Source organism: Pseudomonas sp. GL-B-12 (assembly GCF_019955895.1).
In the GTDB taxonomy this organism is placed as follows: Bacteria; Pseudomonadota; Gammaproteobacteria; order Pseudomonadales; family Pseudomonadaceae; genus Aquipseudomonas.
Window position 1 is genome coordinate 1 of sequence record NZ_JAHBCX010000006.1, and the last position, 55,795, is coordinate 55,795.

At 60.6% G+C, this 55,795-nt stretch carries 53 protein-coding genes and 1 tRNA gene; 41 read left to right on the forward strand and 13 right to left on the reverse strand.

All coding sequences use genetic code 11. From position 1 onward, the window contains the following. The first annotated feature begins 193 nt into the window (after positions 1-193). The 4 genes from KGA85_RS03370 (at position 194) to KGA85_RS03385 (ending at position 6,104) form a co-directional block, all read left to right on the forward strand. Positions 194-1,726 (forward strand): MFS transporter, encoded by a 1,533-nt coding sequence (locus KGA85_RS03370; RefSeq protein WP_223536366.1) that lies wholly within the window; start codon positions 194-196, stop codon positions 1,724-1,726. A gap of 26 nt (positions 1,727-1,752) precedes the next feature. Further along, complete coding sequence (locus KGA85_RS03375; RefSeq protein ID WP_223542913.1) at positions 1,753-2,823, forward strand: HlyD family secretion protein; 1,071 nt, start codon at positions 1,753-1,755, stop codon at positions 2,821-2,823. Continuing rightward, a complete protein-coding gene (locus tag KGA85_RS03380) occupies positions 2,820-4,403 on the forward strand; it encodes an efflux transporter outer membrane subunit (RefSeq protein WP_223542914.1) in 1,584 nt (527 codons plus the stop codon). Before KGA85_RS03375 ends, KGA85_RS03380 begins: the two co-directional genes overlap by 4 nt. A gap of 117 nt (positions 4,404-4,520) precedes the next feature. Then, positions 4,521-6,104, forward strand: coding sequence for a glycosyltransferase family 39 protein (locus KGA85_RS03385; RefSeq protein WP_223461334.1), 1,584 nt, complete (start codon positions 4,521-4,523; stop codon positions 6,102-6,104). 18 nt (positions 6,105-6,122) lie between these two features. Here the strand turns inward: KGA85_RS03385 and KGA85_RS03390 are convergent, their stop codons facing one another. Together KGA85_RS03390 and KGA85_RS03395 are read right to left on the reverse strand one after the other, a co-directional pair. Beyond that, a complete protein-coding gene (locus tag KGA85_RS03390; protein WP_008049942.1) occupies positions 6,123-6,881 on the reverse strand; it encodes a slipin family protein in 759 nt (252 codons plus the stop codon). Between the two features lie 2 nt (positions 6,882-6,883). Continuing rightward, positions 6,884-7,417, reverse strand: coding sequence for an NfeD family protein (locus KGA85_RS03395; protein ID WP_223461332.1), 534 nt, complete (start codon positions 7,415-7,417; stop codon positions 6,884-6,886). A 199-nt stretch (positions 7,418-7,616) separates the two neighbouring features. Here KGA85_RS03395 and KGA85_RS03400 point away from each other — a divergent pair, with 199 nt between their 5' ends. The 11 genes from KGA85_RS03400 (at position 7,617) to KGA85_RS03450 (ending at position 16,747) form a co-directional block, all read left to right on the forward strand. Beyond that, positions 7,617-8,078, forward strand: a complete 462-nt coding sequence (locus KGA85_RS03400; protein ID WP_046040686.1) for an aminoacyl-tRNA deacylase — start codon at positions 7,617-7,619, stop codon at positions 8,076-8,078. Between the two features lie 142 nt (positions 8,079-8,220). Continuing rightward, complete coding sequence (locus KGA85_RS03405) at positions 8,221-8,466, forward strand: DUF2789 domain-containing protein (protein WP_223461330.1); 246 nt, start codon at positions 8,221-8,223, stop codon at positions 8,464-8,466. A gap of 82 nt (positions 8,467-8,548) precedes the next feature. Continuing rightward, the gene (locus tag KGA85_RS03410; RefSeq protein WP_046040690.1) at positions 8,549-8,794 is read left to right on the forward strand and encodes a type II toxin-antitoxin system prevent-host-death family antitoxin; all 246 of its coding nucleotides are present in this window, start codon (positions 8,549-8,551) and stop codon (positions 8,792-8,794) included. After that, positions 8,784-9,065 carry a type II toxin-antitoxin system RelE family toxin gene (locus KGA85_RS03415; RefSeq protein WP_223461328.1) on the forward strand — a complete coding sequence of 94 codons (282 nt, stop codon included), beginning with the start codon at positions 8,784-8,786 and terminating at the stop codon, positions 9,063-9,065. Before KGA85_RS03410 ends, KGA85_RS03415 begins: the two co-directional genes overlap by 11 nt. Before the next feature lie 132 nt (positions 9,066-9,197). Further along, the gene (locus KGA85_RS03420; protein WP_046040691.1) at positions 9,198-9,626 is read left to right on the forward strand and encodes a MarR family winged helix-turn-helix transcriptional regulator; all 429 of its coding nucleotides are present in this window, start codon (positions 9,198-9,200) and stop codon (positions 9,624-9,626) included. Next, on the forward strand, positions 9,623-11,695 hold the full coding sequence (locus tag KGA85_RS03425; protein ID WP_223461326.1) for an FUSC family protein: 2,073 nt from the start codon (positions 9,623-9,625) through the stop codon (positions 11,693-11,695). The genes KGA85_RS03420 and KGA85_RS03425 overlap by 4 nt, the downstream gene beginning before the upstream one ends. Further along, entirely contained in the window at positions 11,692-11,901 is a 210-nt protein-coding gene (locus KGA85_RS03430; protein ID WP_007987399.1) for a DUF1656 domain-containing protein, read from the forward strand. The genes KGA85_RS03425 and KGA85_RS03430 overlap by 4 nt, the downstream gene beginning before the upstream one ends. Then, on the forward strand, positions 11,898-12,785 hold the full coding sequence (locus KGA85_RS03435; RefSeq protein ID WP_223461324.1) for an HlyD family secretion protein: 888 nt from the start codon (positions 11,898-11,900) through the stop codon (positions 12,783-12,785). The genes KGA85_RS03430 and KGA85_RS03435 overlap by 4 nt, the downstream gene beginning before the upstream one ends. After that, positions 12,782-14,230, forward strand: coding sequence for an efflux transporter outer membrane subunit (locus tag KGA85_RS03440; RefSeq protein WP_223542915.1), 1,449 nt, complete (start codon positions 12,782-12,784; stop codon positions 14,228-14,230). The genes KGA85_RS03435 and KGA85_RS03440 overlap by 4 nt, the downstream gene beginning before the upstream one ends. A 92-nt stretch (positions 14,231-14,322) precedes the next feature. Next, positions 14,323-14,958, forward strand: a complete 636-nt coding sequence (locus KGA85_RS03445; protein WP_008049928.1) for a hypothetical protein — start codon at positions 14,323-14,325, stop codon at positions 14,956-14,958. A gap of 283 nt (positions 14,959-15,241) precedes the next feature. Beyond that, complete coding sequence (locus tag KGA85_RS03450; RefSeq protein ID WP_223457250.1) at positions 15,242-16,747, forward strand: YdgA family protein; 1,506 nt, start codon at positions 15,242-15,244, stop codon at positions 16,745-16,747. 72 nt (positions 16,748-16,819) lie between these two features. Here KGA85_RS03450 and KGA85_RS03455 read toward each other — a convergent pair whose 3' ends face one another. Continuing rightward, positions 16,820-18,349: an FAD-dependent oxidoreductase gene (locus tag KGA85_RS03455; protein WP_223457252.1), complete on the reverse strand. Its 1,530-nt coding sequence runs from the start codon at positions 18,347-18,349 to the stop codon at positions 16,820-16,822. A 140-nt stretch (positions 18,350-18,489) separates the two neighbouring features. Between KGA85_RS03455 and KGA85_RS03460 the strand changes: the two genes are divergently transcribed. The 4 genes from KGA85_RS03460 to KGA85_RS03475 all read left to right on the forward strand — a co-directional run bounded on the left by KGA85_RS03460 (position 18,490) and on the right by KGA85_RS03475 (position 20,098). After that, entirely contained in the window at positions 18,490-19,050 is a 561-nt protein-coding gene (locus KGA85_RS03460; protein ID WP_223533355.1) for a YbhB/YbcL family Raf kinase inhibitor-like protein, read from the forward strand. Positions 19,051-19,106: 56 nt separating this feature from the next. Beyond that, positions 19,107-19,376, forward strand: coding sequence for a hypothetical protein (locus KGA85_RS03465; RefSeq protein WP_223457256.1), 270 nt, complete (start codon positions 19,107-19,109; stop codon positions 19,374-19,376). 117 nt (positions 19,377-19,493) lie between these two features. After that, a complete protein-coding gene (locus tag KGA85_RS03470; RefSeq protein WP_223457258.1) occupies positions 19,494-19,793 on the forward strand; it encodes a type II toxin-antitoxin system prevent-host-death family antitoxin in 300 nt (99 codons plus the stop codon). Then, a complete protein-coding gene (locus tag KGA85_RS03475) occupies positions 19,790-20,098 on the forward strand; it encodes a type II toxin-antitoxin system RelE/ParE family toxin (protein WP_223457260.1) in 309 nt (102 codons plus the stop codon). The genes KGA85_RS03470 and KGA85_RS03475 overlap by 4 nt, the downstream gene beginning before the upstream one ends. A 71-nt stretch (positions 20,099-20,169) precedes the next feature. Here the strand turns inward: KGA85_RS03475 and KGA85_RS03480 are convergent. Then, positions 20,170-20,246 (reverse strand) — tRNA-Arg (locus KGA85_RS03480). Between the two features lie 349 nt (positions 20,247-20,595). Between KGA85_RS03480 and gabD the strand changes: the two genes are divergently transcribed. The 3 genes from gabD (at position 20,596) to KGA85_RS03495 (ending at position 24,851) form a co-directional block, all read left to right on the forward strand. Then, positions 20,596-22,038: an NADP-dependent succinate-semialdehyde dehydrogenase gene (gene gabD, locus KGA85_RS03485; protein WP_046040713.1), complete on the forward strand. Its 1,443-nt coding sequence runs from the start codon at positions 20,596-20,598 to the stop codon at positions 22,036-22,038. Positions 22,039-22,222: 184 nt separating this feature from the next. After that, positions 22,223-23,500, forward strand: coding sequence for a 4-aminobutyrate--2-oxoglutarate transaminase (gabT, locus tag KGA85_RS03490; protein WP_223457262.1), 1,278 nt, complete (start codon positions 22,223-22,225; stop codon positions 23,498-23,500). 136 nt (positions 23,501-23,636) lie between these two features. Continuing rightward, positions 23,637-24,851, forward strand: coding sequence for an HDOD domain-containing protein (locus KGA85_RS03495; RefSeq protein WP_223457263.1), 1,215 nt, complete (start codon positions 23,637-23,639; stop codon positions 24,849-24,851). 82 nt (positions 24,852-24,933) lie between these two features. On the opposite strand, the gene KGA85_RS03500 is transcribed toward KGA85_RS03495, so the two are convergent. Continuing rightward, entirely contained in the window at positions 24,934-25,923 is a 990-nt protein-coding gene (locus KGA85_RS03500) for a GGDEF domain-containing protein (RefSeq protein ID WP_223533354.1), read from the reverse strand. A 286-nt stretch (positions 25,924-26,209) separates the two neighbouring features. Beyond that, on the reverse strand, positions 26,210-27,394 hold the full coding sequence (gene desA / locus KGA85_RS03505; protein ID WP_223457267.1) for a delta-9 fatty acid desaturase DesA: 1,185 nt from the start codon (positions 27,392-27,394) through the stop codon (positions 26,210-26,212). A 146-nt stretch (positions 27,395-27,540) separates the two neighbouring features. On the opposite strand from desA, the gene dibA reads away from it, so the two are divergent. The 6 genes from dibA to KGA85_RS03535 all read left to right on the forward strand — a co-directional run bounded on the left by dibA (position 27,541) and on the right by KGA85_RS03535 (position 33,713). Beyond that, a complete protein-coding gene (gene dibA / locus KGA85_RS03510; protein ID WP_223457269.1) occupies positions 27,541-29,460 on the forward strand; it encodes a phosphodiesterase DibA in 1,920 nt (639 codons plus the stop codon). Between the two features lie 225 nt (positions 29,461-29,685). Beyond that, on the forward strand, positions 29,686-29,868 hold the full coding sequence (oscA, locus tag KGA85_RS03515; RefSeq protein ID WP_007975618.1) for a sulfur starvation response protein OscA: 183 nt from the start codon (positions 29,686-29,688) through the stop codon (positions 29,866-29,868). Between the two features lie 68 nt (positions 29,869-29,936). After that, on the forward strand, positions 29,937-30,950 hold the full coding sequence (locus tag KGA85_RS03520) for a sulfate ABC transporter substrate-binding protein (protein WP_223457271.1): 1,014 nt from the start codon (positions 29,937-29,939) through the stop codon (positions 30,948-30,950). Positions 30,951-31,019: 69 nt separating this feature from the next. Further along, entirely contained in the window at positions 31,020-31,838 is an 819-nt protein-coding gene (gene cysT / locus KGA85_RS03525) for a sulfate ABC transporter permease subunit CysT (protein WP_007972956.1), read from the forward strand. A 12-nt stretch (positions 31,839-31,850) separates the two neighbouring features. Beyond that, positions 31,851-32,720: a sulfate ABC transporter permease subunit CysW gene (cysW, locus tag KGA85_RS03530; protein ID WP_060543939.1), complete on the forward strand. Its 870-nt coding sequence runs from the start codon at positions 31,851-31,853 to the stop codon at positions 32,718-32,720. Positions 32,721-32,723: 3 nt separating this feature from the next. Further along, positions 32,724-33,713, forward strand: a complete 990-nt coding sequence (locus tag KGA85_RS03535) for a sulfate/molybdate ABC transporter ATP-binding protein (RefSeq protein ID WP_085717793.1) — start codon at positions 32,724-32,726, stop codon at positions 33,711-33,713. 108 nt (positions 33,714-33,821) lie between these two features. Here KGA85_RS03535 and KGA85_RS03540 read toward each other — a convergent pair whose 3' ends face one another. Continuing rightward, on the reverse strand, positions 33,822-34,346 hold the full coding sequence (locus KGA85_RS03540; protein WP_223536358.1) for a DUF962 domain-containing protein: 525 nt from the start codon (positions 34,344-34,346) through the stop codon (positions 33,822-33,824). A gap of 83 nt (positions 34,347-34,429) precedes the next feature. Here KGA85_RS03540 and KGA85_RS03545 point away from each other — a divergent pair, with 83 nt between their 5' ends. From KGA85_RS03545 to KGA85_RS03555, 3 genes are all read left to right on the forward strand, one after another. After that, entirely contained in the window at positions 34,430-35,116 is a 687-nt protein-coding gene (locus KGA85_RS03545) for a Crp/Fnr family transcriptional regulator (RefSeq protein WP_223457275.1), read from the forward strand. 115 nt (positions 35,117-35,231) lie between these two features. Further along, the gene (locus tag KGA85_RS03550; protein ID WP_104450798.1) at positions 35,232-35,480 is read left to right on the forward strand and encodes a helix-turn-helix domain-containing protein; all 249 of its coding nucleotides are present in this window, start codon (positions 35,232-35,234) and stop codon (positions 35,478-35,480) included. After that, positions 35,473-36,705, forward strand: coding sequence for a type II toxin-antitoxin system HipA family toxin (locus tag KGA85_RS03555; RefSeq protein ID WP_223457277.1), 1,233 nt, complete (start codon positions 35,473-35,475; stop codon positions 36,703-36,705). The genes KGA85_RS03550 and KGA85_RS03555 overlap by 8 nt, the downstream gene beginning before the upstream one ends. Here the strand turns inward: KGA85_RS03555 and KGA85_RS03560 are convergent, their stop codons facing one another. Then, entirely contained in the window at positions 36,706-37,710 is a 1,005-nt protein-coding gene (locus tag KGA85_RS03560; protein WP_223457279.1) for an AraC family transcriptional regulator, read from the reverse strand. Positions 37,711-37,810: 100 nt separating this feature from the next. Here KGA85_RS03560 and KGA85_RS03565 point away from each other — a divergent pair, with 100 nt between their 5' ends. Then, positions 37,811-38,884, forward strand: coding sequence for a fatty acid desaturase (locus KGA85_RS03565; RefSeq protein ID WP_223533351.1), 1,074 nt, complete (start codon positions 37,811-37,813; stop codon positions 38,882-38,884). 123 nt (positions 38,885-39,007) lie between these two features. On the opposite strand, the gene KGA85_RS03570 is transcribed toward KGA85_RS03565, so the two are convergent. Genes KGA85_RS03570 through KGA85_RS03580 form a run of 3 tightly spaced genes read right to left on the reverse strand, consistent with a single transcriptional unit; the run spans position 39,008 to position 43,043 of the window. Beyond that, positions 39,008-40,618 carry an arylsulfatase gene (locus tag KGA85_RS03570; protein WP_223457283.1) on the reverse strand — a complete coding sequence of 537 codons (1,611 nt, stop codon included), beginning with the start codon at positions 40,616-40,618 and terminating at the stop codon, positions 39,008-39,010. Between the two features lie 14 nt (positions 40,619-40,632). Beyond that, entirely contained in the window at positions 40,633-41,448 is an 816-nt protein-coding gene (locus tag KGA85_RS03575) for an ABC transporter ATP-binding protein (RefSeq protein WP_223457285.1), read from the reverse strand. Continuing rightward, positions 41,445-43,043: an ABC transporter permease gene (locus KGA85_RS03580; protein WP_223457286.1), complete on the reverse strand. Its 1,599-nt coding sequence runs from the start codon at positions 43,041-43,043 to the stop codon at positions 41,445-41,447. Before KGA85_RS03580 ends, KGA85_RS03575 begins: the two co-directional genes overlap by 4 nt. A gap of 279 nt (positions 43,044-43,322) precedes the next feature. Here KGA85_RS03580 and KGA85_RS03585 point away from each other — a divergent pair, with 279 nt between their 5' ends. After that, positions 43,323-44,336 (forward strand): ABC transporter substrate-binding protein, encoded by a 1,014-nt coding sequence (locus KGA85_RS03585; RefSeq protein WP_223457288.1) that lies wholly within the window; start codon positions 43,323-43,325, stop codon positions 44,334-44,336. Positions 44,337-44,459: 123 nt separating this feature from the next. Here KGA85_RS03585 and KGA85_RS03590 read toward each other — a convergent pair whose 3' ends face one another. Next, positions 44,460-45,380, reverse strand: a complete 921-nt coding sequence (locus tag KGA85_RS03590) for a LysR family transcriptional regulator (RefSeq protein ID WP_223457290.1) — start codon at positions 45,378-45,380, stop codon at positions 44,460-44,462. A 183-nt stretch (positions 45,381-45,563) separates the two neighbouring features. Between KGA85_RS03590 and KGA85_RS03595 the strand changes: the two genes are divergently transcribed. The 8 genes from KGA85_RS03595 (at position 45,564) to KGA85_RS03630 (ending at position 54,006) form a co-directional block, all read left to right on the forward strand. Continuing rightward, positions 45,564-46,484, forward strand: coding sequence for a TauD/TfdA dioxygenase family protein (locus KGA85_RS03595; protein ID WP_223457292.1), 921 nt, complete (start codon positions 45,564-45,566; stop codon positions 46,482-46,484). Between the two features lie 117 nt (positions 46,485-46,601). Next, entirely contained in the window at positions 46,602-48,962 is a 2,361-nt protein-coding gene (locus KGA85_RS03600) for a TonB-dependent receptor (RefSeq protein WP_223542916.1), read from the forward strand. Between the two features lie 259 nt (positions 48,963-49,221). Further along, the gene (locus KGA85_RS03605) at positions 49,222-50,031 is read left to right on the forward strand and encodes an energy transducer TonB (protein WP_223533349.1); all 810 of its coding nucleotides are present in this window, start codon (positions 49,222-49,224) and stop codon (positions 50,029-50,031) included. Positions 50,032-50,075: 44 nt separating this feature from the next. Beyond that, positions 50,076-50,801, forward strand: a complete 726-nt coding sequence (locus KGA85_RS03610) for a MotA/TolQ/ExbB proton channel family protein (RefSeq protein WP_223457297.1) — start codon at positions 50,076-50,078, stop codon at positions 50,799-50,801. A 1-nt stretch (position 50,802) separates the two neighbouring features. Beyond that, a complete protein-coding gene (locus tag KGA85_RS03615) occupies positions 50,803-51,204 on the forward strand; it encodes an ExbD/TolR family protein (RefSeq protein WP_007972930.1) in 402 nt (133 codons plus the stop codon). 287 nt (positions 51,205-51,491) lie between these two features. Then, positions 51,492-52,073 carry an alpha/beta hydrolase gene (locus KGA85_RS03620; RefSeq protein ID WP_046040744.1) on the forward strand — a complete coding sequence of 194 codons (582 nt, stop codon included), beginning with the start codon at positions 51,492-51,494 and terminating at the stop codon, positions 52,071-52,073. A gap of 55 nt (positions 52,074-52,128) precedes the next feature. Next, positions 52,129-53,061: a sigma 54-interacting transcriptional regulator gene (locus tag KGA85_RS03625; protein ID WP_223533348.1), complete on the forward strand. Its 933-nt coding sequence runs from the start codon at positions 52,129-52,131 to the stop codon at positions 53,059-53,061. Between the two features lie 162 nt (positions 53,062-53,223). After that, on the forward strand, positions 53,224-54,006 hold the full coding sequence (locus tag KGA85_RS03630) for a MetQ/NlpA family ABC transporter substrate-binding protein (protein ID WP_046040746.1): 783 nt from the start codon (positions 53,224-53,226) through the stop codon (positions 54,004-54,006). A gap of 502 nt (positions 54,007-54,508) precedes the next feature. Here KGA85_RS03630 and KGA85_RS03635 read toward each other — a convergent pair. Then, positions 54,509-55,705, reverse strand: coding sequence for an AAA family ATPase (locus KGA85_RS03635; protein WP_223533347.1), 1,197 nt, complete (start codon positions 55,703-55,705; stop codon positions 54,509-54,511). Positions 55,706-55,795: the final 90 nt, after the last annotated feature.

Here is a 55,795-nt window from a genome sequence, read left to right on the forward strand (position 1 = left end):
TGCGATTTGTCATTCAACATTGATACCGACTGACCCAGCGCCTTCGTCGGAACGCCGCCCGGAGCAAGCCCGCTCCCACAAGGGTTTTGCATTGTTGCGTATAACGCACTTATAACCTGCCAATAAGTTGATTTTCGTCAGGCATCACGCTTCCTAGAATGCTTCGGTCTTTCCACGCCGGAGCTTACAGTACATGACTTCCCTTACGGTCACGGCACCTGTTGCTGCGGCCAGCCCGGCAGCCGCTCCACCCGTCTTCGGTCCGCGGATCATCATCGGCCTGATTGGCGTATTGCTGGCGGTGCTGGTGTCTGGCCTGAACGAGATGGTGACCAAAGTCGCCCTGGCCGATATCCGTGGTGCGTTGGCCATCGGCTACGACGAAGGCACCTGGCTGGTCGCCTGTTACACCGCGACGTCGGTGGCGGCCATGGCGTTCGCGCCGTGGTGTGCGGTGACGTTCTCGTTGCGGCGTTTCACCCTGTGCGCCATCAGCCTGTTCACCCTGTTGGGTGTGTTGTGCCCCTTCGCCCCTAATTACGAAAGCTTGTTGCTGCTGAGGACGTTGCAAGGTCTGGCGGGCGGTGCATTGCCACCCATGCTGATGACCGTGGCCCTGCGGTTTTTGCCCGCCAATGTGAAGTTGTATGGCCTGGCCGGTTATGCCCTGACGGCGACGTTCGGCCCGGGCCTGGGCACGCCATTGGCCGGGTTGTGGACCGAGTATGTCGGCTGGCAATGGACCTTCTGGCAAATCATTGCGCCGTGCCTGATTGCCATGGTCGCGGTGGCGTATGGCTTACCCCAGGACCCGCTGCGCCTGGAACGTTTCAAATCCTTCAACTGGCGCGGTGTGCTGCTGGGCTTTCCCGCCATCTGCATGCTGGTGATCGGCATCCTGCAGGGCAATCGTCTGGACTGGTTCGAGTCGAACCTGATCTGCGGATTGCTCGGCGGCGGGCTGTTGCTACTGGTGCTGTTTTTGAGCGGCGAGTGGTCGCAGCCGATTCCGTTTTTCAAGATGCAGATGCTCGGCATCCGTAACCTGTCTTTCGCCCTGCTGACCCTGGCGGGCGTGCTGGTGGTATTGCAGGCGGTGATCATTATTCCGTCCAGCTACCTGGCGCAGGTCCAGGGTTATCGCCCGGTGCAGACCGCGCCGATCATGCTGCTGGCGGCGCTGCCGCAATTGATTGCGCTGCCGTTGGTGGCGGCGCTGTGCAACTTTCGCTGGGTGGATTGCCGCTGGGTGTTGGGCATCGGCCTGAGCATGCTGGCGCTGTCGTGCGTCGGCGGCTCGCAACTGACGTCCGCGTGGATTCGCGATGATTTCTATGTGCTGCAATGGCTGCAGATTTTCGGTCAGCCCATGGCGGTGTTGCCGTTGCTGATGCTGTCCACCGGCAGCATCAACCCGATGCAAGGGCCGTTTGCATCGGCCTGGTTCAACACCGTCAAAGGCCTGTCGGCGGTCATCGCCACCGGGGTGATCGAGGCGTTGACCACGGCACGTCTGCATTTTCACTCGACCATGCTGGTCGATCGCCTCGGCAACTCGCCGCTGGCCGAGCGCGACAGCGCAAGCCTCGCTCATCGTCTGCATGAGCAAGCGGTGGTGCTCACTTCCTCTGATCTTTACCTGTGCATGGCCGGTATCGCCGTGACCTTGATCCTGCTGATTTTCTGGCTGCCGACGCGGATCTATCCGCCGCGCGCTCCGACCTGAATGCTCCACTGATACAGAAGGTTTTTATGAACACTCAAGCAAAGCAGAAAGTCGCGGTTGCCGTGGCCGCGGCATTGGCCGTCGGCGTGTTGCTGTACCTGGCGATGCCCGGCCTGTTCGGCAAGCGTACCCAGCAGAACACCAACGATGCTTATGTCTCGGCGGATTTCACCCTGGTCGTGCCGCGCGTTGCCGGGTTTATCAAGCAAGTGCTGGTTGAGGACAACCAGCAGGTCAAGGCCGGGCAGTTGTTGGCGCTGATCGATGACCGGGATTTGCGCGCCGCCGCCCAGGCCGCTGACGCCGAAACGCTGGTGGCCAGGGCGCAACTGCAAAACGCCCGGGCGACCCTGGAGCGTCAGGCGTCGGTGATTGCCCAGGCGCAATCCTCGGTGGTTTCGACCAAGGCAGAAATGGCCTTTGCCGAGCATGAATTGAACCGCTACAACCACCTCGCCGGGGTGGGTGCCGGCACGGTGCAAAATGCGCAACAGGCGCAAACGCGCATCGACCAGGCATCCGCACGGCTGACCAACGCCACGGCAGTGCTGGCGGCGGAACGCAAGCAGGTGGAGATCCTCACCGCCCAGCGCGATGCAGCCGAAGGTGGCCTGAAACGAGCGCAGGCGAAGCTGGAAATGGCCAGCTACGAGTTGTCCTATACGAGGATTGTCGCGCCACAGGACGGCATGGTCGGCGAACGCGCGGTGCGGGTCGGCGCCTACGTCACGCCGGGCAGCAAAATCCTCGCGGTGGTGCCGCTGGCTCAGGCTTATGTGATGGCCAATTTCCAGGAAACCCAACTGACGGATGTGCAGCCGGGGCAGGCTGTGCAAGTGCGCGTCGACAGCCTGGGCGGCGCGGCATTGAACGGTCGTGTCGAAAGCATTGCCCCGGCCACCGGGGTGACGTTCGCTGCGGTCAAACCGGACAACGCCACCGGCAACTTCACCAAGGTGGTGCAGCGGATACCGGTGAAGATTGTGCTGGAGCCGGGACAGTCGCTGGCCGAGCGTTTGCGGGTGGGGATGTCGGTGGAGGCGAGTATCGATACCGGCAGCAATGCGTTGTCTGCGCGTGAGGTGACTCAGCGATGAGCGTGGGTAAGTCCCCATCCATGTGGCGAGGGAGCTTGCTCCCGCTGGGCCGCGAAGCGGACCCGAAATCGACGAGCGCTACGCACTCGAACGGGACGGTGCGGCGATCCGACAAGCTCCCTCGCCACAGGTACTGCATTCAGGCACTCGCTATCGGGCTGGGTTTGCTGTCATTGAGCGGCTGCACCGTCGGCCCGGACTTCCAGAAGCCTGAGGAACAGCCAATCGCCGAATGGTCGAAACCATCAAAGGCAGCCGCCAGCCAGGCCGTCACCGAAACGATGGCCGAGCGCTGGTGGGAAATGTTCCACGACCCGAAACTCTCGGCCCTGAGCCAGCGTGCCCTGACCGACAACCTCGATCTGAAGCTGGCCGGCAGCCGCTTGCAGCAAAGTCGTGCAGTGCGTCAGGTCATCACCGCCGAGCGCTACCCCAACACGGCCGCCAGCGGCCGTTACGGACGCAACCGCAACAGCGGTGAAGGCTTGAACGACCCGTCAGGACACAACGGCCAATCCGCCTTCAACCTGTGGGATGCCGGCTTTTCCGCTTCCTGGGAGCTGGATTTCTGGGGGCGCGTGCGGCGGGAAACCGAAGCCGCCGACGCCAACCTGGAAGTTGCCGAGAACGACCGACGCGGTGTGCTGCTGTCGGTGCTGGCCGAAACCGCCCAGGACTACATTCAGTTGCGCGGTGTGCAGAACACCCGGCTCGTCACCGAGCAGAATCTCGACGTCGCCCGCCATAGCCTGAAACTTTCGCAACTGCGCCTGGCCGACGGCGTCGCGACGGACCTGGATGTCGCCGAAGCCGCCGCACAGGTGGCGGCCATCGAATCGCGCCTGCCCGCATTGGAGCAGCGCCAGTGGCAACTGATTAACGCCTTGAGTCTGTTGATGGGCGAACTGCCGCAGGCATTGGCGGCGGAGTTATCCACAGACGCACCGGTGCCACAAACGCCGCGTCAGGTCGCGATTGGCTTGCCCTCGCAATTGGCTGAACGTCGGCCGGACATTCGCCAGGCCGAAGCACGGCTGCATGCCGCCACTGCCAGCATTGGCGTGGCCAAGGGCGATTTCTATCCGCGAATCACCCTGTCGGGGAACATCGGTTCCCAGGCCATGCAACTGAGCGATTTCGGCTCCTGGGGTTCGCGTTCGTTCGGGATCGGCCCGCAATTCAGCTTGCCGTTGTTCGACGGCGGCCGCTTGCGTGGCGTGCTCGAGTTGCGTGAAGCACAACAACAGGAAGCCGCTATCGCCTATCAGCAAACCGTGCTGCGCGCCTGGCATGAAATCGATGACCAGTTGAGCTCCTACAACGCCAGCCAGTTGCGCCGCGACAGCCTGGCCGAGGCCGTGCGCCAGAACCGCATTGCTCTGGAAACCGCGCAACAACAGTACGTCGAGGGTGTGGTGGATTTCGTCACCGTACTCACCGTGCAAGGGGCGTTGCTGGCGACGCAGGAGCAGTGGGTCGAGAGTTCGACCGGCGTGTCGCTGGCGGCCGTCGGGTTGTACAAGGCGTTGGGTGGGGGTTGGGAGTCGGTGTATCCGTTGGCTGAGACGGCGCAGCGCTGACGGTGCCGCCGCCGGCTATCGCTTCATTATCGGGTCAGCATCGACGTTGCTCGGCTTGAAGGGCTAAAGTGATGCGCAAACAATCTGGATCTTCACTCAACGTCGCAAGGGGAGGCAATGGAGGCGCGCAGAGAAACGCCGATGGGCGACACTCAGGGACCGCACGCCAATCCTGGTTTCGCCAGGGGCGCGCAACCGTTGATCCGCTGGGCGCGAGAGCATTGGCTGGTGCCGATTCTGGTATTGGCCGCGCTGGTGCGCTTTTACGATCTGACCGCTGCCGCGATTTGGGGCGACGAGGGTTCCAGCCTGCTGCTGGCCCGTTATTCATTACCTGACATCTGGTTGCACGCCGCCTACGACGTGCACCCGCCGCTGTACTTCATGTTACTGCACGGCTGGATCGCGATGTTTGGCGACGGCATATTGTCGATCCGCTGCCTCAGTGCCCTGCCGGGGATTGCCTCGGTCGGACTCGGTGTGTGGCTGGTCGATCGGCTCGCCACCCGCCGTGCCGCGATCTTCGCCGGCTTCTTGCTGGCCCTGCTGCCCACGGCGGTGCGCTACAGCCAGGAAGTGCGAATGTATTCGCTGCTGGGGCTGTGGTTGCTGGGGGCAACCATTGCGCTGGTGTACTGGATCCGCAAGCCGCAGCGCCGGCGCTATCTGGTGATCTATGTCGTGCTGATGAGCGCTGCGTTTTACACCCATTACTTCACGGCCCTGTGTGTGCTCTGCCATTGGTTGTACCTGGGGATCATCCGCGTGCAGCCGGGGCATCGTCTGCGGCACATCCAGCGGGGTGACTGGTGGCTGGCCAATGTGGCTATCGTGGCGCTGTATCTGCCGTGGCTGCCGGGGTTCGTCGACCTGCTACGGCACCTGAACCAACTGAAGGCCAATGGCGATGTTGGCTGGGAACTGCCCGTCAGCCTGGATTCCTTACCGTCGATGGTCTGGTCGTTGCTGACCCAGGACGACGGAGAAACCCTGCCTCCCCTGGTGTTTATTGCCTTGCCGGTGACCTTGCCGGTGTTGGCGTGGGTGGCGCTGGCACGTGATCGCAGTGTGTTCCGTGGCAGCGCGTTGCTCGCGGTCTACACCTTTGTCCCGATGCTGTTGGTGTTTGCGGTGTCGTTTTTTTCGCCGATATTCATCGAGCGCTACCTCACCGCGTATGCCCTTGGCCTGCCGCTATTGGCGGCATTGGCAATCGACCGCTTGTACTCCGGTTCCCGGGTGCTGGCCCTGACGGTGCTGGTCCTGTTTGTCGGTGTTGAACTGGTGGGCCTGAAAAACAACGCGACGGTGGACGTCCATGATCAGGTCAACGTCCTGGTGGAAGATGTCAACGTGCATTTTCAGCCGGGGGACCGGATCGTTACCAGTGACATGCTCTGGTACTTGAGTTACGTCTACTACAACCGCACCAGTACCCAGCCCCTGCTCTACACCCCGCCACGGGCCGATGGCACTTCGAGCCGGCCGAACGACTATGGTTTCGGTACCTTGACGATGCCAGACGTGTATCTGGACCACTTGAGCGACCTGCCCAAGGGCACGGGACGAACCTGGCTGATCAGTACCGCCGACGTACCTGACGAGTTCGCACCGTTGCCGGTGCAATGGCATATCGCTCGTCAGATGAAGGCTGGTGGTGTTGCCGCGAGGTTGTACCTGTCCGGCAATACCGGACAATGAGTGGCGTCATCGTAACCTTCAGGGTTTCGACGACAAGTCCGCCATGCCCTTGAGCAACTCGATCGGCAGTGGAAAGACGATGGTCGAGCTCTTGTCGCCGGCAATCGAACTCAGGGTCTGCATGTAGCGCAGCTGCATGGCCCCCGGTTGGCGACCCAGCATTTCGGCGGCCTGCATGAGCTTTTCCGAGGCCTGCAATTCGCCTTCGGCGTGGATCACCTTGGCTCGCCGTTCCCGTTCGGCTTCGGCCTGCTTGGCGATGGCGCGGATCATCGATTCGTTGAGGTCCACGTGTTTGATCTCGACGTTGGCAACCTTGATGCCCCAGGCGTCGGTCTGGGCGTCGAGCACTTGCTGGATGTCCAGATTCAAGCGTTCGCGTTCGGCCAGCAGTTCGTCCAGTTCGTGTTTGCCCAGCACCGCCCGCAGCGTGGTTTGCGCCAATTGACTGGTGGCGGCCAGGAAATCCTCGACCTGGATGATTGCCTTCTGCGGATCGAGTACACGGAAATACAGCACCGCGTTGACCTTGACCGACACGTTGTCGCGGGTGATCACGTCTTGCGGCGGCACGTCCAGCACCACGGTGCGCAAATCGACCCTGACCATTTGCTGGACCACCGGAATCAGCAGGATCAGGCCAGGGCCCTTGACCTGCCAGAAGCGCCCGAGCTGGAACACCACCCCGCGCTCGTATTCGCGCAGGATGCGGAACGTCGACCCCGCCAGTGCGATGATCAACAATAGCAGCGCGACAAGACCCAATTGCAAACCCATGACTATTCTCCGCCCGGCGCCGCGTCAGCCGCGGCCACTTGCAGCAGCAAGCCCTTGCGCCCCACCACCCGCACCTGTTGCCCGGGTTGCAGCGGCGTCGCGCTGAGCACTTGCCATCGTTCTCCTTGCAGATGAACCCAGCCGCCATAGGCGTTGCCGAGCTGCACTGACGTGACCGGCGTTTCGCTGCCGACCAGCCCGGCATCACCGCTGACGGTGTGGCGCGGTCGGGTCTTCAGGGCGTGAAACACCAGGTAGATCAGCAACAGTGCGCTGACCAGTCCCAGGCCGATCATCAACGGCACGGGCACTTCGGTATTGGACAGGATCACCGCACCGATCACGAACATCACGATGCCGCCCAGGCCGATTACGCCGTAATTGGGCAGGGCCGCCTCAGCGATCAGGAACGCGAGGCCGAAGGTGATCAGCCAGATCCCGATGGGGTTGGGCACCAGCAACACAACCGTGTCGGCGGCGCAGGCCGGTCCGCTCAACGCCAACAGCAACGCAACTGCACAGCAACGCGTGTTCACTTGACCCTCCGGGAGAGTCGTGGAGTGGCTCTGAATACAGTTTAGTTGAGCCTTGGCCGGTATGAATTTTGCTCAACTGCCGTCGACATCCGATGGGCAGATTTCCCGCCGGATCGCGCTGACGGGCCTAGACTTTTACTACGCAAGCAAAACTTTAACCATCGTCCGCCAGCGATCATGGCGGACACCGAGGTGCATCATGCGAATGGCAAGAACCGTGCAGCGAAGCCTGGAAAAGGCTCAATGCGAATATGACATCGTCAGCCACCCACACTCGGCCAGCAGCCTCGAAACGGCACGGGTCGCAGGTATTCCTGCCGAACGGGTGGCCAAATCGGTGATCCTCGACGATCACCATGGGCATTACCTGATGGCCGTGCTGCCCGCCAGCCGTCACCTGGACCTGAGCAAAGTCCGCAGCAGCGGTGAGTGGCAGGTTTCCCGCGAAAGCAACCTGGCGCACCTTTTCGATGATTGCGAACGCGGTGCCGTACCGGCGCTGGGTGAGTCCTATGGGTTGGAGGTGGTGATCGATCCGATGCTGACCCGGCAGAAAGACATCTATCTGGAGGCCGGCAACCACGTCAATCTGGTGCGCATGGACATGCCCGAGTTTCTGAAAATGGTGCCGCATGCCGAGGTGCGGGAGTTGAGTCATTAGGTCTGCAGTGTCTTCGCTGCCGTCATCGTCGGAACGCCGCCCGGAGCAGGCTCGCACACAGGGAGAACGAATTTTCCTGTGGGAGCGAGCCTGCTCGCGATGACCGTGCAGCGGTCCCTAAATTGGTTCATCGGAGTTCGTCATGGAAAACCCAACCCACAACCTTCCATCCCTGTTCAAGCAACTTGGCCTGCCGGACGATGCCGAAAGCATTGATAAATTCATCGCCACCCATTCACCGCTCAAACCGGAGCTGCACCTTGCGGATGCATTTTTCTGGAGCCCGAGTCAGGCGGATCTTCTGCGAGAGGAGATACTCGATGACGCGGATTGGGCCGAAGTAGTTGATCAGCTGGATGTGCTGTTGAGGAAGGGGCGAGGGGTGTAGAAAACTGATAGGCGGTGCTCAACCTAGGTTGCTCTGACTACAATAATTGACCAGAATTAAGACCTTATTTGAGGTCTTAATTATGCAAAGTGTTTTGGCTGATATGGCTGTCAGCGTGTCTGAACTAAAGAAAAACCCCTCTGCCGTTTTGAATGGCGCCCATGGAGGGCCCGTCGCAGTGCTCAATCACAATCGCGTCATGGGTTACATGGTCCCTGCCGATGTGTTCGAAGCCATGATGGAACGCCTGGATGATTTGGAGTTGGCGGAAATCGTGCGTTCTCGTCGTCATGAAACGCCGATCCCGGTAACGCTGGATGACTTATAAGCTCGAATTTCTGCCTTCTGCACGTAAAGAATGGGACAAGCTGGGACACACGTTGCGTGAGCAATTCAAAAAGAAGTTGGCAGAGCGGCTCGAAATGCCTCGAATCCCTTCCGACTCACTCCATGGCATGCCCGACTGCTACAAAATCAAGTTGAAGTCATCGGGATATCGACTCGTCTACGAGGTGATAGATGAGCGCGTCGTCGTTTCTGTCGTTGCAGTAGGAAAGCGCGAACGCAGTGAAGTGTATGAGCGTGCCAAGAAACGTTGATGGCTCTCGGCAGGTCACTGTTACGTATTTGTTTCAAAACTTGACGGAAAATTCCCTCCAATGCAATATTGATAGTTAGCAAGCTAACAGTGTGTGTTTTCCCTCGTGCCGAATAACCTCGACGTTCTCCAGATGAACATCAGCAGTGCCATGGTGGTGGCCGCCAGGCATTGGCGCAAAATCTGCCAGACTACGCTGGCCAACTATGGAATCTCCGAAGCCTGCGCCGTTCCGCTGTTGATGATCGGGCGTCTGGGCGAGGGTGTGCGCCAGGTGACGGTGGCCCAGGCAGCAGGGATGGAGAGCCCGTCGCTGGTGCGACTGCTCGATCAGTTGTGCCATGGCGGCTACGTCTGCCGCACCGAAGATGCACAGGACCGCCGCGCCAAATGCCTGAGCCTGACCGAAACCGGTCGGGAGCTGGTGCAGGCGGTCGAAGTGGAGCTGGTGCGCTTGCGCCACGAAGTCCTTGAAGGCATTGACCAGAGTGATCTGGAGGCTACGCTGCGGGTACTGAGAGCTTTTGAAGCGGCCACGCCGCCATCGGTGGCCAACTCTTGAACGGATTCTTCTCTGGCATGCCCCCGGCGCGGGACTGGTTCTACGGAGTCCGAACCTTCGCCGCATCGATGATCGCGCTGTACATCGCCCTGCTCATGCAAATGCCGCGTCCGTACTGGGCGATGGCCACGGTGTACATCGTTTCCAGTCCGTTTCTCGGCCCTACCAGTTCCAAGGCGTTGTACCGGGCGATCGGCACCTTTATCGGCGCTGCGGCAGCGGTTTTGTTCGTGCCAATGTTCGTGCAGAGCCCTTACGTGCTGGTGGTGGTGATTGCGCTGTGGACCGGGACGCTGTTGTTTCTGTCCCTGCATTTGCGCACGGCCAACAACTACGCCTTGATGCTCGCCGGTTACACCTTGCCGTTGATCGCCCTGCCGGTGGTGAACAACCCGCTGGGGGTGTGGGACGTCGCCGAAGCGCGGACCGAAGAAATCTTTCTCGGCATCGCCGTGGCGGCGGTGGTCGGTGCCATGTTCTGGCCCCGGCGCCTGGCGCCGGTGTTCAATGATTCGGTGAGCAAGTGGTTTGCCGATGCATCGACCTACAGCCTGCGCTTCCTCAGCCGCAACGTGCAGCCTGAAGAAGTCAGCGCGTTGCGGGCATCGATGGTCGCCACGTTCAACTCCCTGGAGTTGATGATCGGTCAGTTGCCCCACGAAGGCTCGCGTCCGCAGACAGTGCGCAATACCAAGGAATTGCGCGGACGGATGATTCACCTGTTGCCAGTGATCGATGCCCTCGACGACGCGCTTTACGCCCTGGAACGGCGCACCCCCGAGCTTGTGGACAAGTTCGCACCCTTGCTGGCCGCCACCACCGAATGGCTCGAGCACAAGGATGCCGATCTCGACCGCTGGCAAGCCCTGAAGGATCAACTTGAGGCCCTGCAACCTGCTCCCGAAGCGCTGGATGACCGCAAGCAACTGCTGTTCTCCAACGCCATTTACCGTCTCGGCGAGTGGATCGATTTATGGCAGGACTGCCGCAGCCTGCAATACGCCATCCAGTGCGAAAGCCAGGATAGCTGGCGCGCGGTGTATCGGCACTGGCGGTTGGGACGGCTGTCCCCGTTCCTGGATCGTGGCCTGATGTTTTATTCCGCCGCGTCGACCGTTACGGCAATCATTGTCGCCTCGGTATTGTGGATTCTGCTCGGCTGGACCGATGGCGGCAGCGCAGTGATCCTGGCGGCGGTGGCGTGCAGTTTCTTTGCCTCGATGGACGACCCGGCGCCGCAGATTTACCGGTTCTTTTTCTGGACGGCGATGTCGGTGGTGTTCGCCAGCCTTTATCTGTTTCTGGTGCTGCCCAACCTGCATGACTTTCCGATGCTGGTGCTGGCGTTTGCCGTGCCGTTCATTTGCGTCGGCACCCTGACCGTCAAGCCGCAGTTTTACCTGGGCATGCTGCTGACCCTGGTCAACACCTCGTCCTTCATCAGTATTCAGGGCGCTTACGACGCGGATTTCCTCAGTTTTGCCAACTCCAACCTGGCCGGCCCCATGGGGTTGCTGTTCGCGTTCATCTGGACCCTGATCGCCCGGCCGTTCGGTGCCGAACTGGCAGCCAAGCGCCTGACCCGTTTCAGCTGGCGTGACATCGTCAGCCTCTCCGAGCCGGCCACGTTGTCTGAGCATCGGCTTCTGGGCATACGGATGCTCGATCGGCTGATGCAGCATCTGCCGCGCCTGGCCATGACCGGCCAGGACTCCGGCGTGGCGCTGCGGGAAGTGCGGGTGGCGCTGAATCTGTTGGACCTGCTCGCTTATACCCCGCGGGTCCTCGGTGTGCCGCAGGTACTGCTGCGTCAGGTAGTGGCCGAGGTTGGCGAGTACTTCAAGGCCTGCCTCAAGGCCGGTGAACGCTTGCAGGCACCGAGCCCGTTGCTGATGACCCTCGACCGCACGCGTCGCGCCCTCAGCGGTGCCAGCGATGATGAAACCCGTCGGCATCTGCTGCACGCCCTGAGCGGCCTGCGTCTGGCACTGTTGCCCGGCGTCGAATTCGTCGGTTCCGCCGAGCCCGAAGAACCGCTTCCCCATGGCATTGATGGAGCACCTCTATGATCGGTGACCTGGATCTGAGCGGGGTGTTCCTGCCCACGCTGCTGGTGCTGATGGGCATTACGTATGTGTTGTACCTGTTGGTGCACGGGGTGCTGACGCGCCTGCACTTTTACCGTCTGGTCTGGCACCGGGCATTGTTCAACGTGGCCCTCTACGCCTTGCTGCTTGGCGCCGTGGACTCACTCAGTCGATACCTGATGACATGAAAAAACCGTTTCTAACCCTGGGTCGCGTGGTGTTGACCCTGTTGATCGTGAGCTTCGCCGTTGTCGTGGTCTGGCGCATGGTGATGTATTACATGTTCGCGCCCTGGACCCGCGACGGGCACATCCGTGCCGACATCGTGCAAATTGCGCCGGATGTCTCCGGGCTGATCCAGCAAGTGGAGGTGCGCGACAACCAGTTGGTCAAGCGCGGCCAGGTGCTGTTCAGCATCGATCCGGACCGCTTCAAGCTGGCCCTGCGCCAGGCGAAAGCGGCAGTCGCCGACCGCGAAGAAACCCTGGCCCAAGCCCAGCGCGAGGCCAAGCGGAACAAGGGCCTGGGCAACCTGGTGCCGGGTGAACAACTGGAAGAAAGCCAGTCGAAAGTGGCCCGCGCCCAAGTGGCCTTGATGGAAGCCCAGGTGGCGGTGGACAGTGCGCAGCTCAACCTCGACCGCTCGGTGATCCGCAGCCCGGTGGACGGCTACGTCAACGACCGCGCGCCACGGGCCCAGGAGTTCGTCAGCGCCGGGCGTCCGGTGTTGTCGGTGGTCGACAGCAACTCGTTCCATATCGATGGTTATTTCGAAGAAACCAAACTGAACGGCATCCATATCGGGCAAAGCGTCGACATCCGGGTGATCGGCGACAATGCGCGCCTGCGCGGGCATGTGGAGAGCATCGTCGCCGGTATCGAAGACCGCGACCGCACCAGTGGCAACAACCTGCTGCCCAACGTCAACCCGGCGTTCAGCTGGGTGCGGCTGGCCCAGCGGATTCCAGTGCGCATCGCCTTCGATGACGTGCCGGAAGATTTCCGCATGATCGCCGGGCGCACCGCCACGGTATCGATCATCGACGATCAAAAGCGGGAGCTGGCGCAATGAGCAAGGCCTCGGGTTTGGCGGTCGCCGGGTTAGGCTTGCTGCTGTCGGCGTGTCAGATGGTCGGGCCGGATTATCATTTGCCTGAAGCGGCGGCTGTCCATCGTCCAGACTTCCAGGGCGATCTGGCGGTCGACGGTAAAACGGTGGTTTCCGCACCGGTGCCGGCCGATTGGTGGCGCCTGTACAAGGATCCACGACTCGACCAATTGGTGCAGCAGGCCATGGCCTCCAACACCGATTTGCGCGTGGCGGCGGCCAGTCTGTCCCGCTCTCGCGCTCAGGTCGACGAGGCGGAAGCGGCGGGCGGCTGGAGCGGCGGCGTACAGATGGGCGCCCAGCGCTTGCAGGAGTCCGGCCAGGCCTTCCTGCTGCCGGAAAAAGTGCCGGTGGCCAACATCGGCGATATTGGCATTAGCGCGTCGTACCAGTTCGACCTGTTCGGCACCTTGCAACGCGGTATCGAAGCGGCCAAGGCCAATGCCGATGTGACGCAGGCCGCCGCCGATACTGCACGCATCACCGTGGTGGCCGATGTGGTTCGCGCCTACACCCAAGTGTGCGCGGCCAATGAAGAACGGGAAATCGCCCAGCATTCCCTCGACCTGCAAGCCCAGAGCACCACGCTGATCCAGCGCCTGCGCGATGCCGGACGTGGCGATGAAACCCAGGTCACCCGCTCGCAAACCCAATTCAAATCCCTGCGCGCCGACATGCCGCGCTATGAAGCCGCACGTCAGGCCGGGCTGTATCGCTTGTCGATGTTGCTGGCCAAGCCGGTGGACCAACTGCCGGCCGGCACCGCCACCTGCGACGAGCTGCCGGAAATCGCGCAATTGATTCCGGTGGGCGATGGCGCCGCGTTGCTCAAGCGTCGTCCCGATGTGCGGCAGGCCGAGCGTCGGCTGGCGGCCTCGACGGCCGGTATTGGCGTCGCCACGGGCGAGCTGTACCCGAACATCAGCATCGGCGCGACCATCGGTACCGTCGGTATCCTGGACGATCTCGGCGACCCGTCTACCAACCGCTGGGGATTCGGTCCGTCGCTGACCTGGAACGTGCCGACCAACGGCGCCCGGGCGCGCATCCGCGAAGCCGAAGCGGTGACCCAGGCGACCCTGGCGCATTTCGACGGGGTGGTGCTCAACGCCATTCGCGAGACCCAGACCGGCCTCGCCCAGTACACGGCATTGCTGCAGCGCCGCGATGCACTGGCCGATGCCGAGCAATCGGCAAAACTGGCGGCCGACCAGACCCACCGCTTCTTCCAGGCCGGCCGCGACTCGTTCCTGGCCGACCTGCAAGCCACCCGCACCTACATCGACGTGACGGCGCAACTGGCCGCTGCGAACACCCAGGTTGCCGCAAGCCAGATCGATTTGTTCCTCGCCTTGGGCGGCGGTTGGGAAAGCGGACGAACGCAAGCGTCGAACTCCGGCAAACCCTGAGGCCGTTGCTATGCTTTGTAGTGTTGGAGGGTCGCCCCGTGCAAAGCGCCCTTTCTTCGCACAAGGCTCGCGCAGGTCAGGGGGAACCAATAATGAAAAACCCTTACGCTCTCGGCTTCTGGTGCGCCATCGTGGCGTTGGTGCTGCTGTCGGCCACCTATTTCTACGGCATCATGCTGGCCCACCAGATCGACAAGGCTCTGGCGTTCCTCGACAGTGCCGCCGCGCTGATTGCCGTGATGTCCATTGCAGTGGTGGCCTGGGCCTCGGTCCAGAATCAACGCATCAAAAAAAGACAACTCGAACAAGGCAAGACCCTGGTCCTGATCTGGGACACCAAGGTGGCGCTGCGTCGTGTCGAAACGGTGTTCGACCGCTATTTCTGGGGCAGTTACTGGCAACCGGGGCGCACCTTTCAGGAAGTCATGGGCGAATTGACCGGCACGCCGCTGGAAAAAAGCCTCGAGAGCCTGAAAAAACAATGCCTGGCGCTGGACCGGCAAGTGGCAGACGACGGTCGGCACTGGCTCAGCAATGCCCGGGAACTGGCCGATGTCGCCACGGCCATGGCCCGCGAACGCTATCAACTGGACGTCTGCGATCCGCGCGCGGAAGTGACTGGCGGGGCGGTGATCAACCGCGACTTCGAAGTGCTGGTGTACACCTGGACTGCGCGGCTCAAAAGCTTTGATCATCAACTGGATGAGATCGAGGTTCAGTATTCCTGATTCTGTGTTGGCAGGACAGACGCCTTCGCGAGCAAGTCCGCTCCCACAGGAGTAAGTATTCCAATGTGGGAGCGGGCTTGCCCGCGAAGGCGATTGTATAGGCGCAAAGAATCCCCAGCCCCAGTGAGCCCCCCCCAAAGACACTCTTTCACCCTTAATCATTGAGCCGTTCGTCGCGCCCGGTGCTAATCTGCATTTCACTTTCAGCGCAGTCGAGCCGCAACCCGTCATGGGTTCAGGGAAGACGACCTCACTTTTAACAACGGACATGAACGGGGCATACATGAATAAATCAGCAGGCGTGCTACTGGGGATTGTTGTTGCAATCGGTGTCATCAGCGCAGGCGGAGCCTGGTTCACCGGCAGCAAAATCGAAGGTGTGTTGAACACCTCGATTGCCAATGCCAACAAGGAATTGCAGGCGGCGATGGTCGGCTCCAACGGCACCGCGTCGCTGGAACTGGTGTCGCTGGAACGTCATGTATTCAGCAGCACCGCACACTATCGCCTCAAGGGCGAAGGTGAAATGTTCGGCGAAACGCCGGTCGAATTGCTGTTTGTCGATCACATCGAACACGGCCCGTTGCCGTTCTCGCGGCTGATGTCGCTCAAGTGGCTGCCGGTCTTGGCGACCAGTCACTACGAACTGGAAAAGACCCCGTCCACCGAGAAGTGGTTCGCCGCCGCCAAGGACAAGTCCCCGCTGACCGGCGTGGTCAATATCGGCTATGACAACGCTACCAATGCCACCTTCGAGTTGCAGCCGCTGGAAATGGCCCTGGATGACAAGTCGAGCATGAAGTTCTCCGGCTTGAGCATCGACGTCGACGCCAGTGCCCAGGCGCAGAAGGTCAAGGCCAACGGCTACATGGACAGCCTGAAGGTGACCACCGTTTCCGAGGACCAGGCACCGGTGCAGGTTGAATTGAGCGGCCTGACCCTGGCCAGCAACCTGACAAAAAGTACCTACGGTTTCTACACCGGCGAAAACGTTCTTGAGCTGGCCAGTGGCAAATCGACCTTCGGCGTCAAGCAGTCGGTGCTGGACTTCAAGAAATTCGAGATGAAAAACCTGACCGAAGAAAAGGGCAGCAACGCCTCCGGACGTGCCGATTACAAGGTCGGCGAAGTGTCCCTGAACGGCAAGGCCATTGGTTCCGGTGCGCTGGCCATGAGCCTGAAGAACCTCGACATTCCAGCCACCCTGTCGTTGATGCAGGTTTACCAGAGCAAACTGCAGCCATATGAAAGGGCGGCAGCGGAAGCGACGGCGGCCGGGCTGCCGGCGCCGGAGCTGAAACTGACCGAAGCCGAAGAAGCACTGCTCAAGTCCAGCCTGGAAAAACTGCTGGCGGCTGGTCCGCAGGTGGCCCTGGAAAACCTGTCGTTCAACACCGCTAACGGTGAGAGCCGCGCCAATATGGTGCTCGACCTGACCAAGCCACAAGCCATCGATCTGCCGACCGATCAGTTGGTCAGGCAGCTGATCGCGCTGCTCGACTTCAAGCTGCAAGTGTCCAAAGCCATGCTGGTCGATGTGCTTACCGTGCAATCGCAAATCGCCGGTCAGACCGATGCCAAGCTGATTGCCGACCAGGCCACCGCCACCGCAGACATGTTCAGCAGCATGGCAGTCGGCAGCCAACTGGCAAAACTGGACGGCAATAACATCGTCACCAACTTGCATTACGCCAACAATCAGGTGGACTTCAACGGCCAGAAAATGACCGTCGAAGAGTTTGCCGGTTTTGTGATGAGCAAGTTCGCAGATGCTGGTGCCACCGAATAACGGCGGCTGTTAACTCTGCAACGCCCGGCCTCTGCATCGCGCAGGCGCCGGGCGTTTTGCTGTCCGGCATCCCTAGGGAACGTCACGGATCAGGCGCCATGCCTCTTCCCAGGGCAACGATTGTTTCATCCGCTCGGCGAGCATCGCCATGGCCCGGTCCATCTCGCAGGCTACCGCTGCTGACACCACGCCGCTTTTTCCGAACAGGCCGATGAAGGGCGGATCGTAAGGGTCGCCCTTGAACTCGACTTCGTCCCAGGCCTCGGCGTGCCCGAGGTATTCGTAGGTTTTACCGAAATGCCAGGTCCAGAAAAACGGCACATCGAGATAATGCTCGTCACCGCCCAGCATATTGGCCGCAGCGATCCGCGCCTGCTGTTGGGCCAGTCGCCAGTGTTCGATGCGCAGGTGTTGGTTGTTCAGCGGGAACGTGGCGATATCGCCAGCCGCCCAAAGGCCGTCGGCCACGCGCATTGCGCCGTCGACACGCAGCGAGTGATCCCGCTCTTTCGGCAGCCCGGTGAAGGCAGCAGTGGCTGGCGTGACGCCGATGCCGACCAGCACCAGATCGGCCGGCAAGCGTTGGCCGTTGTCCAGGCGCACGGCTTCGACCTTGTCCGTCCCTTCGATCTGTACCGCATTGCCCTGGGTATGAAAAACGACGCCATTGGCTTCATGTCGTGCGCGAATGGCCTTGCCGACCGTGTCACCGAACTGTTTGGCAAACGGCACGTCGTGGCGGGCCAGCACGGTCACATTCAGGCCAAGCTGGCGCAGGGACGAGGCGGACTCCATGGCAATGAAACTGTCGCCGATGATCACCACCCGCTGGCCGGCGCTGGCGCTGTCCAGAATCTGTTGCGCATGGGCTTTGGAGCGTAAGACGAACACTTGCGGCAGGTCGGCGCCGGGCAGCGTCAGCGGGTTGGGCACGCCGCCGGTGGCCAGCAGCGCGGCGTCGTATGTCAGTGATTGGCCGTCAGTCAGTTGCAACGTCCGGTTTGGCGCATCCAGGCTTGCCACTTCGCCTCGCAGGCGCTCGATCCGCTGCTCGCGGTAAAAATCCTCGTCGCGCAGGGGCGGGACTTCGTCCAGCGGCATCTCCCCGGCGATCACGTATTTGCTCAGCGCGGTGCGGTCGTATCCGGCATCGGCTTCGCGGTCGATCAACAGTAACCGGCCGCCGAAACCTTTCTCGCGCAACGCCGCTGCCGCCGCCGTGCCTGCTGCGCCAGCGCCGACAATGATGAAAATTCGTGGATCGTCGGCCGGTGGCGGGTGGGCACCCGGCATCGGCTGGTCGCCGACCCAGATGTCGCCGTCGCGGACTTCGAGGGGATAGCGCTTGAGGCTGTCCAGGGCTGGCGGTTCACACAGCCCGCCATCCTCGATCCGAAACTGCGCCTTGTGCCACGGACAGGTCAGGCGCCCATGGCATATCGCCCCGTCCGCCAGCGGGGCTCCGGCATGCGGGCATTCGGCCTGATAAGCGCGCAGTTGTTCACCGGTCCGCAACAGCAGAATCTTGCTGTCCTGGACCTGCACTTCCAGACCCCGGTCTTCGGGCACATTGGCGACACGCGCAACACGATGCAGAGTCATGATTGCTCTCCAGACAGACGTTTCACTTATGAGTCTGGTGCTTATCGCGAGGTTCAGCCAATTCCCCCCTGCCACGGCGTGAACGGTCCGGCTATAGTTTGCACGCCGACGACGGCCCAACACGCACAAGGTGCTCCGGTATGCCCCGATTGACCTCAATGAACCCTTGGCTCGCGGCCTTGGCAGTCGCCCTTTGCGTGCAGTTTCCGGCGCAGGCCCAGGAGCGCTTCACCCTGAACATTCCGGGTGTCTCCGATGACCGTCTGTTCACGTCCGCCGCCGCCGGCGATTCCGCGGGCTGTGGCGGACATAACATTTCCCCGGCATTGAACTGGAACGCCGGCCCGGCAGCCACCCAAAGCTACGCCATCGTCATGCACGACCCTGACGGCCAGAAAGGCCAGGGCGTCGATAACTGGGTGCATTACGGCATCAAGGCCGGCACCCACCAGATTCCTGCCGGCGCCGGGAGCAAACCCGGCCTCGAGGGCGTCGGCGGTACCAACAGCAAGGCAACCACCGGCTACATCGGCCCTTGCCCGCCCGTTGGCGACAGCGCGCACCACTACATCATCCAGATCTACGCCCTGGACCTGCCCCCGGAAGCCTTGCCCGCCGGCCTGACCCGTGCGCAGCTGCTGGAAAAAATCAAAGGCCACGTCCTGAGAAACAGCAGTGTGGTACGGCGCTATCACCGCTAAAGGCTGATCACCCCAGCGGATTTGCAGGAAACTGACGTGCGCGGCATTCCGGGGATTTGGCATCCACCCCCGAAAGCGCGCACTATCAGGCTATAGCCGATGCGTTGGAGGATGCCGTGGCAAAAAAAATCGACCGCATCGCCCAAATGCTCAACTGCCCACAAAAGGGCGAGGAACTGCGGCGAGCAATTACCGAGAGTCGCAAGGATTTTCTGCTGAATCAGCCGGAAGAAGACATTGTTGAAGACGACGACCTTGAAGAGGAGTTTTTCGAGGACGACGAGGACGATGATGAGTACGACGAGTTCGACTGGACGACAGAATGAAAAAACCGCTTCGGCGGTTTTTTTGTGGGCCGGGACAGCACCGGTCGGAGACTCGTTGACCCTCATGCAGGGAATGGAACACTATAAGGTACTTTTTTTCGTACCTTTGGAGCCGTCATGGAGCAGCTACTTGCAAGCCGTTCGGTCAGTATCACGGAGCTCAAGCGCAGCCCGAGCACTGTAATCGAGCAAGCGGGTTCCGAGCCTGTTGCCGTGCTCAACCACAATCGCCCTGCCGCCTATCTTTTACCGCACGCGGCCTATCAACAGCTGCTGGATCGGCTGCAGGCTGCCGAACTTCGTGAAGCCATTGCGGCCAGCCGCAACGATCCGCGTCCGGCCATTGCTGCCGATACCGTGTTTGCCGAGCTTGATGCGCTGATTGATGAGGTAGCAGCCGAGCAAAGCCGTCCATGAGGCAATTGCTTTTCTCTGCATTGGCACGGGACGATCTGCTGCAAGTCGCTCGTTTTATCGCCCGAGACAACCCTGAACGAGCCCGGACGTTTGTGCGTGAGCTACGCACGCAGTGCACACGATTGATCGATCAACCGAATTTGGGTGTTCCAAGAGACGATTGCGCCAAGGGATTGCGAATGCTTGCCCATGGCCGATATCTGGTTTTCTACTGTCTGGTGGGCGACGAGATCAAGGTCGAACGTGTACTGCATAGTGCGAGAGACATCGCCCGGCTGTTTGAAAAAAACAGCATTGACCATTAGGCGCCAAGCCTTCAAACACCCACAAAAAAGCCCCAGACCCATAAGGCCTGAGGCTTTCTCGCTACAAAGTATGGTGCACCAGGCGGGATTCGAACCCACGACCCCTGCCTTCGGAGGGCAGTACTCTATCCAGCTGAGCTACTGGTGCAGCGGGCGCCATAATACGCATATGCGCTGCGGGCGTCCATGCTGCTGAATCGCCTGCGTTTTTATAAAGCTGTAACGCGCGTTTGCTACGTTGATCAGAAAAAATAGGCAAAAGCGTCGTTTTCGTTCTTTTTTTCGAACAGGCTATTGTCCTTTACCCCCTTTGATCCTAGGATTCGTTTGAGATTTCAAACGCTCTTGTCTGGGTGCTGAACCGCACGATTTGAATCAGTGCGCTATTTATGTGCTTCAGCCCGGTGAATGATTTCCCTGACGGCAGCCTATCGAGGCGCCTTTCTACAATCATAATTTGCTCCGCATTCGTTGCGGTGCTGTTAAGGAAAGCCGACATGCAGCTTAAAGACACCCAGTTGTTCCGCCAGCAAGCCTTCATCGATGGCGCGTGGGTTGATGCGGACAATGGTCAGACGATCAAGGTCAACAACCCGGCAACGGGCGAAATTCTGGGCACCGTGCCGAAAATGGGCGCTGCCGAAACCCGCCGTGCAATCGAAGCCGCTGACAAAGCGCTGCCGGCCTGGCGTGCACTGACCGCCAAAGAGCGTGCGACCAAGCTGCGTCGCTGGTTCGAGCTGATCATCGAGAACCAGGAAGACCTGGCTCGCCTGATGACTCTGGAGCAAGGCAAGCCATTGGCCGAAGCCAAGGGCGAAATCGTTTACGCCGCTTCCTTCATCGAGTGGTTCGCCGAAGAAGCCAAGCGCATCTACGGTGACGTGATTCCGGGCCACCAGCCAGACAAGCGCCTGATCGTGATCAAGCAGCCAATCGGCGTGACCGCTGCAATCACCCCGTGGAACTTCCCGGCTGCAATGATCACCCGTAAAGCCGGCCCGGCCCTGGCCGCCGGTTGCACCATGGTGCTCAAGCCTGCTTCGCAAACCCCTTTCTCCGCCTTCGCCCTGGCCGAACTGGCCCAGCGTGCCGGCATCCCGGCTGGCGTGTTCAGCGTTGTTTCCGGCAGCGCCGGCGACATCGGCAGCGAGCTGACCAGCAACCCGATCGTGCGCAAGCTGTCCTTCACCGGTTCGACCGAAATCGGTCGTCAACTGATGTCGGAATGCGCCAAGGACATCAAGAAAGTGTCCCTGGAACTGGGCGGCAACGCGCCGTTCATCGTGTTCGACGACGCGGACCTGGATAAGGCCGTCGAAGGCGCGATCATTTCCAAGTATCGCAACAACGGTCAGACCTGCGTCTGCGCCAACCGCCTGTACATTCAGGATTCGGTCTACGACGCGTTCGCCGAGAAGCTGAAAGTGGCTGTGGCCAAGCTCAAGATCGGTAACGGTCTGGAAGCAGGCACCACCACTGGCCCGCTGATCGACGAAAAAGCCGTAGCCAAGGTGCAAGAGCACATTGCCGACGCCGTTTCCAAAGGCGCCACCGTGCTGTCTGGCGGCAAGTCGATGGAAGGTAACTTCTTCGAGCCGACCATTCTGACCAACGTGCCGAATAACGCTGCCGTGGCCAAGGAAGAAACCTTCGGTCCATTGGCTCCACTGTTCCGCTTCAAAGACGAAGCCGATGTGATCGCGATGTCCAACGACACCGAGTTCGGTCTGGCCTCGTACTTCTATGCCCGCGACCTGGGTCGCGTATTCCGTGTGGCGGAAGCCCTGGAATACGGCATGGTCGGCGTCAACACCGGGTTGATCTCCAACGAAGTCGCGCCGTTCGGCGGTATCAAGGCCTCGGGCTTGGGCCGTGAAGGCTCCAAGTACGGCATCGAAGATTACCTGGAAATCAAATACCTCTGCCTGGGCATCTAAGCCCGGCACGGCATTGCTTCAAGCGCAAAGGGCACGAGAGCGCTGTCCCTTTGCGCCGCTTCAAACCGGAATTTTCTCGGTGGCCGGGAACGCTGTGGCAGTCGATCATCGCATGCTGCCGCCGTTGCTCCCCGTCGCTTTATCCTTGAACCACGCCGCCCGATGAGCGGTGAATGAGGAATGTATGAGCAAGACTAACGCTTCTTTGATGGCCCGCCGTACCGCTGCTGTTCCACGTGGTGTTGGCCAGATTCACCCGATCTTCGCCGAATCCGCGAAGAACGCGACCGTAACCGACGTTGAAGGTCGTGAGTTCATCGACTTTGCCGGCGGTATCGCCGTACTGAACACCGGCCACGTGCACCCGAAAATCATCGCCGCCGTGACCGAGCAGCTGAACAAGCTGACCCACACCTGCTTCCAGGTTCTGGCCTACGAGCCGTACGTGGAAGTGTGCGAAAAAATCAACGCCAAGGTCCCAGGTGATTTCGACAAAAAAACCCTGCTGGTGACCACCGGCTCCGAAGCCGTGGAAAACTCCATCAAGATCGCCCGTGCCGCCACTGGCCGTGCCGGCGTGATCGCGTTCACCGGCGCCTACCACGGTCGCACCATGATGACCCTGGGCCTGACCGGTAAAGTCGTGCCTTACTCGGCCGGCATGGGTCTGATGCCAGGCGGCATCTTCCGCGCGCTGTACCCGAACGAACTGCACGGTGTGAGCATCGACGATTCGATCGCTTCCATCGAACGCATCTTCAAGAACGACGCCGAGCCGAAAGACATCGCTGCGATCATCATCGAGCCGGTTCAGGGCGAAGGTGGTTTCTACGTCGCTCCGAAAGAATTCATGAAGCGTCTGCGTGCCCTGTGCGACCAGCACGGCATCCTGCTGATCGCTGACGAAGTACAGACTGGCGCTGGCCGTACCGGTACTTTCTTCGCCATGGAACAGATGGGCGTTGCTGCCGACCTGACCACCTTCGCCAAATCCATCGCTGGCGGCTTCCCGCTGGCCGGTGTGTGCGGCAAGGCCGAATACATGGACGCCATCGCTCCAGGCGGCCTGGGCGGAACCTACGCCGGTAGCCCGATCGCTTGCGCCGCGGCCCTGGCCGTGATGGAAGTGTTCGAAGAAGAGCACCTGCTGGATCGCTGCAAGGCTGTTGGCGAGCGTCTGGTAACCGGCCTGAAGGCCATCCAGGCCAAGTACCCGGTGATCGGTGAAGTCCGTGCCCTGGGCGCAATGATCGCTGTCGAGCTGTTCGAAAACGGCGACAGCCACAAGCCGAACGCCGCAGCCGTGGCGTCCGTTGTGGCCAAGGCTCGCGACAAGGGTCTGATCCTGCTGTCCTGCGGCACCTACGGCAACGTTCTGCGCGTCCTGGTACCGCTGACCTCGCCGGACGAGCAACTGGACAAAGGCCTGGCGATCATCGAAGAGTGCTTCTCCGAGCTCTGATCACCCAGTGTGACCTGATCCACAAAAAACCCGCTTCGGCGGGTTTTTTCATGTCCCTGGAAACACATCCCGCGCATTAGCGCTGTATCGAATGGCCAGCATTGGCTAAGGTTCCTGCATTGCCAGGGAGAGCTGTATGACAACTGTCATTTTACCCGCCGTTCCAAGAGTCCTGATCGCCGAGGCCGACCCTTGGTCCCGGGATTTGCTCAAGGAAGTGTTGTTGAACGTACGCTGCGATGCGCGGCTGGACTTGTGCGCCGATGGTCAGCAAGCGCTGGAGCTATTGGCCGCCAACCCCTATGACCTGGTCATCGCCGACTGGGAGTTGCCGGGCGTCGATGGCCTGAATGTACTGCGCAACATCCGTCAGCGCAAACGCAACCCGCCGCTGCCCTTCATCCTCATGAGCAGTCGCAACGACAGTGCCAGCGTACGCGAGGCCTTGCCGCTGGTGCCGGCCGCGTACCTGACCAAGCCTCTGAATATGGAAAGCCTGACCCATCGGTTGCAGGGCTTACTGCTGAATGCTGGCGAAGAAGTCTCGTGCGAAGTGCCGTCGCTGGCACCGGGCATGACGTTGTCGGTGTTTCTGGAGCGTCGCCGGGAATTGGCCGACGGCGCGCCGCTGATGACCGACGTGCAAGTGGCGGTCAAACGCAGCCTCAATCCCAATGGCCTCGACCTGACGGTGCTGGAAGACGAAATCCGCACCGATCCGCAGGTCACGGCCGTGCTGATCGCCGCCGCCAACAGTGCGGCACACCACAACGGCGGCGCTGTGCAAAGCCTGTCCCAGGCGCTGCATCGCTTGGGCACCGGGCAGAGCATGAACCTGATTCTCGGCCTGGCGCTCAAGCGCAGTGCCCGGCTCAGCGATCCGCAATTGGCCGACTATGCCGAGCGATACTGGGATCTGTCGCTGCACACCGCCGAATACGCGCGAACCCTGGCGCGCCTGCTCGATCTAGATCAGGAGCGTTGCTATTGCGCCGGCATGCTGCATCGTCTCGGCGATCTGGCGTTGCTGCGCTGTTTGCAGGAATGGAAACAGGCCGGTGGCGAACTGGACGAGCAGGAGGAAGTGGGCGAAGCGCTGGTTGAATTTGGCGCGGCCTATGGTTCGGCCCTGCGCACGCGCTGGCGCCTGCCGCTGGAGTTGCGGGAGCTGATTGCGGCGGCCTACCAGCTCGGTGGCGGGGTTTATTCCCGCGAAGCGCTGGTGATGAACATGGCGGCGCAGATGGCGCGTCTGACCGAGCATGAGGGCATCGAGGAACTGGCGAAGAGCCGGACGGCGCGGTTGCTCAAGATTGGCTTGCCGGAGTTGATGCGCCTGCGCAAGAAGTAGGTTTCACGCGAATTCCTGTGGGAGCGAGCCTTGTGGCGAGGGGGCAAGCCCCCTCGCCACAGTTGTGAATCTTCAAAAACAGTCAGACAGTGACAATCCGATTTTTACCCTCGCGCTTGGCCCGATACATCGCAGCATCCGCACGGGAAAACAGGTTCTCCACGTTTTCGTCCGCGGCGGTCAGGCTGGTCAGGCCCTGGCTGACGGTGATGCCGAACGTCCGGCCTTCATGGGTGAAACGCAATCGCTGAATCTGCCGTTGCAAGCGTTCCGCCACTTGCAGGGCCATCTGCGGTGTACAGCCGGGAAACACCGCTGCGAACTCTTCACCGCCAATGCGCCCGAACAGGTCGCCACGGCGCAGCGCTGCGCGGCCGCTATCGGCGATGCGCTGCAACACATTGTCGCCTTCCTGGTGACCGTAGGTGTCGTTGATGATTTTGAAGTCATCGATGTCCAGCATCAGGAATGACAGCGGTTCGCCCCGTTGACGGGCGTGTGCGAACTCTTGGTGGGCGCATTCGAAGAAATGCCGGCGATTGCTGCTCTGGGTCAGGGCGTCGGTGGTGGCCAGGCGGTGCAGTTCGCTTTCCATCCGCTTCTTGTCGGTGATGTCTTCGGCGATACCGACGATGATCACCGGTTGCCCCGGCTCGGCCTGGCGGTTGATGTAGCATTTGTCGCTAAGCCAGCGCATCTGGCCGTCGGCGGCAATGATTCGATACTCGCGATCTTCGACGGCGCCGTTGTCTAGCACTTCGGCCAAGCTGCGTTCGGCATAGTCCAGGTCGTCAGGGTAAATGCTGTCGCGCCATTGATTGCAGTCGGCCAGCAGTAGATCGGCCGAACGGCCAAAGATCCGTTCATAGGCGGGGCTGACGTAAAGCACCTGGCGGGTTTCCCAATCGAATGCCCACAGCACCGCGTTGACGCTCATCAGCAAGGTGTTGAACAACTGTTCGCGTTCGCTCAGGCGTGCGACTTCGCCTTGGGCGTGCATCAGCGCCAACAGGGTCTGCGCGGCCTCGGGCCAATGGGACGGAGATGAGTCTTGCAGGTTTTTTTCGTCCATCGACACAAATCTCAAAGGGCATGCCGCGTGCGATCGCGGCCAACATCAAGCCCGCCGGGGATGGCGAAGTGTCTTTGAGATAGGGCTTTTCAGATGAAGTTCCCACCTTTTGTGGCGAGGGAACTGGCTCCCGCCGGGCGGTACTGGCGATGCCTTTTTGCGGCCAAAAATCAATGTGGGAGCGAGCCTGCTCGCGAAAAGGGGGTACCAGTCAATTCAATATTGGCTGACACGCCGCCTTCGCGAGCAGGCTCGCTCCCACAGGTTTTGCGGCTGTGCGCTGCAATCAGACAGCGGCAGGACGCAGGGAGTAGGTCTTCAACTGATCGGCGAATTCGCGCAGGGACTGAATTCCGCTGGCTTCGGCTTCGTGTATCCAGTCCTTGATGGCCGCCAGCATGTCGTGACCATTTGAGCTGGTCTTGACCCAGATCTGCTGCAGGGCCAGGCGTTTCTCGTAAATTACCTTCAGCGCCTGACTGTGCTCGAGCATGTTCTGGATGCGCACGTGGTGTTTGTCATCAAGTAGGCTGGTCTCCCGCGAAAGCAGGCGTTTGGCCCGGTGGAACTGGTGACGTACCGAGTGATCGACCTTTTCCAGCTCTTGCTTGACCAGCGGGCCGATCACCAATTTGCGGTACTGGGCCATGATCTGGAAGCGATTGTTGAGGATCGCCATGGCGGTGTCCATGTCCAGGTTGCCCTTGCCTTCGACGCGATGGGCAATCGGCGCAACCCGTTGAACCTTGGCCAGGCGCAGGAAGCTGAAGACTTGAATCCACGCCCAGCCCAGGTCGAATTCCCACTTCTTCACCGACAATTTTGCCGAGTTAGGGTAGGTGTGATGGTTGTTATGCAGTTCTTCGCCGCCAATCAGGATGCCCCAAGGCACCAGGTTGGTCGCCGCATCGCGGCATTCGAAGTTGCGGTAGCCGATGGCATGGCCCAGGCCATTGACCACGCCGGCGGCCCATACCGGGATCCACATCATCTGGATGGCCCAGATGGTGATGCCGATGGTGCCGAACAGCAGCAGGTCGATAACGCCCATGATCGCGATGCCCAGCAGCGGGTAGCGGCTGTAGAGGTTGCGCTCGATCCAGTCTTCGGGGCAGTTCTTGCCGTAGATGCGCAGGGTCTCGGGGTTTTCCGCTTCGGCGCGGTACAACTCGGCGCCTTTGCGCAGCACCGTGGACAAGCCCTTGATGACCGGGCTGTGCGGGTCATCGACGGTTTCGCATTTGGCGTGATGCTTGCGGTGGATGGCGGTCCACTCGCGGGTGTTCTGTGCCGTGGTCAGCCACAGCCAGAAACGGAAGAAATGCTTAAGGCCCCCATTCAGCTCCAGGGAGCGATGGGCCGAGTAACGATGCAGATAGACCGTGACGGCGATGATCGTGACGTGGGTCATCAGCAGGGTGATTGCTACCAGCGACCAGGGCGACAAGCCAAGAAAACCTTCGTACCACATAGGCTGTAGGGCCCTCAATAAAGAAAAAACAGCCGTTGCATTATCACTAAGCCCACACAGAAAACCAGTCGCCCTTTCAGATAAGAGTGGCTGGATGTGTCTTTAAACCATCATTCCAACCTTTTTGTAGGGACATGGACCGCCGGATGTCTGCCACCTATCTCGATGCCTTGCGCGCGGCGCTGCTCTATCTGTTGCTTTCTGCGGTTTGGCTGCAGATCAGTGGCTATTTATTAAACAGTTTCTTCGATAGCTCTGCCGAGCGACTGCGATGGCAACTGATCAACGGTTATGTCTGGGTGCTGTTCAGCACCGGGTTGATCTTCATTGCCCGAGCGCGGCTGCTGCGGTGTCTGGGGATCGGCGACAAATTGCGTAAGCGCGATGCCGACCGCATGCGCTTGCGCCAGGCAGCGGCAGTGTTCGACTGCACCCGCGAAGGCGTGCTGGTCACCAATCGGGAAGGCGTGATCGTCCATGTGAATCGGGCGTTCATGGAGATCACCGGTTACGGGTGTGAGGACGTGCTGGGGCGGCGGCCCAATCTGTTCAAGTCCGGGCGACATTCCCTTGAGTTTTATCAGACGATGTTTGTCGCACTCGACAGTGCCGGGGAGTGGAGCGGGGAAATCTGGAACCGGCGCAAAAGCGGCGAGATTTACCCGCAATGGCAAACGATTCGACTGATCCACGACGACAACGGCCAACCGAGCCAATATGTGGCGGTGTTTTCCGACATCAGTGCAATCAAGAACTCCGAACACGAGCTGATGCACCTGGCGCACCACGACCCGCTGACCGACCTGCCGAACCGCCTGCTGTTCACCGACCGCGCGGAACAGGCCCTGGCCTCGGCACAGGTCCACAAACGTGGCTGCGCGCTGCTGATGATCGATCTCGATCACTTCAAGATGATCAACGACAGCCTCGGGCATACCGTTGGCGACCAGTTGCTCAAGGCTGTGGCCGAGCGCCTGGGCGCCATGTTTGGTCCGGGCATCACCCTGGCCAGGCTGGGCGGAGATGAATTCGCCGTACTCGCCGAAAGCTGTCCGCAACTGGTTCAGGCCGCTGCGTTGGCCCAGAGGATCATCGACGGCCTCAAAGCACCATTCTCTATCGATGACCATCAGTTGTTCATCAACACCAGCATCGGCATCAGCCTGTTCCCCGGCGATGCCTTGAGCGTTGAGCAACTGCTGCGCAATGCCGACTCTGCACTGTTCAAGGCCAAGAGCACGGGGCGCAATGATTATGCCCTGTACACCGAAGAGCTGACGGCCCACGCCCAGCAACGGGTGGAGATCGCCTTCGAATTGCGCCGCGCCCTGGATCGGCAAGAGTTGCGGGTTTATTACCAGCCGGTTCACGACCTCAAGACCAATCGCCTGATTGGCGTCGAGGCGCTGGTGCGTTGGCAGCACCCGCAGCGGGGCCTGGTGTCGCCAGCGGAATTCATACCGGTCGCTGAACGAACCGGTCTGATCGCCGAAATCGATGCCTGGGTCATGGCGCAGGCGTGCCGGCAGATGTGCCAGTGGCAGCAGGGCGGAGTGGTGCTGTCGTTCGTCGCGGTCAACGTTTCTTCGCGCCTGTTCGCCCGTCGTGAGCTGTATCAGCAGGTGGCGCAAGTCCTGCGCGAAACCGGGCTGGAGCCGGCGTTTCTCGAGCTGGAAGTCACCGAAAGCGCGGTGATGGAAGACCCGGAAGTCGCGCTGGAGCAGATGCATCGCCTGCGCGAGCTGGGTGTGCGCCTGGCCATCGACGACTTCGGCACGGGCTATTCATCGCTGCTGCGACTCAAGCGTCTGCCGGTGCAAAAGTTGAAAATCGACCAGGGCTTCGTTGCCGGTTTGCCGTGGGATGAGGACGATGCGGCGATTTCACGGGTGATCATTGCCCTGGCGCAAAGCATGGGCATGCAGGTGCATGCCGAAGGGATCGAGCAGGTCGAACAGGCTGCTTTCCTCCTCGAACAGGGATGTGATCTTGGTCAGGGTTACTGGTTCGGGCGGCCGGTACCAGCGGCGCAGCTGGATTGGGCTCATGCGCCGGTGATTGGATAGGCGCAAACCCTGTGGGAGCAGCCGGTCGACGCTCCCACAGGTTTTTTTGTGTGCTTGAAAGAGGGCTATTCACCTCAAGCCCTTGTCCCTTCAGTTAATCTCTTCTGGTTATATAAACATTCTTAAATAGTCTTTTTAAGAATATCTGTGTCTCTCTAGTATTGCTCTCAAGCCGCAAGCAGTGCCGACACTGCGAGGCAACCTCTCAGTTGAAGGAGCAGCAATATGAGCGCATCCCTGCGTAGCGTCGACGGTCAAGACGAAGCCACCATCCTGCGTGAAATCCAGAGTGCCCTGCGCGATCTGCGCTTTGGCGCCGTGGAAATCACCGTGCACAACGCCCAGGTGGTGCAGATCGAGCGCAAAGAAAAATTCCGTTTGCAGCAGCCGGGCAACAAGCCGGGCTGAGGCGAATCAGGCAACGCGATATCCCATAAGAAAAAGCCAACACACCAGGAATTCCAGGAGCTTTCACCATGTCGTCGATTCGTCATTTCGCTTTGGCCGCCCTGGCCAGCGCCCTTTTTGCCGGTTCCGCCGTTGCCAAGGACTATGAGCTGCTCAACGTGTCGTACGACCCGACCCGCGAGCTGTACCAGGACTACAACGCTGAGTTCATCAAGTTCTGGCAGAAAGATCACGCCGGCGACACCGTGAAGGTCCAGCAATCCCACGGCGGTTCGGGCAAGCAAGGTCGGGCGGTGATTGATGGCCTGCGTGCCGACGTCGTGACCCTGGCCCTGGCCGGTGATATCGACGAAATCGCCAAGCTCGGCAAAACCCTGCCGGCCGACTGGCAAAAACGCTTGCCGGAAGCGAGCACGCCTTACACCTCGACCATCGTGTTCCTGGTGCGCAAGGGTAACCCTAAAGGCATCAAGGACTGGGGCGACCTGGTCAAGAACGACGTCTCGGTGATCACGCCGAACCCGAAAACCTCCGGCGGTGCACGCTGGAACTTCCTCGCGGCGTGGGCCTATGGCCTGAAAGCCAATGGCGGCGACGAAGCCAAGGCCAAGGAATACGTACAGACCCTGTTCAAGCACGTGCCAGTGCTGGACACCGGCGCTCGCGGTTCGACCATTACCTTCGTCAACAACGGTCAGGGCGACGTATTGCTGGCCTGGGAAAACGAAGCCTTCCTGGCCCTGAAAGAAGAGGGCGGCGCCGACAAGTTCGACATCGTCGTGCCTTCGCTGTCGATTCTCGCCGAGCCACCGGTGGCGGTAGTCGACAAGAACGCCGAGAAAAAGGGCAACGAGCAGATCGCCGAAGCCTACCTCAAGCACCTGTACAGCCCGGCCGGCCAGGAAATCGCGGCGAAGAACTTCTATCGTCCACGTGACAAGGACGTGGCCGCCAAGTACGCCCAGCAGTTCCCGAAACTGGAACTGGTGAGCATCGACAAGGACTTCGGCGGCTGGAAAACCGCTCAGCCGAAATTCTTCAATGACGGGGGCGTGTTCGACCAGATCTACCAGGCGCAGTAATCTTAAATAGCCATCAACGAGCCCCGGATTTATCTCCGGGGCTTATTGCGTTCTCAACCAAGGACTTTTATGTCGCGTCGTATCTCCCCCGTCATACCCGGCTTCGGGCTGACGCTGGGCTACACCTTGGTGTACCTCAGCCTGATTGTGCTCATACCACTGGCGGCGATGTTCGTGCATGCCGCTCAACTCACCTGGGATCAGTTCTGGGCAATCATCTCGGCGCCACGGGTGCTGGCCGCGTTGAAGCTCAGCTTCGGCACGGCGCTTTGTGCCGCGATCATCAACGGCATCATCGGCACGCTGCTGGCCTGGGTATTAGTGCGCTATACCTTCCCTGGACGAAAAGTGATCGATGCAATGATCGACCTGCCATTCGCATTGCCCACGGCGGTGGCCGGTATTGCGCTGACGGCGTTGTACACCCCCACCGGTCTAGTCGGTCAATTTGCAGCGGATCTGGGTTTCAAGATCGCCTACACCCCTCTGGGCATCACCCTTGCCCTCACTTTTGTGACACTTCCATTCGTAGTACGTACCGTACAGCCAGTATTGGCGGATATCCCCCGTGAAGTGGAAGAAGCGGCAGCGTGCCTGGGAGCAAAGCCCTTGCAGGTTTTCCGCCATATCCTGTTGCCGGCACTGCTTCCGGCATGGCTGACCGGTTTCGCTCTGGCCTTTGCCCGTGGGGTCGGCGAGTACGGTTCGGTGATTTTCATCGCCGGCAACATGCCGATGAAAACCGAGATTCTGCCGCTGCTGATCATGGTCAAGCTCGACCAATACGATTACACCGGCGCTACCTCCATTGGTGTACTGATGCTGGTGGTTTCCTTCGTCTTGTTGCTGCTGATCAACTTGTTGCAGCGGCGCATCGAAACCCCATAAGGAGGCGCACCCATGTCCCAATCATCTATTGCTGCCGCTTCCTCGAACGCTGCCCGCCGTGGCAGTGCGACTTCGCGGCGAATCCTGATCGGCCTTGGCTGGCTGATTTTTGCGCTGTTCCTGTTGTTGCCGCTGTTCATCGTGGTGTCCCAGGGACTGAAGCTCGGCCTCGGGGCGTTTTTCACCGCGATCTTTGAACCGGACGCGCTGTCGGCGCTGAAGCTCACGGTCATCGCCGTATTGATTTCGGTGCCGCTGAATCTGGTATTTGGCGTCAGCGCCGCGTGGTGCGTGAGCAAGTACTCGTTCCGCGGCAAGAGCATGCTGGTGACCCTGATCGACCTGCCGTTCTCGGTGTCGCCGGTGATCGCGGGCCTGGTCTATGTGTTGATGTTCGGCGCCCAGGGTCTGTTCGGGCCGTGGTTGCAAGATCACGACATCCAGATCGTCTTTGCCCTGCCGGGCATCGTGCTGGCGACGATCTTCGTCACCGTGCCGTTCGTGGCCCGTGAACTGATCCCGCTGATGCAGGAGCAAGGCACTCAGGAAGAGGAGGCCGCGCGCCTGCTCGGGGCCAACGGCTGGCAGATGTTCTGGCACGTCACTGTGCCCAACATCAAATGGGGCCTGATCTACGGCGTGGTGTTGTGCACCGCGCGGGCCATGGGGGAGTTCGGTGCGGTGTCGGTGGTTTCCGGGCACATTCGCGGGGTGACCAACACCCTGCCGCTGCACGTCGAGATCCTCTACAACGAATACAACCACGTGGCCGCGTTCGCCGTGGCGAGCCTGTTGCTGATCCTGGCGCTCTTCATCCTGCTGCTCAAGCAGTGGAGCGAAAACCGTATTAACCGCCTGCGCACCAGCGCCGCGGAGGAATAATTCATGTCGATCGAAGTGCGTAACGTCAGCAAGAACTTCCATGCCTTCAAGGCGCTGGACAACATCAGCCTGGACATCCAGAGCGGCGAACTCGTCGCACTGCTCGGTCCGTCGGGCTGCGGCAAGACCACGCTGCTGCGGATCATCGCAGGCCTGGAAACCCCGGATCAGGGCAACATCGTGTTCCACGGTGAAGACGTTTCCGGCCATGACGTGCGTGATCGCAACGTCGGTTTTGTGTTCCAGCACTACGCCTTGTTCCGCCACATGACGGTGTTCGACAACGTCGCGTTCGGCCTGCGCATGAAGCCGAAAAACCAGCGCCCGAGCGAAAGCCAGATCGCAACCAAGGTTCACGAACTGCTGAACATGGTGCAACTGGACTGGTTGTCGGACCGCTACCCGGAACAACTCTCCGGCGGTCAGCGCCAGCGCATTGCCCTGGCCCGAGCGCTGGCGGTGGAGCCGAAAGTGCTGCTGCTCGACGAACCTTTCGGCGCCCTCGACGCCAAGGTCCGTAAAGAACTGCGCCGCTGGTTGGCGCGCCTGCACGAAGACATCAACCTGACCTCGGTGTTCGTGACCCACGACCAGGAAGAAGCCATGGAAGTCGCCGACCGTATCGTGGTGATGAACAAGGGTGTGATCGAGCAGATCGGTTCACCGGGTGACGTTTACGAAAACCCCGCCAGCGATTTCGTCTATCACTTCCTCGGTGATTCGAACCGTCTGCACCTGGGCGAAGACAAGCACGTGCTGTTCCGCCCGCACGAGGTGTCGCTGTCGCGCCATGAACTGGAAGACCACCACGCGGCTGAAGTGCGCGATATTCGTCCGCTGGGCGCGACGACGCGGGTGACGTTGAAGGTCGAGGGGCAGAGCGATCTGATCGAAGCCGAAGTGGTAAAGGATCACGATAGCCTGATCGGGTTGGCGAAGGGAGAGACGCTGTTCTTCAAGCCGAAGGTCTGGCAGAAGGTCGCGAACATTTAAAATCAAAAGCTTCGCGAGCAAGCCCGCTCCCACAGAGGATCGGTGTTGAGCACAAAACTTGTGGCCAACCTCAAAACCTGTAGGAGCGGGCTTGCCCGCGAATGTGATCTAAACAGCAGCACGCTTCGGATTGACTCGCACCCCACCCGCCCGCGCCTCGATCTGCTCTTTCAGGTCATGCCGCATCCCCAGCATGAACGCCAACTCGGCCACCACGAACAACGGCCCGACAATCAACCCGGTCACGTCATCGACAAATGCCGGTTTTCGCCCTTCGTAGTGATGGCCGACAAACTGGATCGCCCAACCGATCACGAACATTGCCACGCCGCTGCCTAGCCAGACCAGCGTGCCTTGCTGCGCCAGCGCATGACCTGCCCACAGGGACAGCCCGAGCAACACGGTCATCAACACGCCCAGGCGCAACTCCAGGCGCAGGTAAAACCATGCCGATGCCAGCGAGACGAGCACCGCCGGTGACATCCACACGCCGCCCAGCGACCACTGCGGCCGCGACAGCAACACCGCGACGGCCACCACGATCAGCGGAATGCCGATAAAGTGCGAGGCGATGTTGCGCGGGTCACGGTGATAGGCGGCGTATTGACTGAGGTGGTCGACGAGGTTTTTCATTGTTGTTCTCCTGTGGGGTGATTGATCATGCCCCGGGGTCACTTCCCGCTCTGTCAGCCAGGCGACAATCTCTAGGAGTTTTCATGGATATGCAGGTCTGGCGTCCACGCCTGATGAGCGGTCAGTGGTTCAGCCATTTGCCTGATTCCCTACAGGATAGACTGCTGTCGGCGGCCAGGCTGCGGCGGCTGTCGCCGGGCCAGCGGCTGTTCAAACGTGGCGATCCGCCCTGTGGCCTGTACGCGGTGCTTGAAGGCGCGGTGCGCGTCGGTGCCGTGAGCGAGCAGGGCAAGGAAGCGTTGCTGAGCCTGGTGGAGCCGCCGCACTGGTTCGGCGAAATCTGCCTGTTCGACGGCCAGCCACGCACCCACGATGCCTACGGCGTGGGCCAGTGCGCGCTGCTGCACATCCCCCAGAACACCTTGCTGGCGCTGCTCGACGAGCATCCGCAGCACTGGCGGCAACTGGCGTTGCTGATGAGCCAGAAGCTGCGCATGACCTTCATCAATCTCGAACAATTGAGTCTGTTGCCGGCCCCGGCCAGGCTGGCGCACCGCTTGCTGATGATCGCCGAAGGCTATGGCGAGACCGCTCCACCGCGCCGCGTCCTGCAACTGCCCCAGGAGCAGCTTGCCGCCATGTTGTCGCTGTCGCGCCAGACCACCAACCAGATCCTCAAGGAGTTGCAGGGGCAGGGGGTCATCGGGTTGAGTTACGGCGAAATCGAAATCCTCGATGCCGAGCGGTTGCGGGTGTTGGCGATGGTTTGATGATTGAAATGGGCGTCAGCAAATGTAGCTGGACTTCAGTCAGTATCTGCACTAAATACAATGCATAACCATTAATCTAACAAATTATGCACTGTATACGATGCATGGCGGTGAAATGGAAAACCTTGGCAAGTTGATCCGAACGTTACGCAAGGAAAGAAAACTCTCCCAGCAGGCATTGGCACAGCAGTACGGAATGAGCCGGGCGACGATCTCCGGTATCGAAAACAACACCCTCTCCGAAATTGGTCTGCGCAAGGTCGAGGCGATCCTCAATGGCTTCGGTTATGAACTGACAGCAGTGCCGCGACAGTCGAAGCGGCCAACGCTGGACACCCTCAAAAAGGTGGATTTCCATGGATGAGCCGCAGGAGAAGGATCGACTGGCTATCAGCGTTTCCAACAGTGCGGTGGGAGTCCTTGGTCGTGGCCAGCCTCCCATCGACACCGTGTTTGCCTACGCCGAAAACGCGTCAGAACAAAACGCCGTCTCGTTGACCATGCCGGTGCGGCTGGAGAGTTACGCGTGGGAACCAGGTGTTCCACCGGTTTTTGAAATGAATTTGCCAGAGGGAGCCCTGCGCGATGAACTGACTCGTCGCTTCAGCAAGGCCGTCCGGGGGTTTGACGATTTTTCGATGCTTGCCATAGTCGGCCCGCACCAGCTCGGAAGAGTCGGCATTTCAAAGGCCCCGGGGCCGGTCGACCAGCCACCTGAAACCAGCCTGGCGGAGCTTCTTGTACATGACGGCGCGCAAGGTCTGTTCGAAGGCCTCTTGCAGACCTATGGCCAGTATTCAGGCGTTTCCGGTGTGCAACCGAAGGTACTGGTGCGTGACAGCGCGTCAACCATCGATCGGCTGTCCCATCGGGGGGCCACGCATCTGGTCAAAGCCTTTCGTCCAGAGCAATACCCGGAACTCGCTGGCAATGAATACTTCTGCATGCGGGCGGCGTTGCATTCGGGTCTTGAGGTGCCGAAGTTTGAACTCAGTGAGCACGGCAAGTTTTTGATCGTTGAACGCTTCGACTTGAATGAAAAAGGTTACCTGGGGTTCGAGGACTTCTGCGTGCTCAATGCCTGGCCATCAAAAGCCAAATACGATGGTTCGTACGAAGGTGCGGCCAAGCAGATCAAGGCCTTTGTTTCTCCGCCTTTGCTCAATCAGGCACTGGAGTCGTTTTTCAAAATCGTCGCGCTGTCATCGGGTTTGAAGAATGGCGACGCGCACCTGAAAAACTTCGGTGTTCTGTACGAAGACTGTGGTGTCGATGCACCAATCAGCCTGGCACCTGCCTACGACATCATCACCACGTCGGTCTACATCAAGACCGATAGCATGGCGTTGCTATTGGGCGGATCGAAGGCGTGGCCCAAGTACAAAATGCTGATGCGGTTTGGCCGCTCCGCCTGCAATTTGACCGAGGGACGCTGCAACGAATTGCTGCAACAAGTCATCCATGGGATGGCAATGGCGATGGGCGAGATGGGCCAACACATAAAGGCAAACAGTGCCTTTGCCGAGGTTGGAGAGGCGATGCTGGAACAGTGGAACGAGGGTATGGCGCGCAGCCTGGTCAAAGGCTGATCAGCGCAACCCATCCCGAAACTGCCCCGGTGTCATCCCCGTCCAGCGCTTGAAGGCGCGGCTGAAGCTGCTGGTGTCGGCAAACCCGAGCAGATAACTGATCTCGCTCAACGAACATTGCGGGTCACGCAAGTGCAGCAGCGCCAGGTTTTCACGACTTTCATTGAGCAGCGTATCGAACCGGCAGCCTTCATCGGCCAAGTGCCGTTGCAGGCTGCGCAGGCTCAGGTGCAGGGCCTTGGCGATGTGTTCGGCGCTGGGTTCGCCTTCGGGCAGTTGTTCTTCAATCGCATCGCGGACCTTGCGTTCCCACGTCAGCAACTTGAGTTGCGCCAGGGTGCGCTTGAGCACGGTTTCATTGTGTTCGGCCAGCTCCGGATTGGCATCGTCCAGGTGGCTGTCGAAATCGACGAGGGCGAATTCCAGCCGATCCTCGTCGGCGCCGAAGTGCACGGGCGAGCGAAAGACTTTATGCCATTGATGCGCGTCTGCCGGCTCCGGGCGGCGCAGGTAGGTCGCCAGCGGCGCGTAGTCGCGACCCAGGCGATTGCGGCAGGTGCGCACGTAAATCGCCATGAACGCATCAATGGCCTCGAGGGCCGGGGCCGGGTTGCCGGAAGGGATTTTCAGGCGGAAACAGTAGCGATCCTCGGCGCGGGTCAGTTCCAGTTCCAGGGCATCGCTGACCACCTGGTGATAGCGCACGATGCGCTCGAACACTTCCCGCAGGCTGCCGCTGGCCACCAGCGCATAACCCAGCGCGTGGAAGGTAGTCGGGCTGACGAAACGCGACACCCGCAAACCGATCGCCGGATCACCGCTGGCCTGCACCGCCAGATTCCACAGGTGCGTGGTGCCCGACAGCGGGTAGCGCGCATTCGGGTCGTCCATCAGTTGTGGGTCGAGCCCCGATTGCTGGCACAGGGCGGTGCTGTCGATGCCCAAGGCATCGAGTTGCTTGCGCAGGGCGCGGGTCCAGCTGGCGAGGGAGGTCGGTTCAGTCATGCTGATTGGCGCTTCCAGTCAACAGGTTGGCGTTCTCGGCTACCGCGTTGCGAGGGTTCGCAAGGCAGGATGCAACCATCAATAACCAGAGGATGGAAGCATGGACCGTACTTCTGCAAGCCCCCAACGACTGAATGCAGCCCAACGATCGGCCCATATCCGTGAAGTGGTGCTGGCCAGAGGCGTCGAGCTGCGCGAGCAATACCCGATTCTCAAGCATCAGGACGCCCTCGGCGCGGGCATTCTGGCCTTCGCCCTGGCCGGCATGATCGGTTCGGCGGCGCTCTATATGAGCGGGCACATGGCGTGGTGGGCGTGCCTGCTGCTCAACGCGTTTTTCGCCTCGTTGACCCATGAGCTGGAACACGACCTGATCCACAGCATGTACTTCCGCAAGCAGAAGGTGCCGCACAACCTGATGATGGGGTTGGTGTGGCTGGCACGGCCGAGCACCATCAACCCGTGGATTCGCCGCCATCTGCACCTCAATCACCATAAGGTGTCGGGTTCTGAAACCGACATGGAAGAACGCGCCATCACCAACGGCGAGCCATGGGGCATCGCACGATTCTTGATGATTGGCGACAACATGATGTCGTCATTCATCCGCATGCTGCGGGCCAAGACCTGGGCGCAAAAGATCAGCATCGTCCAGCGCACCCTGAAGGTCTACGCACCGCTGGCGCTGATGCATTGGGGCGCGTGGTACGTGCTTCTCGGTTTCCACGCAGCGAACGGCATTGCGCATCTGATGGGCGCACCGATCGAGTGGTCGGCGACCACGTTGTCGGTGATGCAGGTGATCGACATCGCGGCGGTGGTGATCATCGGTCCGAATGTGTTGCGCACGTTCTGCCTGCACTTCATCAGCTCGAACATGCATTACTACGGCGATGTGGAACCGGGCAACGTGATGCAGCAGTGCCAGGTACTCAATGCCCCGTGGCTGTGGCCGTTGCAGGCGTTCTGCTTCAACTTCGGCAGCAGCCACGGCATCCATCACTTTGTGGTGAAGGAGCCGTTCTACATCCGCCAGTTGACCGTGCCGGTGGGGCATAGGGTAATGCGTGAGATGGGCGTGCGGTTCAATGATTTCGGCACGTTTGCGCGGGCTAACCGGTTTGAGCGCAAGGAAGAGGCGGTAGGTGTTAGGACACAAACCGCTCAAGTCTGACTCGTACTTGTGGCGAGGGGGCTTGCTCCCGTTGGGCTGCGCAGCAGCTCCCTTCGTTTTCGGGATAAGGGGGCCGCTTCGCGACCCAGCGGGAGGAAGCTCCCTCGCCACAGGGGGTAATGTTTAGTCTGGCTGAAACGGCGACTCACTCAGAATCACCCCAGTCTCATCCACATACCGCTGCCAATGCTCGATCAAGGCACCAAGCTTCTGCGGTTGGCTCGACGCCAGGTCATGAATCTCCCCCGGATCATTGCCCAGGTCATACAGCTGCCAGGTCGCCGGCCCCACCGGTCCCGGGATGTACACCGCCTTCCATTGCCCCTGTCGAATGGCGCGCCGACCGAACAGTTCCCACCCGGTGACGGTGTGCTCGTCATGCACTTGCGCCGTCTCGCCCGACAGGAACCCAAGCCACGACTTCCCGCGAACTTCCGCCACGGGTTTGCCGTGCCATTGCTTGCCCGGATGGCGCACACCGGCAAGATCCAGAATGGTTGGCGTGATGTCCATCACCGTGCCAAACCCGTGGCTGATCTGGCCCTTGAGCGGCAGCTGCGGATAGTGCACCAGCGCCGGAACACGGATCCCGCCTTCGGTGGTGAAGGCTTTGAACAGCCGCGACGGCGCGGTCGCCACTTGCGCCCAGTTCGGCCCGTACCAGACGTAGGAGTTGGCGCGGCCGATGTTGTCCAGGCTGTTGTCGTAATGCTGGTTGAGGTAGGTCAGCAACTGCGGGCCGAATTTCGGAAAGGCCTCCAGCAACGCCCCTTCGGCACCGTTATCGGACATGAACAGGATGAAGGTGTTGTCCAGTTGCCCTTGCTGGCGCAAGTAATCGACGACGCGCCCGATGTTCCAGTCCATGCGCTCGACCATCGCCGCATAAACTTCCATGGCCCGCGCGGAGATCTGTCGTTGCTCGTCGCTCAGGGCATCCCATTGTGCGGTCAGCTGGATCAACGGATGCGGCTCGACATCGGCCTCGATCAGCCCCAGTTTTTTGAGTTTTTCCAGGCGCTCAAGTCGCAGCACTTCAGGGCCGGCGTCATAACGCCCGCGGTATTTTTCCACCACCTCGGCCGGCGCCTGCAATGGCCAGTGGGGTGCGGAAAACGGCAGGTAGGCGAAGAACGGCCGGGTCTGGTCGCGCTCCTTGAGGTATTGCAGCAGCTTGTCGCCAAAGGCATCGGAGGAATAGAAATCCTTCGGTAGTTCATCGATGAATTGGTCGTCTTCGATGTACAGCGCCGGGGTGGATTTCAGTAGCCGTGGCGTCGTTTCATCGTAGGTCGGCTCGAAGCCGTAATGGTTGGCGGCACCGGGCAGCAGCGAAAACGAACGCTCGAAACCCCGGGCGTGGGGCGCCAGTTCGGCGGTCAGGCCCAGGTGCCATTTGCCGCTCATCAAGGTCTGGTAACCGGCCTCGCGAAGCAGCTCGGGCAGGGCGACCACGCGATCGTTCAGGTGCCCTTCGTAACCCGGTTTGCCGATCAGGTCCGGGGTCAATGCTTCGGCCATGGTGCCGATGCCGGCGATGTGGTGGTCGGTGCCGGTCAGGAGCATCGAACGGGTCGGCGAGCAGGTCGGCGCGGTGTGAAAATCGGTCAGGCGCAGGCCATTGCTGGCCAACGCATCGAGGTTCGGCGTGTTGATTTCGCCACCGAAGGCGCCGAGGTCGGAAAAGCCCAGGTCATCGGCCAGGATCACTAGAAAGTTGGGACGTTGCGGCATCAAGAATTTCCTTTTCAGTAGGCAATGAAGGACAGCGGCAGATCGCGGACCTGCACCGGCACGGGGGGCTGGTAGTGATCGTCGCTGGTGAGTTCGTGAAGCAGTTCTTCGCGCAATTGGTGGAAGTCGAAACTGCTGCGCTGGCGCGGATGGGGCAGGGCAATGTCGACCACTTGCTTGATCCGCCCCGGACGGGGCTCCATCACCACCACGCGGTCGGCGAGGAAGATCGCTTCCTCGACATCGTGGGTGACCAGCACGGTGGTGATTTTTGCCCTGGCGCGGATCGCCAACAGTTCGTCCTGCATTTGCTGGCGGGTCAGCGCATCGAGGGCCCCGAAGGGTTCGTCCAGCAGCAGAATACGTGGGCTGGCCACCAGGCCGCGGGCGATGGCTACGCGCTGCGCCATGCCGCCGGAGAGTTGGTGCGGATAGGCGCGGGCGAAGTCGCTCAAGCCCACCAATTCGATAAAATCGCTGATGCGCTTGTGCTTTTGTGCAGCGCTGAGTGGCTCGTTGACCAGGCCCAGGCCGATGTTGTCGGCCACGCTCAGCCACGGGAACAAGCGGTGTTCCTGGAAGACGATGCCGCGCTCGCCGCCGATGCCGGTGACGGCTTTTCCGTCCACACTGATCTGCCCGCGAAATTGCGTATCGAGGCCCACCAGCAGCCGCAGCAATGTTGATTTGCCGCAACCGCTGGAGCCGACGATGGCGACGAACTCGCCCTCGGCGATGTCCAGATTGAATTCGCGAATGGCCTCCAGTTCGAAGCCGTCGACGTCGAAGGTTTTGCCCACGTGATTGAAGCTGACAATCGGTGCGTTCATGCGTGTCTCCAGCGAGTGGCGCGGATTTCCAGGCGTTGGCCAATGAGGTTGAGCAGGGCACCGGTCAGGCCCACCAACAGCATGCCGGCCATGATCAGGTCCATGCGCAGCAGTTGCTGGGCGCCGATCATCTGGCTGCCGATGCCGCCGTTGGACGGCATGAAATATTCAGCGCCGATGGTGCCGAGCCAGGCGTAGATCAGGCTCAGCCGAAGCCCTGCAAAAATTCCCGGCGCCGCGCCCGGTAGCACCAGTCGACCAAGGCGCTGGCGCAGATTGAGGCGCAACACCTGCGCGGCCTCGTTGAGTTGCGGCGACAGGTGGGCGACGCTGCGTTGGGTGGCGATAAACAGCGGGAAAAAGGCGGCGAGGGCAACGAACACCCACTTGGCCAACTCCCCCAGACCGAACCACGCGGTGAGCAGCGGCACCCAGGCGAAAATGGCGATCTGGCGGACGGCGGCGAGGGTTGGGCCGAGCACGCGTTCACTGGTGCGCGACAACCCCAGCAGCAACCCCAAGGCAAACCCGAGCCCGCCACCGAGCAGCAATCCGCCAAGGGTTCGGCCCAGGCTCAGGGCCATGCCGCCAAGCAGCGTGCCGTCGAGCAGGCCATTCCAGGTGGTGTGCAGGACGGCCAGCGGGCTGACCAGAATGTTCGCGTCAATCCATTGCTGATCCGAGGTCAGTTGCCACAACGCCAGGAGCGCCAGCGGCAGCAGCCACGGTTGCAATCGCTGCCAACCGTGATAACGCGGCCCGCGACGGATTTCGGCAGTGGCCGGGTGCGGCCAGTGCACCAGTTTCCTGTCCAGCAGACCGATGCCGCGATCCATCGCCACGCCGATCAAGCCGATCACCACGATGCACACGAACACGATGTCGAGCATGAACAGCTGCCGCGCCCAGACCATCAGGTATCCGATGCCTTCGCTGGAAGCGAGCAGTTCGACAGCGAGCAGTGAAGTCCAGCCGGCGGCCAGCGCGAGGCGCACACCGGCCATGAATGCCGGCAGCGCGGCAGGTAGCACCAAGCGCCGGATCAACAGGTGCCTGGGCAGGCGCAACACCGCGGCGGCTTCGCGCAGCTTGGGTTGTGCATCGCGCACACCGACCAGCGTATGCAGGGTTACCGGCACTACGATGGCCTTGATCAGCACCACCAGTTTCAGCACTTCGCCAATGCCGAAAAACACCATGAACAATGGAATCCAGGCCAGCGTCGGGACTTGGGCCAGCCCGGCGAAGGTCGGAAACACCAGGTGCTCCAGTCGACGACTGAAACCCAGTGCCGCACCCAAAACAGCACCAGCGCTGATCCCGGCCAGCAGCCCCCAGAACAAGCGTTGCAGGCTGATCCACAAATGGCTCCACAACTCGCCTTGGGACAATTCCACCGCGCTGTTCCAGACCAGGGGCGGCGCCGGCAGGATCTGCTCGCTCATCCAGTGATTGCGGCTGGCGAGACACCAGAGCGTGAACAGGGTGATCGGCAGCAACCAAGGCAACAGCCGACGATTCAGACTGGGCCAAAGGCGCTGGTTTTCCAGTGGTGGCGCGGCCAACGGCAGGCTGAGAAGAGAAACACGGGTCATGGATGACCTCCGTTGTCGGTGTATGCAAAAACGATCTATAAAAAATAAAATCAATGCTATTGAGAGATAAGCAAAGCCATTTAAGGCCCCCAGCTCAGCTGCATCCAATGCATTCGAAGAATATTTTCGATGCCGTTCCTGCATACTTGGCCAAGAGCCCCGGATGCGCTGATATAGATCTAAAAGATCTAAAAATGTGAATTTATAGTATTTAAGTGTTGGTTCAACTTCGGCCTACTTTCGGCTCCTCAACGCCCGTTGCCCCAAGGAGCCGCACCCATGAACCTTCCCTTCAAACGTGTCATCAGTCTGTTCGCCGCACCGGCCCTGGCGGGGCTGCTGGCTTTCACGGCCAACGCCGGTGAACTCAAGGAAATCCGCATCGCCGTGCCGGACCTGAGTGCCGGGCCCCTGCACAGTGGTGGCGGTGTCGTGGATGTGCTGCGTGATCAACAGATCTTCGAAAAGGCTTTCGCCGATCAAGGCATCAAGATTCAGTGGAGCTTCTTCAAGGGCGCAGGTCCGGTGATCAACGAGGCGTTCGCCAACGGTCAAGTGGACCTGGCCTACCTCGGCGATCTGGCGGCCATCATCGGCAAGTCCAATGGTCTGGATACGCGACTGCTCAGTGCCTCGGCGCGGGGGGTGAAGCATTACCTCGGCGTGGTGCCGGGTTCGGGGATCAAGACCCTGCAGGACCTCAAGGGCAAACGCGTGGCCATCTTCCGTGGCACCGCCAGCCAGCTGTCCTTCGATGCGGCGCTGGCCAGCCAGGGGTTGAGCGAGAAGGATGTGAAAGTCATCAATCTCGACTTCAACGCGGCGGTCGCAGCACTGGCGGCGAAGCAGATCGATGCCTCGTGGGGCGGTTCCGGGCTGACGGCGTTGCAAGCCAAGGGGTTGGCCGAGTTGCCGCTCAATACCAAGGATCTGGGTGGCGCCGGCAGCGTGCAGGCGGTGCTGATAGGGACCGGGAAATTTGTCGACGAGCATCCGGAGGCGGTGGCGAAACTGCTCAAGGCCCAGCAGCAGGCCGTGGAGTGGCTGACCCAGGACAGCAACAAGGACGCCTACATTCAGTTGGTGTCGGGGCTGGCGAGTTATCCACCGGTAATTCTTTCTCAGGATTTGAAGGATCAGAAACTGAGCGAGGTGTTCCCCTCGACGCTCGACCCGGTATTCCTTGGCAAATTGCAGGATGCCGTGGACCTGGCGTCGCAGCAGAAGCTGATTCGCAAGTCGTTCAAGGTCAGTGATTGGGTGGCGCCGGAGTTGGTTGCGGCGAAGCTTTGAATCTCAAGCGTCTATGCGGACGCTTTCGCGAGCAAGCCCGCTCCCACGCTGGTTCTGCGGCGTACACAAATTTTGTGTTCGCTGGAAATCAAATGTGGGAGCGGGCTTGCTCGCGAAGAGGCCCTAAACCGCGACGCTGATCTGCTGCCTGTCCACCGCCACCAACGTCTCGATCATCGCCCGCGCCGCCGGTGACAAGCGGAACCCGGTGCGACTGACGATCCCGCACCGTGCATTCATGCTCTCGATGTTCTGCGGAAGGTTGCGCCAGTGCAGCAGCGCCAGCGAGCCCTGTGCGATGTCTTCAACAAACGCTTCTTCAGTCCCCACACCAATCGCATTCGATTGCAGCACCACTTTCACCAGCGCCGGGAAATGTTCGGTCTCGATGGTCGGCGAAAAATCCACCCGTCCACTGAGGTTCGCCAGCAGTTTGCGAATGCCTGGCGGGATCATCGTGGTTGCCAGCGGGTAATCGAACATGTCGTTGGTCGACAGGCTCTCCTTGGCCAGCAGCGGGTGCCCCGGCCGGCAGAAAAACACACCGCGCTTGGGTGTCAGGGCCTGGGTCTGGAAGTTCGGGTCGGACTCGAAATGACGGATGTCGGCGATGAAGAATTCGATCTCCTCACGGCTCAGCGCACGGCTGAGTTTCTCCCAGTTATCCACCTCGAAACAGGTGCGCACTTTTGGATGCGCATTGATGAATTGCGCCACCGCATCCGGCACCAGTTTCACCGCCGGTGCCGGGCCGCAGCCGAAGCGCAGCTCACCGGCATCGAGCTTGGTCATCTGCGTCACTTCGCAGCTGAGCAACGCAGCACCCTGCACCAGGCTGCGGGCATGTTGCAGCACCACCAGGCCTTCGGGGGTGGGGCGCAAATCCTTGTTGCCACGGTCCACCAGGACGCAGCCGAACTCGTGTTCGAGCCCCTGAATGCTGCGGCTGAAGGCAGGCTGGGTAATGCCCATGGCCTCGGCCGCACGCACGAAACTGCGGTGTTCGTCGAGGGCGATGAAGTAACGCAACTGGCGAAGATCCATATGCTTTTCCGGCATCCTAAAAATAGCTCGAAGGCATTTGCGACGAGGGTTGACTGAGGTTTTAAATGTAACCTCTTATTCCGTCAACGAAGCATGTAGATATCTATTAGATCTAAATAGAATATATATAGAGCAGTGTTTCGCGGCCGGTTCAACCGCAAGCAGTCTGATGAGGGTCTACCCATGAGCAATGCCGCTTTCGCAGTACAACCCGCTGTTCACACGCTTGAAATCCATCCGGTGGCCGGTCGCATCGGTGCCGAAATTCGTGGCGTACAGCTTTCGGGCGAGCTGGATGCCGCCACTGTTGAAGCCATTCAACAGGCACTGCTGCAATACAAAGTGATCTTCTTCCGCGAGCAGACCCAGCTCGACGATCAGCGCCAGGAGGCGTTCGCCCACCTGCTCGGTGAACCTGTGGCACACCCGACCGTACCGGTGCGCGAAGGCACGCGTTTTCTGCTGGAACTGGACGGTGCCGAGGGCCAGCGCGCCAGCTCCTGGCACACCGACGTGACCTTCGTCGAGGCCTACCCCAAAGCCTCGATCCTGCGCTCGGTGGTGGCCCCGGCTTTCGGCGGCGACACCCTGTGGGCCAACACCGCCACTGCCTATGACGGGTTGTCGGTGGAGCTGCGTGAGCTGGCCGACAAACTGGTCGCCGTGCACAGCAACGAATACGACTACGCCGGCACCAGGCCTGACGTCTCGGCCGAGAAGCTCGAGCGCTATCGCAAGATCTTCACCTCGACTGTCTACGAGACCGAGCACCCGGTGGTCCGCGTGCACCCAATCAGCGGTGAGAAGAGCCTGTTGTTGGGGCATTTCGTCAAACGCATCAAGGGCTATTCCCAGGCCGATTCGGCGCACCTGTTCGGCTTGCTGCAAAGCCATGTGATCCGCCAGGAAAACATCGTGCGCTGGCGCTGGAGGGCCGGTGATGTGGCGATCTGGGACAACCGCTCCACCCAGCATTACGCGGTGGATGACTACGGGACCCAGGACCGCATCGTGCGGCGAGTGACGCTCAAGGGTGAAGTACCGGTGGGTGTGAACGGGCAGGTCAGCCAGACGGTGAAAGGGCCGGATATCGACGGCGTCTGAGCCGACGCTATCGCGAGCAGGCTCGCTCCCCCACTGACCGAGTGAACACAGATCAACCACTGTGGGAGCGAGCCTGACAAGCAATAAAGCATTTATTTTGATCGGGAACCCCGCCTTATGAGTCCGTTGCACGTCGCTTCAACCTCTTCACCCCAACGGCTCAAACGCCTGCCACTGGCCTTGTTGCTGGCAGGCACTGCCAGTTGGACCCAAGGCTATGCGGCCGACAGCACCACCCCTGAAACCACCTCCGCAAAAACCGCCACGGCCGACAGTGCGCAACTGGAAACCGTGACGGTCACCACTCGCCGTCGCGAAGAAAGTTCGCAGGATGTGCCGACACCGATGAGCGTGGTCAGCGGCCAGACCCTGGAAATCCAGCGGGTTTATCGCATCCAGGATCTGCAACAGTTGGTGCCTAGCGTCAACGTCGCCTACATGCATGCGCGCCAGTCCAGCGTGTCGATCCGTGGCCTGGGCAACAACCCGGCCAGCGATGGCCTGGAAGGCAGTGTCGGCCTGTACATCGACAACGTTTACCTCGGCCGCCCCGGCATGGCCGTATTCGATCTGATGGACATCGAGCAGCTCGAAGTGCTGCGCGGTCCGCAAGGCACCTTGTTCGGCAAGAACACCACCGCCGGCGTGATCAACATCAGCACCCGCGCGCCGACCTTTACCCCCGAACGCAGCATCGAATCTTCGGTGGGCGAGGACGGATACTTCCAGACCAAGGGCACGATTTCCGGCCCGCTGAATGACGAACTCGCCGGACGCTTTTCTGCGTATCGCACCCGCAGCGACGGCGATATCAAGAACGAATTCGATGGCCACGATTTGAACGGCGGCTCGCGCGATGGCTTCCGTGGCCAGTTGCTGTTCAAGCCCAACGAGTCGTTCAACCTGCGCTGGATCGGCGACTACAACGAAGAGGATTCCAGCGCCGGCACCCGGGTGTTGTTCAACACCGGGCCGACCATCAATGGCTTCAATCTCTATCAATCGCGGGCCAATGCGGCGGGCGCGACACTGGTCGACGGCACGCACCGCAAGGTCAACCTGAACAACGACCAGCACGTCACCGTGCATCAGGGCGGCACGTCGGTCGAGGCCAACTGGACGCTGCCGAGCGACTTCACCCTGACCTCCATCAGCTCCTATCGCTGGTGGAATTTCACCCCGCGTAATGATGACGGCCTGAACGTCTCCACCTTCTTCAACGCCGGCGTTTCGGTGGAGGATAAGCAGTATTCCCAGGAGTTTCGCCTGGCGTCGCCTAGCGGTGGATTCTTCGATTACGTGCTCGGCGCCTACTACTTCGGTTCCGACCTGGACAACAAATCCTTCACCTTTTACGGCCCGCAAGCGGACATCTGGAACGGCACGCCTAACGGTGCATTGAACAACATCGACAGTGTCGGTAACGGTCATATCGAAACCAACAGTTTCGCGCTGTTCGCTCAAGGCACCTGGCACCTGACTGAGCGCCTGGATTTCACCGCCGGCCTGCGCGGTACCTATGAAGAGAAAAACGCCAGGGTGACCCGTGATGCACCCGTTGGTGGTGCCGCGGTCGCCGGTGCGGCGGCCGCGGCACGACGCGCCCGTGCGGGGGCCTTCGATTCCGGCGATCTGAACCAGTACAGCTCCAGTCCCTCGGGCCTGTTGAACCTCAGCTACCGCCTCACCGACGACCTGCTCACCTATGCCACGTTGTCCCATGGCGAAAAATCCGGTGGGGTCAATCTGGCCGTCGGCACGGCGCTGGTGGCCGGCGCCGATTCGCTGCTGATCGGCACCGAGCGCGCCAACAACGCCGAACTCGGATTCAAGAGCACCCTGTGGGACCGTCGCCTGCAACTCAACGCCAACCTGTTCTGGACCCAGGTCAACGGCTATCAGACCAACGCCTTCGACGACGTCAACCGCGTGCAGTTCCTGACCAACGCCGGCTCGGTGCGCTCACGCGGCGTGGAGTTAGAAAGCACCCTGATCCCGCTGCGTGGCCTGACGCTGAACATCAATGGCTCGTACAACGACGTCAGCTACCTCTCCTACAAGGATGCGCCGTGCCCGCCGGAAGTCAGCCTGGCGCGGGGTGCTCCAGCGTCCTGCGACCTCAGCGGCCATCAAGTAGTCGGTGCTTCGAAATGGATCGGTAACGCCAACGGCGAATACAAATGGAACCTGAGCAACGGCTTTGAAGAGTACGTCACCGCCAGCTATGCGTTCCGCTCCAAGGCGGTGGGCACGGTAGAGGATTCAGACTTCGGGCAGATCCCGAGTTATGCGGTGGTCAACCTGTCCACCGGCCTTCGCGGCGACTTCAACCAAGGGCAGTGGGACGTTTCGTTGTGGCTGAAAAACGCCTTCGACAAAACCTACTACACGACGCTGTGGACGGCCGCCAATGGCGGTTATGAAGGCTTGCTCGGCACACCGCGAACGCTGGGCGTGACCGGTCGATACGACTTCTGACGGCGAAAAACCATGCCTTGGATGAATACTTTCAATGCGGGAAAGGCATCGGTTTTTTTCCACTACGCCGGAGCCCTTGAACGGCGGGCTCTGGCGGTGGGTTGATGGTTTTATATATTCGCTTAAGGTCTAAACATAAGTTTAAACATTACTTTAAGAACTAAGCGTTCAAGCCAATGATTGCTCTACCAAGACGTCGTCGGGGGATGTTCAGTACGACGTTCCGGTAATTCGCAAAGAGACCGCAGGGAGTTAAACAATGGGCAATGTCCAGATCGCCGCCAGTGCACATGAGGTGCTGTGGCGCCAGGCACCCGGTGGTGAGTTGGTCGACCTCGGCCGACCGCACCGGGTGCCCTTGGGCCAGTTGCGTTTGCAGCGTACGCCCAAGGGCGTCCTTCGCCGACGGGAAGCGATCGTGCTGGGCGTGCTGGCGTTGCTGGTGCATGGCGCGGTGATCTATTGGGTCAATCAGCAACCGACCACCGTGCTGCCCATCGTGCCGCCGGAGATACCGCCGATGACCATCGAGTTTTCGCGTCCGGCGCCACCGGTGGTCGAGCCGCCGCCACCGCAACCTGTCCAGCCCGTGGTGGAGCCGCCTGCGCCCGTGGAAGACGAACTGGCGGTGAAACCACCTCCACCGAAGCCGGTTCCCAAGCCCAAGCCGGTGGCCAAACCGGTAGCGAAACCGGCGCCAAAAGCCGTTGAACAACCACCTGCGCCGCCACAACCGGCAGCGCCTGTCGCGGCCCCGGCGCCACCTGCACCGCCGGCGCCCGCGCCTGTGACACCAGCCTCGGCCACCGCCGGTTACTTGAAAAACCCGGCGCCGGAATACCCGTCGCTGGCCCAGCGTCGCGGCTGGGAAGGCACGGTGTTGTTGCGCGTGCATGTGCTGGCCAGCGGCAAGCCCGGCGAGATCCAGCTGCAGAAAAGCAGCGGTCGCGATGCACTGGACGAAGCCGCGCTGAACGCGGTGAAACGCTGGAGTTTCGTGCCGGCCAAGCAAGGTGATGTCGCCCGGGACGGCTGGGTCAGCGTGCCCATCGATTTCAAGATTCATTAAACCGAAACCAAATTCGCGCGAAACGTTTACACGAGGAATACACCATGACGTTACTGGCATCTCCACTTGAATCCATCGAAAGCGCGGTGATCTGGCTGCTGGTGGTTTTTTCCGTCGCGACCTGGGGTCTGGCATTGCTCAAGGGCGTGCAGTTCGGTCGCCTCAAGGCACAGGATCGAAAGTTTCATCAACAGTTCTGGGCCGCTTCGAGCCTCGACTCGGCGGCCGAACTGAGCGAAACCCGGCCCGGTGCCGCGGCCCGTGTCGCACAGGCCGGTTATGCGGCAATCCAGGTGGGCGAGGCGCCGCAGGCGGCGGACTTGAGCCAGGCGATCAATCATCAGGATCGTCTGGAGCGTGCCTTGCGTCAGCAGATCGTGCGTGAGCGCCGGTCGCTGGAAACCGGGTTGGCGGTGCTCGCGAGCATTGGCAGCACCTCGCCGTTCATTGGTTTGTTCGGCACGGTGTGGGGAATCATGGAAGCGTTGAAAGGCATCAGCGCGGCGGGCTCGGCAAGCCTTGAAACGGTCGCAGGACCGATTGGTGCGGCACTGGTCGCCACCGGCGTAGGGATCGCCGTCGCCGTGCCGGCGGTGCTGGTTTACAACTATTTTTTGCGTCGTTTGAAACTGACGGCGGCGGACCTGGATGATTTCGCCCACGACTTCTACAGCCTGGCGCAGAAGAGTTCGTTCCGTGTGCTGATCCACCCGACGGCGCACAAGGCGGTAGCCCATGGCAATGCGCAGAAAGTGAAGGAGGCGTCCTGATATGGCCTTCTCCACGCAAGACACTGATGAGGTGCTCAGCGAGATCAATGTGACGCCGCTGGTGGATGTGATGCTGGTGTTGCTGGTGGTGTTCATCGTCACCGCGCCACTGCTGACCAACGCCATTCCGATCAACCTGCCCAAGACCGAAGCGGTGGCGCCGGTGGAGCAGAAAGACCCGTTGGTGGTGAGCATCGACGGTGCCGGCAAATTGTTTATCAACAAGGACGAGATACAGCCGGACTTGCTGGAGTTCAACCTCAAGTCGGCGAAGGCCAAGGACCCCGAGGTGCGCGTGCAGTTGCAGGCGGACGATGGGGTGAATTACGGCGAAGTGGCGCGGGCCATGGCGTCGATTGAGCGGGCAGGGATTACCAAACTGTCGGTGATCACTGCGCGTTAACAGATTTTCGTTTTCCGGGGCCGTCTCCTTGGCAGGGTGCGGCCCTTTTTTTGCCTCGATTTTCGCAACGCCGCAGTACCCCGGTGGGAGCGAGCCTGCTCGCGAAGACGTCTTCAAATTCAACATCAAGGGTGGCTGATCCACCGTTATCGCGAGCAGGCTCGCTCCCACAGGGATTTGTTTTATATTCGATATAGATCTTAATAAATAGCTTCTTATTCCTTAACGAATATAAATCCTCTCCCTATACTCGACCGGGAACAGACACGCAGCAGGAGAGCTCCCCCATGCGCAACGAATCAATTCGCTACCTGATTGTGCCGGGCTGGCAAGGATCGCCAGAAGATCATTGGCAAAGCCACTGGCAGAACAGTCTGCCGAACAGCGCACGGGTGGAACAGGCCGACTGGCTGACACCGCGCCGTGAAGACTGGGTCGCGGCGCTGGCCGAGGCGATTGCCGCCGACAGCACGCCGGTGATTCTCATTGCCCACAGCCTGGGTTGCATCACCGTCGCCCATTGGGCCGCGAGCGCCCCCGTGCAGTTTTTGCGTCAAGTGCGCGGCGCCTTGCTCGTAGCGCCGGCCGATGTCGAACGCCCGGCTTGCGCGCCGGCCTTGCGCAACTTCGCGCCGATTCCGACGGATCTGCTGCCATTCCCCAGCCAGATCGTCAGCTCCGACAACGACAGCGCCGTCAGTGCACCGCGGGCCCTGGAGCTGGCGCGTAACTGGGGCGCCGAGGCGGGGATTCTGGCGGGGGCAGGGCATATCAACGTGAAGTCCGGTCATCAGCGTTGGGAGCAGGGTTTTGCCTATCTCTATCGCCTGCAAAACCGCATGGAACACCACGCCCTGCGCCGCGCTTGAACACTTTTTTTATTTAACGCCCCCGTCTCCCGGCGGTTTTGGGCGGGAGTCTGCCATGAGCTTTGAAACCTTCGGCCAGCCACTGCTGACCTTTCCCGATGCTGAAAAAAGTCCCCTGAGCATCCGCGCCAAGGCGCTGGTGTTTGTCGATCCACGGTCACGGCAATTACGTGAAGACCTTGAGCAACTGGCCACGCGTTCAGTGTCAGTGCTTATCCGTGGTGAAACCGGCACCGGTAAGGAATTGCTGGCCCGCCATATCCATCGCGCCAGTGATCGCGGCGGGTTATTCGTGTCGGTCAACTGCGGCGCCATCAGCCCGACTTATGCCGACGCCGAGTTATTCGGCTATGCCGCCGGCAGTTACAGCGGCTCGGCGAGCAGTCGTGCCGGGTGGTTCGGTTCGGCCAACGGCGGCACGCTGTACCTGGACGAAATCGGCGACCTGCCGCTGCCGATCCAGACCAAACTGCTCGCTGCGCTGGAAAACCACGAAGTCACCCGCGTCGGTGCCCAGCAGCCGAGCCCGGTGGATGTGCGGCTGGTGGCGGCCACCAGCATCGATCTGGCCCAGGCGGTTGCCGCCGGAAAATTCCATGAACGGCTCTATCACTACCTCAGCGAAGGCCAGCTCGAACTGCCGGCACTGCGCGAGCGCACGGGTGACATCCTGTCGCTGGCCGAATACTTCCTCGGGATCTACAGCCAGCGCCTCGACTTGCCAGTGCCGCTGATCAGCGAAGCGGCGCAGCTTGTGCTGGAACGTCACAGTTGGCCGGGCAATACCCGGGAGCTGGAAAACATCATTCACTTTGCGCTGCTGGTGAGTACGGGCGACGAAATTTTGCCGGAGCATCTGAACCTGCCGGAGCCCTCGATTTCGCTGGAAAAAATCGAGCAACACATTGTTTATACAAGCAAAAATGGCACTGCTGGCGAGCGTTCGGCACTCAAGCGCTTGCTGGAAAGCCTGACGCAGACGCTTTAACGCTCTGTATGAACAAAATGGAATATGAAGCTGAATAAACGTTATTGTTCGGGAATAAAAAATCCCGGTATTGTCCGCTTCACGCCAGCGATAGCACTTCACTGGCACTCTCATATTCAAGCCGTCGCCACAAGCGACTGTGATTCTCGATAAGGACACTGCATGAAAAAGGTTCTGTTGTTCACCGCACTGGCGGCTGCCCTGACCACGGGCCTGGCCCAGGCTGGCGAGAAACTGGTGGTTGCCGCGACCCCGGTTCCACACGCCGAGATTCTCGAGCTGATCAAGCCAACCCTCGCCAAAGAAGGCGTGGACCTGGAAATCAAGGTGTTCACCGACTACGTTCAACCGAACGTGCAGGTCGACCAGAAGCGTCTGGACGCCAACTACTTCCAGACCCTGCCGTACCTGAAGAGCTTCAACGAAGGCAAAGGCACTCACCTGGAAACCGTGATTGGTGTTCACGTTGAACCCTTCGGTGGCTACTCGAAGAAAGTCAAAACCCTGGCTGAACTCAAAGACGGCGCGACTATCGCTATCCCGAACGAAGGCAGCAACAGCGGCCGTGCCCTGATCCTGCTGCAGAAGGCTGGCCTGATCGAGTTGAAAGACCCGAAAAACGCCTTGGCCACGCCGAAAGACATCGCCAAGAACCCGCACAACTTCAAGTTCAAGGAGCTTGAGTCCGCGATGTTGCCGCGCGTGCTGGATCAGGTCGACCTGGACATGATCAACACCAACTACGCGCTGGAAGCGGGTCTGAACCCGGCTAAAGACGCCCTGGTAATCGAAGGTGCCGATTCGCCTTACGTGAACTTCCTGGTGGCCCGTCCGGACAACAAGGACAGCGTTGCCATCCAGAAACTGGCCAAGGCCCTGACCAGCCCGGAAGTGAAAGCCTTCATCGAGAAGAAGTACAGCGGCGCGGTACTGCCGGCGTTCTGATTCGCGAAGCAAACCCCTTCAAGGTTTCAAACGCCGACGGCTGATTTAGCGTCGGCGTTTTTTTTGGCGTTCGATTTACTTGTAGCGAGGGCGCTCTTGTGGCGAGGGAGCTCGCTCCCGTTCGGCTGCGCAGCAGTCGCAAATACCGGCAAAGCGGTGTGTCTGGATCTGGAAGAGTCTGATCGCAGGTTTTGGGGTTGCTCCGCAACCCAGCGGGAGCAAGCTCCCTCGCCACAAAAAAACAACTCCAGAACCTGCTGAAAACCTTCAAACCGGCCCGGCCTTCAACGCCCTGCGCAACGCCATCAATAATTTCAGAATGTCCTGCGGATCCAGCCGTTGCGGCGTTGGTTCGTCTGCCATGTTCTCGTCCTTGTGAGATTTTGCCCGGGAGTCTGGCCAAAAGTGGTTCGTCCTTGGCGCTGTGTTTCGAAAAAAAGATCCTTCCTACGGTGCAAGGGAAAATAGACGTCTTCCATTGCCCCGGCAAATCAGGCGCCGCTCAATCCGGCCAATACCATGCCGGCTCATCCAGCATGCGCTGGCCCACGATCCCGGTCTGGCCAAGATTTTTCTCCAGCACGATGCAGTTGCAGTCGGGGTCCTGCTGCAAGGCCGAAATCAAACGCCGGGCATGGGACACCACCCACACCTGGCACTGCTCGGAGGCGCGGATGATCAAGCGTGCCAACGCCGGCAGCAGGTCCGGATGCAGGCTGGTTTCCGGCTCGTTCAGTACCATCAGCGTCGGCGGCCGTGGCGTCAGCAGCGCCGCGACCAACAGCAGGTAGCGCAACGTTCCGTCCGACAACTCGGCGGCCGACAGCGGCCGCAACAAACCTTCCTGAAAGAACTCGATGGCGAAGCGCCCGCCCGGCAGTGGTTCGATGTTCAGTCGTGCGCCGGGGAAGGCGTCGCTGATCGCCGCCCGCAAAGCCTCGGGGTCGCCAATTTCGATGATTGTCTGCAAGGCCGCCGCCAGATCGCGTCCGTCGTGGTGCAGCACCGGCGTGCGGGTGCCCAGTTGCGGTTGACGCGCCGGGGCGTCGGCATCGCTGCGAAAGTGATCGTAGAAGCGCCAGCGGCGGATGAACTCGCGTATCTCCAGCACTTCCGGCGAACCGCGCAGGCTACCGACCTGATCGAACAGGCTGTCGAAAGTCGGCGTGTGTTGCGCCAATACATCCCAGCGGCGATCGGCGCGGGCACGGATCATTGGGCCGTCACGATCGACCAGCAGACTGGCTGGGCGATAGAACACCCCGGCCCAGAGGCATTCGCGTTTGATCTGCGGGTCGAGGCTGAAATAAGACGGTGTCGGCGTGCTGCGTCCGGGCAGCATGAAATGGCCATTGGAATCGGGCAGGCCGAGGCTGATCGAGTAGCCGAAATCCTCTCCCGCGAACCCCAGGCGCAGGCGTTTGACGCCCTGGCGCACGGTGGGCTCGATGGCGACTTCGCCGGTGCGCATACGCCGGGAGAGGGTTTCCGGGCCGGCCCAGAAGGTCGAATCCAGGCCACCTTCACGGGCCAGGGCATTGACCACGCCGCCGTGGGCGGTTTCCGCCAGCAGGCGCAGCGCGCGATACAGGTTGGATTTGCCGCTGCCGTTGGGGCCGGTGATCAGATTCAGCCGGCCCAGCGGGATCACCAGTTTGTTGATCGAGCGGTAATTGGCCACCGCGAGAGTTTTGAGCATGTGGGTTCCTGAGGCGGGATCGACCGGGGCTCATTGTCAGGCATGCGCAGGCGTCTATGGCAAGTGTTTGAGGGCCAAAATGGTGCGGAT

What these genes read in the sequence shown, in the direction of transcription:
- KGA85_RS03375 (WP_223542913.1), top strand. Translation starts at nt 1,753, where the DNA reads ATGAACACTCAAGCAAAGCAGAAAGTCGCGGTTGCCGTGGCCGCGGCA.
- KGA85_RS03620 (WP_046040744.1), top strand. Translation starts at nt 51,492, where the DNA reads ATGCGCAACGAATCAATTCGCTACCTGATTGTGCCGGGCTGGCAAGGA.
- KGA85_RS03625 (WP_223533348.1), top strand. Translation starts at nt 52,129, where the DNA reads ATGAGCTTTGAAACCTTCGGCCAGCCACTGCTGACCTTTCCCGATGCT.
- KGA85_RS03610 (WP_223457297.1), top strand. Translation starts at nt 50,076, where the DNA reads ATGACGTTACTGGCATCTCCACTTGAATCCATCGAAAGCGCGGTGATC.
- KGA85_RS03440 (WP_223542915.1), top strand. Translation starts at nt 12,782, where the DNA reads ATGAGCAAGGCCTCGGGTTTGGCGGTCGCCGGGTTAGGCTTGCTGCTG.
- KGA85_RS03405 (WP_223461330.1), top strand. Translation starts at nt 8,221, where the DNA reads ATGGAAAACCCAACCCACAACCTTCCATCCCTGTTCAAGCAACTTGGC.
- KGA85_RS03470 (WP_223457258.1), top strand. Translation starts at nt 19,494, where the DNA reads ATGGAGCAGCTACTTGCAAGCCGTTCGGTCAGTATCACGGAGCTCAAG.
- KGA85_RS03400 (WP_046040686.1), top strand. Translation starts at nt 7,617, where the DNA reads ATGCGAATGGCAAGAACCGTGCAGCGAAGCCTGGAAAAGGCTCAATGC.
- KGA85_RS03585 (WP_223457288.1), top strand. Translation starts at nt 43,323, where the DNA reads ATGAACCTTCCCTTCAAACGTGTCATCAGTCTGTTCGCCGCACCGGCC.
- KGA85_RS03455 (WP_223457252.1), bottom strand. Translation starts at nt 18,349, where the DNA reads ATGACTCTGCATCGTGTTGCGCGTGTCGCCAATGTGCCCGAAGACCGG.
- KGA85_RS03445 (WP_008049928.1), top strand. Translation starts at nt 14,323, where the DNA reads ATGAAAAACCCTTACGCTCTCGGCTTCTGGTGCGCCATCGTGGCGTTG.
- KGA85_RS03545 (WP_223457275.1), top strand. Translation starts at nt 34,430, where the DNA reads ATGGATATGCAGGTCTGGCGTCCACGCCTGATGAGCGGTCAGTGGTTC.
- KGA85_RS03550 (WP_104450798.1), top strand. Translation starts at nt 35,232, where the DNA reads ATGGAAAACCTTGGCAAGTTGATCCGAACGTTACGCAAGGAAAGAAAA.
- KGA85_RS03595 (WP_223457292.1), top strand. Translation starts at nt 45,564, where the DNA reads ATGAGCAATGCCGCTTTCGCAGTACAACCCGCTGTTCACACGCTTGAA.
- KGA85_RS03520 (WP_223457271.1), top strand. Translation starts at nt 29,937, where the DNA reads ATGTCGTCGATTCGTCATTTCGCTTTGGCCGCCCTGGCCAGCGCCCTT.
- KGA85_RS03575 (WP_223457285.1), bottom strand. Translation starts at nt 41,448, where the DNA reads ATGAACGCACCGATTGTCAGCTTCAATCACGTGGGCAAAACCTTCGAC.
- KGA85_RS03540 (WP_223536358.1), bottom strand. Translation starts at nt 34,346, where the DNA reads ATGAAAAACCTCGTCGACCACCTCAGTCAATACGCCGCCTATCACCGT.
- KGA85_RS03495 (WP_223457263.1), top strand. Translation starts at nt 23,637, where the DNA reads ATGACAACTGTCATTTTACCCGCCGTTCCAAGAGTCCTGATCGCCGAG.
- desA (WP_223457267.1), bottom strand. Translation starts at nt 27,394, where the DNA reads ATGTGGTACGAAGGTTTTCTTGGCTTGTCGCCCTGGTCGCTGGTAGCA.
- KGA85_RS03380 (WP_223542914.1), top strand. Translation starts at nt 2,820, where the DNA reads ATGAGCGTGGGTAAGTCCCCATCCATGTGGCGAGGGAGCTTGCTCCCG.
- KGA85_RS03615 (WP_007972930.1), top strand. Translation starts at nt 50,803, where the DNA reads ATGGCCTTCTCCACGCAAGACACTGATGAGGTGCTCAGCGAGATCAAT.
- KGA85_RS03475 (WP_223457260.1), top strand. Translation starts at nt 19,790, where the DNA reads ATGAGGCAATTGCTTTTCTCTGCATTGGCACGGGACGATCTGCTGCAA.
- KGA85_RS03535 (WP_085717793.1), top strand. Translation starts at nt 32,724, where the DNA reads ATGTCGATCGAAGTGCGTAACGTCAGCAAGAACTTCCATGCCTTCAAG.
- KGA85_RS03590 (WP_223457290.1), bottom strand. Translation starts at nt 45,380, where the DNA reads ATGGATCTTCGCCAGTTGCGTTACTTCATCGCCCTCGACGAACACCGC.
- KGA85_RS03500 (WP_223533354.1), bottom strand. Translation starts at nt 25,923, where the DNA reads ATGGACGAAAAAAACCTGCAAGACTCATCTCCGTCCCATTGGCCCGAG.
- KGA85_RS03430 (WP_007987399.1), top strand. Translation starts at nt 11,692, where the DNA reads ATGATCGGTGACCTGGATCTGAGCGGGGTGTTCCTGCCCACGCTGCTG.
- KGA85_RS03605 (WP_223533349.1), top strand. Translation starts at nt 49,222, where the DNA reads ATGGGCAATGTCCAGATCGCCGCCAGTGCACATGAGGTGCTGTGGCGC.
- KGA85_RS03390 (WP_008049942.1), bottom strand. Translation starts at nt 6,881, where the DNA reads ATGGGTTTGCAATTGGGTCTTGTCGCGCTGCTATTGTTGATCATCGCA.
- cysW (WP_060543939.1), top strand. Translation starts at nt 31,851, where the DNA reads ATGTCCCAATCATCTATTGCTGCCGCTTCCTCGAACGCTGCCCGCCGT.
- KGA85_RS03555 (WP_223457277.1), top strand. Translation starts at nt 35,473, where the DNA reads ATGGATGAGCCGCAGGAGAAGGATCGACTGGCTATCAGCGTTTCCAAC.
- KGA85_RS03560 (WP_223457279.1), bottom strand. Translation starts at nt 37,710, where the DNA reads ATGACTGAACCGACCTCCCTCGCCAGCTGGACCCGCGCCCTGCGCAAG.
- KGA85_RS03580 (WP_223457286.1), bottom strand. Translation starts at nt 43,043, where the DNA reads ATGACCCGTGTTTCTCTTCTCAGCCTGCCGTTGGCCGCGCCACCACTG.
- KGA85_RS03630 (WP_046040746.1), top strand. Translation starts at nt 53,224, where the DNA reads ATGAAAAAGGTTCTGTTGTTCACCGCACTGGCGGCTGCCCTGACCACG.
- gabT (WP_223457262.1), top strand. Translation starts at nt 22,223, where the DNA reads ATGAGCAAGACTAACGCTTCTTTGATGGCCCGCCGTACCGCTGCTGTT.
- KGA85_RS03460 (WP_223533355.1), top strand. Translation starts at nt 18,490, where the DNA reads ATGCCCCGATTGACCTCAATGAACCCTTGGCTCGCGGCCTTGGCAGTC.
- oscA (WP_007975618.1), top strand. Translation starts at nt 29,686, where the DNA reads ATGAGCGCATCCCTGCGTAGCGTCGACGGTCAAGACGAAGCCACCATC.
- gabD (WP_046040713.1), top strand. Translation starts at nt 20,596, where the DNA reads ATGCAGCTTAAAGACACCCAGTTGTTCCGCCAGCAAGCCTTCATCGAT.
- KGA85_RS03415 (WP_223461328.1), top strand. Translation starts at nt 8,784, where the DNA reads ATGACTTATAAGCTCGAATTTCTGCCTTCTGCACGTAAAGAATGGGAC.
- cysT (WP_007972956.1), top strand. Translation starts at nt 31,020, where the DNA reads ATGTCGCGTCGTATCTCCCCCGTCATACCCGGCTTCGGGCTGACGCTG.
- KGA85_RS03600 (WP_223542916.1), top strand. Translation starts at nt 46,602, where the DNA reads ATGAGTCCGTTGCACGTCGCTTCAACCTCTTCACCCCAACGGCTCAAA.
- KGA85_RS03565 (WP_223533351.1), top strand. Translation starts at nt 37,811, where the DNA reads ATGGACCGTACTTCTGCAAGCCCCCAACGACTGAATGCAGCCCAACGA.
- KGA85_RS03635 (WP_223533347.1), bottom strand. Translation starts at nt 55,705, where the DNA reads ATGCTCAAAACTCTCGCGGTGGCCAATTACCGCTCGATCAACAAACTG.
- KGA85_RS03570 (WP_223457283.1), bottom strand. Translation starts at nt 40,618, where the DNA reads ATGCCGCAACGTCCCAACTTTCTAGTGATCCTGGCCGATGACCTGGGC.
- KGA85_RS03410 (WP_046040690.1), top strand. Translation starts at nt 8,549, where the DNA reads ATGCAAAGTGTTTTGGCTGATATGGCTGTCAGCGTGTCTGAACTAAAG.
- KGA85_RS03450 (WP_223457250.1), top strand. Translation starts at nt 15,242, where the DNA reads ATGAATAAATCAGCAGGCGTGCTACTGGGGATTGTTGTTGCAATCGGT.
- KGA85_RS03385 (WP_223461334.1), top strand. Translation starts at nt 4,521, where the DNA reads ATGGAGGCGCGCAGAGAAACGCCGATGGGCGACACTCAGGGACCGCAC.
- KGA85_RS03435 (WP_223461324.1), top strand. Translation starts at nt 11,898, where the DNA reads ATGAAAAAACCGTTTCTAACCCTGGGTCGCGTGGTGTTGACCCTGTTG.
- KGA85_RS03420 (WP_046040691.1), top strand. Translation starts at nt 9,198, where the DNA reads ATGAACATCAGCAGTGCCATGGTGGTGGCCGCCAGGCATTGGCGCAAA.
- KGA85_RS03370 (WP_223536366.1), top strand. Translation starts at nt 194, where the DNA reads ATGACTTCCCTTACGGTCACGGCACCTGTTGCTGCGGCCAGCCCGGCA.
- dibA (WP_223457269.1), top strand. Translation starts at nt 27,541, where the DNA reads ATGTCTGCCACCTATCTCGATGCCTTGCGCGCGGCGCTGCTCTATCTG.